Source organism: Larkinella soli (genome assembly GCF_003703975.1).
Taxonomy (GTDB): Bacteria; Bacteroidota; Bacteroidia; order Cytophagales; family Spirosomataceae; genus Larkinella; species Larkinella soli.
Genome location: NZ_QTJY01000019.1, coordinates 57,672 through 114,310, shown reverse-complemented (window position 1 = coordinate 114,310; position 56,639 = coordinate 57,672). Strand labels below are relative to the sequence as shown.

Annotated in this window: 52 protein-coding genes (1 of these 52 only partly in view); 28 read left to right on the top strand and 24 right to left on the bottom strand. The window is 59.0% G+C overall.

Features of this window, described 5'->3' with window-relative positions; translation table 11 throughout:
• A protein-coding gene (locus tag DX909_RS25420; protein ID WP_128548054.1) for a DUF2442 domain-containing protein crosses the window boundary here: on the top strand, positions 1-157 show its 3' portion. It extends 143 nt beyond the left edge of the window; 157 of the gene's 300 nt are visible here — the last part of the coding sequence; its start codon lies off the left edge, out of view; the stop codon is at positions 155-157.
• Between the two features lie 10 nt (positions 158-167).
• Here DX909_RS25420 and DX909_RS25415 read toward each other — a convergent pair whose 3' ends face one another.
• The 4 genes from DX909_RS25415 to DX909_RS25400 form a co-directional block, all read right to left on the bottom strand.
• A complete protein-coding gene (locus DX909_RS25415; protein WP_128548053.1) occupies positions 168-899 on the bottom strand; it encodes a DUF72 domain-containing protein in 732 nt (243 codons plus the stop codon).
• A 68-nt stretch (positions 900-967) separates the two neighbouring features.
• On the bottom strand, positions 968-1,762 hold the full coding sequence (locus tag DX909_RS25410) for a glycoside hydrolase family 16 protein (RefSeq protein ID WP_229311188.1): 795 nt from the start codon (positions 1,760-1,762) through the stop codon (positions 968-970).
• A 95-nt stretch (positions 1,763-1,857) separates the two neighbouring features.
• Complete coding sequence (locus tag DX909_RS25405; RefSeq protein WP_128548051.1) at positions 1,858-2,619, bottom strand: response regulator; 762 nt, start codon at positions 2,617-2,619, stop codon at positions 1,858-1,860.
• A gap of 11 nt (positions 2,620-2,630) precedes the next feature.
• Entirely contained in the window at positions 2,631-4,373 is a 1,743-nt protein-coding gene (locus tag DX909_RS25400; RefSeq protein WP_128548050.1) for a sensor histidine kinase, read from the bottom strand.
• Positions 4,374-4,864: 491 nt separating this feature from the next.
• Here DX909_RS25400 and ggt point away from each other — a divergent pair, with 491 nt between their 5' ends.
• From ggt to DX909_RS25385, 3 genes are all read left to right on the top strand, one after another.
• Positions 4,865-6,574, top strand: coding sequence for a gamma-glutamyltransferase (gene ggt, locus DX909_RS25395; protein WP_128548049.1), 1,710 nt, complete (start codon positions 4,865-4,867; stop codon positions 6,572-6,574).
• Between the two features lie 62 nt (positions 6,575-6,636).
• Positions 6,637-8,955: a S8 family serine peptidase gene (locus tag DX909_RS25390; RefSeq protein ID WP_128548048.1), complete on the top strand. Its 2,319-nt coding sequence runs from the start codon at positions 6,637-6,639 to the stop codon at positions 8,953-8,955.
• A 493-nt stretch (positions 8,956-9,448) separates the two neighbouring features.
• Positions 9,449-9,637 carry a hypothetical protein gene (locus DX909_RS25385; protein ID WP_128548047.1) on the top strand — a complete coding sequence of 63 codons (189 nt, stop codon included), beginning with the start codon at positions 9,449-9,451 and terminating at the stop codon, positions 9,635-9,637.
• A 21-nt stretch (positions 9,638-9,658) separates the two neighbouring features.
• On the opposite strand, the gene DX909_RS25380 is transcribed toward DX909_RS25385, so the two are convergent.
• Entirely contained in the window at positions 9,659-9,904 is a 246-nt protein-coding gene (locus tag DX909_RS25380; protein WP_128548046.1) for a hypothetical protein, read from the bottom strand.
• A gap of 100 nt (positions 9,905-10,004) precedes the next feature.
• Between DX909_RS25380 and DX909_RS25375 the strand changes: the two genes are divergently transcribed.
• The 4 genes from DX909_RS25375 to DX909_RS25360 all read left to right on the top strand — a co-directional run bounded on the left by DX909_RS25375 (position 10,005) and on the right by DX909_RS25360 (position 14,156).
• On the top strand, positions 10,005-12,134 hold the full coding sequence (locus tag DX909_RS25375) for an FUSC family protein (RefSeq protein ID WP_128548045.1): 2,130 nt from the start codon (positions 10,005-10,007) through the stop codon (positions 12,132-12,134).
• A 21-nt stretch (positions 12,135-12,155) separates the two neighbouring features.
• Positions 12,156-13,253: an alpha/beta fold hydrolase gene (locus DX909_RS25370; RefSeq protein ID WP_128548044.1), complete on the top strand. Its 1,098-nt coding sequence runs from the start codon at positions 12,156-12,158 to the stop codon at positions 13,251-13,253.
• Between the two features lie 33 nt (positions 13,254-13,286).
• Complete coding sequence (locus DX909_RS25365) at positions 13,287-13,781, top strand: hypothetical protein (RefSeq protein WP_128548043.1); 495 nt, start codon at positions 13,287-13,289, stop codon at positions 13,779-13,781.
• Between the two features lie 117 nt (positions 13,782-13,898).
• The gene (locus DX909_RS25360; RefSeq protein ID WP_229311185.1) at positions 13,899-14,156 is read left to right on the top strand and encodes a PspC domain-containing protein; all 258 of its coding nucleotides are present in this window, start codon (positions 13,899-13,901) and stop codon (positions 14,154-14,156) included.
• A 73-nt stretch (positions 14,157-14,229) separates the two neighbouring features.
• Here DX909_RS25360 and DX909_RS25355 read toward each other — a convergent pair whose 3' ends face one another.
• Both DX909_RS25355 and DX909_RS25350 read right to left on the bottom strand, forming a co-directional pair.
• Positions 14,230-14,808 (bottom strand): hypothetical protein, encoded by a 579-nt coding sequence (locus tag DX909_RS25355; RefSeq protein WP_229311184.1) that lies wholly within the window; start codon positions 14,806-14,808, stop codon positions 14,230-14,232.
• On the bottom strand, positions 14,808-15,806 hold the full coding sequence (locus DX909_RS25350) for an ankyrin repeat domain-containing protein (protein WP_128548042.1): 999 nt from the start codon (positions 15,804-15,806) through the stop codon (positions 14,808-14,810). The genes DX909_RS25355 and DX909_RS25350 overlap by 1 nt, the downstream gene beginning before the upstream one ends.
• A gap of 161 nt (positions 15,807-15,967) precedes the next feature.
• On the opposite strand from DX909_RS25350, the gene DX909_RS25345 reads away from it, so the two are divergent.
• Positions 15,968-16,399, top strand: a complete 432-nt coding sequence (locus tag DX909_RS25345; RefSeq protein ID WP_128548041.1) for a YybH family protein — start codon at positions 15,968-15,970, stop codon at positions 16,397-16,399.
• A 150-nt stretch (positions 16,400-16,549) separates the two neighbouring features.
• Positions 16,550-17,806 (top strand): asparagine synthetase B, encoded by a 1,257-nt coding sequence (locus DX909_RS25340; protein WP_128548040.1) that lies wholly within the window; start codon positions 16,550-16,552, stop codon positions 17,804-17,806.
• A 36-nt stretch (positions 17,807-17,842) separates the two neighbouring features.
• Here DX909_RS25340 and DX909_RS25335 read toward each other — a convergent pair whose 3' ends face one another.
• From DX909_RS25335 to DX909_RS29645, 6 genes are all read right to left on the bottom strand, one after another.
• A complete protein-coding gene (locus DX909_RS25335) occupies positions 17,843-18,607 on the bottom strand; it encodes an SDR family NAD(P)-dependent oxidoreductase (protein WP_128548039.1) in 765 nt (254 codons plus the stop codon).
• Between the two features lie 72 nt (positions 18,608-18,679).
• Positions 18,680-19,102, bottom strand: a complete 423-nt coding sequence (locus DX909_RS25330) for a helix-turn-helix domain-containing protein (RefSeq protein WP_128548038.1) — start codon at positions 19,100-19,102, stop codon at positions 18,680-18,682.
• A 35-nt stretch (positions 19,103-19,137) separates the two neighbouring features.
• Positions 19,138-20,130 carry a glycoside hydrolase family 43 protein gene (locus DX909_RS25325; RefSeq protein WP_374755878.1) on the bottom strand — a complete coding sequence of 331 codons (993 nt, stop codon included), beginning with the start codon at positions 20,128-20,130 and terminating at the stop codon, positions 19,138-19,140.
• A 17-nt stretch (positions 20,131-20,147) separates the two neighbouring features.
• Positions 20,148-20,612 (bottom strand): PIN domain-containing protein, encoded by a 465-nt coding sequence (locus DX909_RS25320; RefSeq protein WP_128548037.1) that lies wholly within the window; start codon positions 20,610-20,612, stop codon positions 20,148-20,150.
• Entirely contained in the window at positions 20,576-20,782 is a 207-nt protein-coding gene (locus DX909_RS25315) for a hypothetical protein (RefSeq protein WP_128548036.1), read from the bottom strand. Before DX909_RS25315 ends, DX909_RS25320 begins: the two co-directional genes overlap by 37 nt.
• Before the next feature lie 66 nt (positions 20,783-20,848).
• On the bottom strand, positions 20,849-20,992 hold the full coding sequence (locus DX909_RS29645; RefSeq protein ID WP_164851403.1) for a hypothetical protein: 144 nt from the start codon (positions 20,990-20,992) through the stop codon (positions 20,849-20,851).
• A 39-nt stretch (positions 20,993-21,031) separates the two neighbouring features.
• On the opposite strand from DX909_RS29645, the gene DX909_RS25310 reads away from it, so the two are divergent.
• On the top strand, positions 21,032-21,250 hold the full coding sequence (locus DX909_RS25310) for a helix-turn-helix transcriptional regulator (RefSeq protein ID WP_128548035.1): 219 nt from the start codon (positions 21,032-21,034) through the stop codon (positions 21,248-21,250).
• Positions 21,251-21,271: 21 nt separating this feature from the next.
• On the opposite strand, the gene DX909_RS25305 is transcribed toward DX909_RS25310, so the two are convergent.
• On the bottom strand, positions 21,272-22,096 hold the full coding sequence (locus DX909_RS25305) for an arylamine N-acetyltransferase family protein (RefSeq protein ID WP_128548034.1): 825 nt from the start codon (positions 22,094-22,096) through the stop codon (positions 21,272-21,274).
• Positions 22,097-22,246: 150 nt separating this feature from the next.
• Between DX909_RS25305 and DX909_RS25300 the strand changes: the two genes are divergently transcribed.
• From DX909_RS25300 to DX909_RS25260, 9 genes are all read left to right on the top strand, one after another.
• Entirely contained in the window at positions 22,247-22,777 is a 531-nt protein-coding gene (locus DX909_RS25300) for a DinB family protein (RefSeq protein ID WP_128548033.1), read from the top strand.
• 32 nt (positions 22,778-22,809) lie between these two features.
• Positions 22,810-23,904, top strand: a complete 1,095-nt coding sequence (locus DX909_RS25295; protein ID WP_128548032.1) for a winged helix DNA-binding domain-containing protein — start codon at positions 22,810-22,812, stop codon at positions 23,902-23,904.
• Between the two features lie 117 nt (positions 23,905-24,021).
• A complete protein-coding gene (locus tag DX909_RS25290) occupies positions 24,022-25,722 on the top strand; it encodes an ArnT family glycosyltransferase (protein ID WP_128548031.1) in 1,701 nt (566 codons plus the stop codon).
• 96 nt (positions 25,723-25,818) lie between these two features.
• A complete protein-coding gene (locus DX909_RS25285) occupies positions 25,819-27,342 on the top strand; it encodes a T9SS type B sorting domain-containing protein (protein WP_128548030.1) in 1,524 nt (507 codons plus the stop codon).
• A gap of 77 nt (positions 27,343-27,419) precedes the next feature.
• Positions 27,420-27,611 carry a cold-shock protein gene (locus DX909_RS25280; protein ID WP_128548029.1) on the top strand — a complete coding sequence of 64 codons (192 nt, stop codon included), beginning with the start codon at positions 27,420-27,422 and terminating at the stop codon, positions 27,609-27,611.
• Between the two features lie 285 nt (positions 27,612-27,896).
• Positions 27,897-30,944: a SusC/RagA family TonB-linked outer membrane protein gene (locus DX909_RS25275; protein WP_128548028.1), complete on the top strand. Its 3,048-nt coding sequence runs from the start codon at positions 27,897-27,899 to the stop codon at positions 30,942-30,944.
• 13 nt (positions 30,945-30,957) lie between these two features.
• Positions 30,958-32,514 (top strand): SusD/RagB family nutrient-binding outer membrane lipoprotein, encoded by a 1,557-nt coding sequence (locus DX909_RS25270; RefSeq protein WP_128548027.1) that lies wholly within the window; start codon positions 30,958-30,960, stop codon positions 32,512-32,514.
• Positions 32,499-33,182 (top strand): N-acetylmuramoyl-L-alanine amidase, encoded by a 684-nt coding sequence (locus DX909_RS25265; protein WP_229311183.1) that lies wholly within the window; start codon positions 32,499-32,501, stop codon positions 33,180-33,182. Before DX909_RS25270 ends, DX909_RS25265 begins: the two co-directional genes overlap by 16 nt.
• Positions 33,183-33,249: 67 nt before the next feature.
• Positions 33,250-35,193, top strand: a complete 1,944-nt coding sequence (locus tag DX909_RS25260) for a histidinol-phosphatase (RefSeq protein WP_128548026.1) — start codon at positions 33,250-33,252, stop codon at positions 35,191-35,193.
• Positions 35,194-35,243: 50 nt separating this feature from the next.
• Here the strand turns inward: DX909_RS25260 and DX909_RS25255 are convergent, their stop codons facing one another.
• Positions 35,244-36,269: a sugar phosphate isomerase/epimerase family protein gene (locus DX909_RS25255; RefSeq protein ID WP_128548025.1), complete on the bottom strand. Its 1,026-nt coding sequence runs from the start codon at positions 36,267-36,269 to the stop codon at positions 35,244-35,246.
• A gap of 104 nt (positions 36,270-36,373) precedes the next feature.
• On the opposite strand from DX909_RS25255, the gene DX909_RS25250 reads away from it, so the two are divergent.
• Positions 36,374-37,135: an NUDIX hydrolase gene (locus DX909_RS25250; RefSeq protein WP_128548024.1), complete on the top strand. Its 762-nt coding sequence runs from the start codon at positions 36,374-36,376 to the stop codon at positions 37,133-37,135.
• Between the two features lie 10 nt (positions 37,136-37,145).
• On the opposite strand, the gene DX909_RS25245 is transcribed toward DX909_RS25250, so the two are convergent.
• Positions 37,146-38,921: an ABC transporter ATP-binding protein gene (locus DX909_RS25245; RefSeq protein WP_128548023.1), complete on the bottom strand. Its 1,776-nt coding sequence runs from the start codon at positions 38,919-38,921 to the stop codon at positions 37,146-37,148.
• Between the two features lie 121 nt (positions 38,922-39,042).
• Here DX909_RS25245 and DX909_RS25240 point away from each other — a divergent pair, with 121 nt between their 5' ends.
• Both DX909_RS25240 and DX909_RS25235 read left to right on the top strand, forming a co-directional pair.
• Entirely contained in the window at positions 39,043-39,357 is a 315-nt protein-coding gene (locus tag DX909_RS25240) for a nucleotidyltransferase family protein (RefSeq protein WP_128548022.1), read from the top strand.
• Entirely contained in the window at positions 39,347-39,694 is a 348-nt protein-coding gene (locus DX909_RS25235; protein ID WP_128548021.1) for a HepT-like ribonuclease domain-containing protein, read from the top strand. Before DX909_RS25240 ends, DX909_RS25235 begins: the two co-directional genes overlap by 11 nt.
• Here the strand turns inward: DX909_RS25235 and DX909_RS25230 are convergent.
• Entirely contained in the window at positions 39,691-40,548 is an 858-nt protein-coding gene (locus DX909_RS25230; protein WP_128548020.1) for an AraC family transcriptional regulator, read from the bottom strand. The two genes, DX909_RS25235 and DX909_RS25230, sit on opposite strands and share 4 nt — an antisense overlap.
• Before the next feature lie 164 nt (positions 40,549-40,712).
• Between DX909_RS25230 and DX909_RS25225 the strand changes: the two genes are divergently transcribed.
• Both DX909_RS25225 and DX909_RS25220 read left to right on the top strand, forming a co-directional pair.
• Positions 40,713-41,690: a phytanoyl-CoA dioxygenase family protein gene (locus tag DX909_RS25225; protein WP_128548019.1), complete on the top strand. Its 978-nt coding sequence runs from the start codon at positions 40,713-40,715 to the stop codon at positions 41,688-41,690.
• Positions 41,691-41,832: 142 nt separating this feature from the next.
• A complete protein-coding gene (locus DX909_RS25220) occupies positions 41,833-43,266 on the top strand; it encodes a glycoside hydrolase family 125 protein (protein ID WP_128548018.1) in 1,434 nt (477 codons plus the stop codon).
• 3 nt (positions 43,267-43,269) lie between these two features.
• Here DX909_RS25220 and DX909_RS25215 read toward each other — a convergent pair whose 3' ends face one another.
• The 5 genes from DX909_RS25215 to DX909_RS25195 form a co-directional block, all read right to left on the bottom strand.
• Positions 43,270-45,696 (bottom strand): TonB-dependent receptor, encoded by a 2,427-nt coding sequence (locus DX909_RS25215; RefSeq protein WP_128548017.1) that lies wholly within the window; start codon positions 45,694-45,696, stop codon positions 43,270-43,272.
• Positions 45,677-47,026: an HTTM domain-containing protein gene (locus DX909_RS25210; RefSeq protein WP_128548016.1), complete on the bottom strand. Its 1,350-nt coding sequence runs from the start codon at positions 47,024-47,026 to the stop codon at positions 45,677-45,679. Before DX909_RS25210 ends, DX909_RS25215 begins: the two co-directional genes overlap by 20 nt.
• A gap of 3 nt (positions 47,027-47,029) precedes the next feature.
• Positions 47,030-48,181 carry an imelysin family protein gene (locus tag DX909_RS25205; RefSeq protein ID WP_128548015.1) on the bottom strand — a complete coding sequence of 384 codons (1,152 nt, stop codon included), beginning with the start codon at positions 48,179-48,181 and terminating at the stop codon, positions 47,030-47,032.
• Between the two features lie 97 nt (positions 48,182-48,278).
• A complete protein-coding gene (locus tag DX909_RS25200; RefSeq protein WP_128548014.1) occupies positions 48,279-49,439 on the bottom strand; it encodes a DUF4856 domain-containing protein in 1,161 nt (386 codons plus the stop codon).
• A gap of 419 nt (positions 49,440-49,858) precedes the next feature.
• Positions 49,859-50,524: a hypothetical protein gene (locus DX909_RS25195; RefSeq protein ID WP_128548013.1), complete on the bottom strand. Its 666-nt coding sequence runs from the start codon at positions 50,522-50,524 to the stop codon at positions 49,859-49,861.
• Positions 50,525-50,695: 171 nt separating this feature from the next.
• Here DX909_RS25195 and DX909_RS25190 point away from each other — a divergent pair, with 171 nt between their 5' ends.
• Positions 50,696-51,832 (top strand): redoxin family protein, encoded by a 1,137-nt coding sequence (locus tag DX909_RS25190; RefSeq protein WP_128548012.1) that lies wholly within the window; start codon positions 50,696-50,698, stop codon positions 51,830-51,832.
• 1 nt (position 51,833) lies between these two features.
• Here DX909_RS25190 and DX909_RS25185 read toward each other — a convergent pair whose 3' ends face one another.
• A complete protein-coding gene (locus tag DX909_RS25185) occupies positions 51,834-52,886 on the bottom strand; it encodes a methyltransferase (protein ID WP_128548011.1) in 1,053 nt (350 codons plus the stop codon).
• Between the two features lie 89 nt (positions 52,887-52,975).
• A complete protein-coding gene (locus DX909_RS25180) occupies positions 52,976-53,512 on the bottom strand; it encodes a DUF4833 domain-containing protein (RefSeq protein ID WP_164851402.1) in 537 nt (178 codons plus the stop codon).
• 178 nt (positions 53,513-53,690) lie between these two features.
• Here DX909_RS25180 and gldG point away from each other — a divergent pair, with 178 nt between their 5' ends.
• Both gldG and dnaN read left to right on the top strand, forming a co-directional pair.
• Positions 53,691-55,352 carry a gliding motility-associated ABC transporter substrate-binding protein GldG gene (gene gldG / locus DX909_RS25175; RefSeq protein WP_128548009.1) on the top strand — a complete coding sequence of 554 codons (1,662 nt, stop codon included), beginning with the start codon at positions 53,691-53,693 and terminating at the stop codon, positions 55,350-55,352.
• 87 nt (positions 55,353-55,439) lie between these two features.
• On the top strand, positions 55,440-56,576 hold the full coding sequence (dnaN, locus tag DX909_RS25170) for a DNA polymerase III subunit beta (protein WP_128548008.1): 1,137 nt from the start codon (positions 55,440-55,442) through the stop codon (positions 56,574-56,576).
• Positions 56,577-56,639 lie beyond the last annotated feature (63 nt).

Below are 56,639 nucleotides of genomic sequence, written 5' to 3'. Positions count from 1 at the left end.
TGCTGCGGTTTTTAATCAGGTGAAAACCGACGGAAGGACCCTTTACTGGGATGACCTTCTGGTGATGATCGATTATGACGGCAGCCGTCGGCCGGCCCCTCTTGATCTGGACCCGGATGTCCTGTATCAGCAAAGTCGGCTGGTGGGCCGGGCTTGAGAGCAGCATTTCAGCCCACACCGAGCAGGGCTCTCAGCGTCAGGGCGTTCCGGACGGCGTTGCCTCCGCCGTCGTTGTTGAAGTAGACGTAGACCTCGCGGCCGGATGCCTGCCATTCCCGGATGCGGTCGGCCCACCAGCGCAGGTCCTCGTCGGAATAGGAGCCGCCGTAGAGGTGCTGCGTGTCGGGTCCGTGCATCCGGACGTATACAAACGGGGCCGTAGCCCGCAGAATGCAGGGCAGGTTGGCACCGCTCATGATGCAGTAGGCCGCCCCGTAGCGTTCGAGCAGGGAGAAAATGGCTTCGGTATGCCAGGTCGGATGCCGGAATTCGACGGTTACCTGCATCCAGGGCGGCACCTGACTGAGAAAATACTCCAGCCGGCCGTAGTCACAGGCCAGGTGGGGCGTCAGCTGCACCAGCAGGATGGCCCGTTTTTCGCCCAGCGTATGCCAGCACGTTTTGATGCGTTCCAGCCATTGTTCAGGCGCATACAGCTTTTTGGCATGGGTCAGACCGCGGGGCGCCTTGACGGTGAGCCGGAATTCTTCCGGCAGCCGCTCCCGCCAGCCCGCAAACGTCGACTCCTTCGGCCAGCGGTAGAAACTGCTGTTCAGTTCGACGGTCCGGAACTGCTGAATATAATACCCCAGCCGCTTCGAAACCGGGGTGGGAAATGGATACAAAACGCCCTGCCAGTGGTCGTAACTCCAGCCCGACGTACCGATGTGGATGCTCATAACGATGCGCCTGATCGCTTCAGACGTATACTCAACCCGCCATTTCCCGCTTTGTTTGCGCCGGTAAGCTACTGCTGATACACCCGGACGTAATCCACTTCGAATCGGGCCGGGAAGGCCGTGGCCGACGGATCACCGCCGTTCTGCCCGCCGACGGCCAGATTCAGCAGAAGGTAGTGGGGCTGACGAAACGGGTTTTTGCCGGAGCCGTCGGCGTTGACGGTCTTGCTCAGGTCGACCGTGTTCAGCAGCCGGTCGTCGACATACAGCCGGATGAAATCCTTATCCCAGTCCATGCGCCAGACGTGGAATTTCTCCGACCATTCCGCATCGTTGAAGGAGGAGAGGGGTGTTTTGGTGGTACTCCAGGCCGCCGTCCATTTTTTCTCCGTCCCCCAGGCCGCATTGGCGAGCAACATGCCCCGGTAATACTCCATGATGTCGATTTCACCGTTCGAGGGCCACTCGCCTTCGACGCCCAGCGTCCAGAAGGCGGGCCAAATTCCGGCCCGGGTGTCGATTCGCCCGCGCATCTCGAAGCGACCGTACTGCCACTGGTGCAGATCCCGCGTCAGCAGGCTGGCGGCCGTGTAGTCGATGAACTCCCGGCTGGTTTTCCAGTGGGTGCTGTTCGGCTGGTAGTCGGGGTTGGGCCGGCGTTCCCGGCGGCTTTCGATAATGAGCAGGCCGCCGGCGCAGCGGGCATTGTCGGGCTGGTACCACTGCAATTCCTCATTCCGGACAAAACCCCTTTCAAACCGCCAGTTCTTCGGGTCGGGCGGACCGTCGGTGTCGAACTCATCGGCCCAGACGAGTTTCCAGTCGGCGGCCGGCCGCACGGCCCTCGGGATTCCGACGGCCATCGTCCAGCAGATCAGCGAAAAAAGAAAGGGCATGGCAGGAAGGGGGATCGTTCTGCCGCGAAGGTACGGATTTAACCGCAGCGCCCGCCATCCCGTCAGCGGGTTTTGATCACGTTCAGCCGGTCGAGCAGGGCCTTGCGGCTTCCGGTCGGAATGGGGATTTTGTGATGTTTCAGGATAATCTCCTCCGAATCGATCCGGTCGATAAAGTCCAGGTTGATCACCAGCGAGCGGGAAAGTCGGTAAAAGTTGTCCGGAAGGTGGCGGGCGAGATACCCCAGATTCATGGTCAGGCTCGTCAGCTTCTGGTCGGCCTTCATCTTGGGATAAATTCGGGAAAGGCCTTCCTGGGTCAGGTACAACCGGGAATAATTGCGTTCCGCTTCGATGAAAATGATATCCGACTTCGACAGCCGGACGTAGGTTTTGCCGAGCAGCAGGAAGAGGTGGTCGGGCTGCCTGACTTTGGCCGGCAGGTTTCCCGTATAGAAGTTGTGAATGGCCAGGTCGATCTGGAGCGGCAGTTCCGACAGGCGGAACGGCTTGACGAGATAGGCGGCCGGGTTGGTTTCCTTGGCCCGGTTAAAGGTATCCGGTTCCGAGTGGGCCGTTAGGTAGATGATCGGTATCCATTTGTGTCTGAGTAGGTTGCGGGCGGTGGCAATGCCGTCCACGGGGCCGTCCAGCGTAATGTCGATCAGGGCCAGATCCGGTGATTCGCGCTTCATGAGCTCCACGGCTTCGTCGTGGTTTCTGGCAATTCCGCCGACGACATAGCCGGCATCCAGCAGACTTTCTTCAATGTCAATGGCCGTAATCATTTCATCTTCCACGATCAGGATACGGAGGGGGTCCATCGGAGGTCGGGTTATGGTTTGAATAAAAGGGTGAAAGCCGTTCCGTTCCTGTTGCTGAAGGCATAGGTTCCGTTAAGCTGGCGGACCTGAATGTCGATCAGCCGCATCCCGAACGTATCTGCGCGGCTCCGCGGAGAAAGGCCGGGGCCGTTGTCGGAAAGGCCGATCCGGATGCGGTCGCCCGAAGTCTCACCCACCAGCGCGAGGGCAGGCGAGGGGTGATCGGCGAAGGCGTATTTACAGGCGTTGGTAACCAGTTCGTTGACGATCAGCCCCAGCGGCAGGGCCTTGTCGGCGTGCAGCCAGAGCGGCTCCAGATGATAGGTAGGCCGGAGGTCGTTGAGACCGTATGCTTCCAGGACCCCTTCGACGAGCTGGGGCAGAAAGGTCGTCAGATCGGTCTCGACCAGCCGTTCTCCGTCATACAGCCGCTGGTGCAGCAGGGCCATGGCCTGCACGCGCAGCCGGCTTTCCCCGACGGCCCGTTTCGCCACTTCGTCGGACAGGCGGTTCGATTGCAGACTCAGCAGCCCCGAAACCACCTGGAGGTTATTCTTGACCCGGTGATTCTGCTCCTGGACGAGTTCGGCATTCCTCCGGCTGATCCGGCGGTTTCGGCGGTTCAGCCGGAAGAAGACCAGACTCATGCCGGCCGTGATCGCGAACAGGGCCGACACTGCGACCGTCAGCCGGCGCTGGGTGCGCAGGGTTTCAGCGTGCAGGTTCAGTTCGCGTTGCTGGGTCCTGAGCCGGGCTTCCTTCTTCTCGTTTTCGTACTCCATGCTCAGCCGGGCAATGGCCCCTTCCCGGTCGGCCCGGGCGGTCTGATACTCCAGCCCCTGGGCCTTTTCGAGGTGATTCAGCGCCCGGCGCCAGTCGCCGGTCTGTTTGTAACTCTCTGCATAAAGCCGTTCGATCTCCCGAAGCTGGATCAGGTCGCCCACCTGGTGGCGTTCGTTCACTTCCCGCGCCTTTTTCAGCGACCGGAGGGCCTGGCCGGGCTGGTGGAGCGTCTGATACACCCCGGCGATCTGGCGGTGGACTTCGATCATCCCGTAGGCATCCTTTTCCCGGGTAAAAAGTTGCAGCGCCCGGTTCAGGTAGTCAAGGGCCCGCCGGTTGTCGCTCATCCGGTACGCATCGCTGATGCAGTTGTAAATCAGAGCGATGTCGCGGGGCTGGTGGAGCGTCAGCGCCATCGTCTCGGCCTTGTGGAAATAATACAGGGCACTGTCCGGCGACACCCCGGCCCGCGGCCGACCGTTCCGGAAAAGGAGCATATGAATCCCCCCAAGAAGGTTATAGGACGACATCAGGCCGTGGGCGGATTGGACGTGGCGGTGATTCTCCAGTGCCCGCCGGACATACACCAGGGCGTCCTGAGCGTGTCCGAGCCGAACCTGATCTTCCGCGAGCCGGAGGTAGGTCTTCCCGATCCCTTCCGAAAAGCCGAGCGGCTCCCGGATGCGCAGCGACCGAAAATACCAGCGCTGGGCGGTGAGAACATCCCTGAGCGCACTGTACCGTTTCCCCAGGAGGTAACAGGCTTCCGCTACCCGGAGCGAATCCCCGCTCCGGAGGGCATCCCGGTATTCGGCCCGGGTTTTTTCGAGCTTCAGATAAAGCTTTGCGGTCAGGGGGGCGGCAGAGCGGGCCGGCGGAGGCTCCTGCGCCCGGGCCTCACCCCCCGACAGCCGGCAGCCCAGAAGCAAAACGGGCCAGAAGTTGACGAAGCGGGGAAAGGCCGGGAACATAGGGTTTGGTGGGCAGAGGGTTACCGGTAAAAATAACAAAAAGGAAGTTGAGTATCCGGTTCACCCGATCAGGGAAACATCAGGTTTGTGAAGAAAAAACCGGGCTTGGTGGAGGCAGAGGCAGAAGGCCTGGACGGAACACCGATATTTGAAAGTTAGCTCCGACTATTTCCACCTCTTCTTATACTTTCCTTTCTCCCTGCGATTTTACCACCCCCCATCCCCCCTCCTTACCAAGGAGGGGGAGTGCTCTTCCAGTTTTACAACCCTGCGAAGCCGCCCCCTCCTTACCAAGGAGGGGGATGGGGGTGGTTTTCCTGGGCCGGGGGTGAATCACCATCGGCCCGCACGCGATCCGGTGATTTCGGCCGAAGAAGCATTCCTTTTCCCTAAGATAAATAAGGAGTAACATCTTAAGTCTGAATTCTTTACTTTTATCAGACCTGAACGCTTCGGCAACGCTTTCCCACCCGAAACCCTCACCCGACTCCATGAAAAACGTCTGCGCTTTGTTTTTCCTGCAGGGTTGCCTGGCCCTTTCCGGTACGGCGACCGGCCAGGACCGGCTCTACGGCAAATCCTTCGCGACCCGCTCCGTCGTCATGGCGCAGAACGGGATGGCCTGCACGTCTCACCCGCTTTCGACCCAGACGGCCATCGAGGTGCTGCGGGCGGGCGGCAATGCCATCGATGCCGCCATTGCCGCCAATGCGATGGAGGGGGTGGTGGAGCCGCACGTCAACGGCATCGGTGGCGACCTGTTCGCCATTGTCTGGGAGGCCAAAACGAAGAAGCTGTACGGCCTCAACGGCTCCGGACGCTCACCGTATAGCCTGACCCTGGCCGAGTTCCAGAAACGGGGCCTGAAACACATTCCTTCCTATGGCCCGCTGCCGGTTTCGGTACCGGGCTGTGTGGACGCCTGGTTCGAACTGCACAAACGGTTCGGCAAGCTGTCGATGACCCGGATTCTGTCCGGCGCCGTCCGTTACGCCCGCGACGGCTACCCGGTCCACGACGAAGCGGCCCGGTCGTGGGAGGGGATGGTAAGCCGGTTTTCGGAGTATCCGAATGTAAAAGCCGTCTATGCCCCCAACGGGCAGGCGCCGAAACGGGGTGAGGTGTTCCGCAATCCGGCGTTGGCCAGCACCCTGGAGCGAATCGCCCGGGAGGGCCGCGACGTCTTTTATAAAGGCGACATGGCCCGCACCATCGACGCCTTCATGAAAAAAGCGGGCGGTTACCTCACCTACCGGGACCTGGCCGAACATACCTCCGAATGGGTGGAACCGGTTTCCACGCGCTACCGGGGCTACGACGTCTGGGAGCTGCCGCCCAACGGCCAGGGCCTTTCGGTGCTTCAGATGCTGAACCTCCTCGAAGGCTATGATTTCTCAAAAATCGCCTGGGGCAGTCCCGAACACATTCATCTGTTCGTGGAAGCCAAAAAACTGGCGTACGAAGACCGGGCCCGGTATTATGCCGACCCGGCTTTCGTCAAAATTCCTCTGAAGGAACTGGTTTCCAAGAGCTACGCCGACGAACGGCGCAAGCTCATCGACCCGAACCGGGCCGCCGTCAAAGTCGATGCCGGGGCGTTCAACGTGGCCCTCAAGGACGGCGACACCATCTACCTGACCGTGGCCGACAGCGAGGGCAACATGGTTTCGCTGATCCAGAGCAATTTCCGCGGCTTCGGGTCGGGCATGGTGCCCGACGGGCTGGGCTTCATGTTTCAGGACCGGGGCGAACTCTTCAGCCTGACCGAAGGCCAGAACAATACCTACGCACCCCACAAACGGCCGTTCCATACCATCATCCCGGCCTTCGTCACGAAAGACGGACAACCCTTTATGAGCTTCGGCGTCATGGGCGGCAGTTTTCAGCCCCTCGGGCACGTCCAGATCATCATGAACGTGGTCGATTTCGGTATGAACCCGCAGGAAGCCGGCGACGCGCCCCGCATCGACCACCTCGGTTCCTCCGAGCCGACCGGGGAGCGGATGGAAGGCCCGGGCGAGATCACGCTGGAATCGGGCTATTCCTATGAAACCATCCGCGCACTGATGGGCAAAGGTCATAAGATCGGCTACGGTCTGGGCAGTTACGGCGGCTATCAGTGCATTCTGTACGATGCCGCGAACCGCGTCTATCACGGTGCCAGCGAATCCCGGAAGGACGGGCAGGCCGCCGGCTATTAGCGAGTACACAAGCCCGATGAGGCAGATTCAATTCAGGTCCCACGCTTTAAACCCATCATTCCATGAGCAGGATCTTTAAAATTTTCGCAACCGGAAGTGAGCAGGAGGAAGTCGCGAGAAGATACCGCGTGATCGAGCGGTACGAAGGCTTCGTTCTGACGGAAGTGCCTGACGAAACCGCCCGGGAAGTCCCGGAACGGTACCTTGCCGAAGACCTGACGGATCAGTATACCATCCGGGCCGGCCGCCGGACCATCGACACGGACATTCCCCGGCTGGACCTGAACGGCATCGCGCGGGCTCATCCGGCCTACGAGGGCCGCGACGACCGGCCGCTGCCGAAGGGCGACCACCACTTTCTGGTCCAGTTCATCGGCCCCGTCAAGAAGGAATGGCTGACGGCCGTCCGGAAGAAAGGGGCCGAACCGCGCGAGCCGTACGGCGACTTCACGTATGTGGTCCGGACGGCGGAAGAAAATCTGGCGGAACTGGCCGCATTGCCCTTCGTCCGCTGGACCGGCCACCTGCCGTATGAAGCCCGGCTGGATGATTCCGTTTTCCGGGGCCTCGACCGCCCGGCCGGCGACGTCTCCTCCGTTCTGCCCCGCACCCGGATCATGCCGGGGGTGTATACCGTTGAGTTTTTCGGACCGGACGACGTCAGGAATGCCGTACCGGCCATCAAGAAGCTGGGACTGAACGTCCTGGTCGAAGAGCCGGAGGGGAAACTGCTGGTCGTGCAGGCCCGGAAAGGGCAGGCGATTAGTTCCGAACAGATCGACCGCCTTTCCGAAATTCACGGCGTCCGGAAAATTCGCGAGCGGGCCATCAACCGCCCCAGCAACGACGTCGCGGCCGGTTTCATGGGAACGGCCCAGGCCCTGAGTGCCACCGCTCTGAACCTGAGCGGGGCGGGGGAGATCATCGGCATCTGTGATACCGGCCTGGATACCGGCGACCGGAACCGCATCAACCGTGACTTCGCGCAGCGCGTAAAAACCATAAAAAGTTACCCCATCACCTCCGAGTTCGACCCATACATCACCAATCCGAACGGCGACGACGGAGGGGCCGATTTCGACAGCGGCCACGGCACCCATGTGGCCGGTTCGGTGCTGGGCGACGGCACCAATTCCGTCGGGCTGGCCGGTCTGGCGGGGTCGGTTCGTGGGCTTGCCTACAAGGCGAGGCTGGTTTTTCAGGCGGTGGAGCAGGAGTTGAAGTGGAAGAATCCCGCTTTTGCCCAGCAATACGGCCGGTATCTGCTGGCCGGTATTCCGGCGGATCTGAAAGGGTTGTTCCGGTTTGCCTACCAGCAGGGCGCCCGCATCCACTCCAATTCGTGGGGCGGGGGCAACCCCGGCGAGTACGATGAGCAGTGCCGGCAGCTGGACGAGTTTGCCTGGGAGAAAAAAGACTTCTGCGTGCTGGTGGCCGCCGGCAACGACGGCACCGACAACGACGGCGACGGGAAGATCAACCCCATGAGCGTCACCTCGCCCGCGACGGCCAAAAACTGCATCACGGTGGGCGCCTGCGAAAACCGGCGGCCCAATTTCAACGCCAGCCACTACGGCGACTGGTGGCCGCAGGATTATCCCGTGCCGCCCATCAGCAACGACCCCATGGCCGACAACCCCGAACAGGTGGTGGCCTTCAGCAGTCGCGGACCGACGCAGGACAACCGGATTAAACCGGAGGTGGTGGCGCCGGGCACCTTCATTCTGTCGACGCGCTCGTCGATGATTGCCATCAACAATACCGCCTGGGCGGCTTTTCCGCCGAGCCGTCAGTATTTTTTTATGGGCGGCACCAGCATGGCAACCCCGCTGGCGGCCGGGGCGGTGGCCCTGATCCGGGAGTTTCTGCGGAAGAAGAGGGCAATAACCCGCCCGACGGCGGCCCTGCTGAAAGCCGCCCTGATTACCGGCGCCACCCGGCTCCCCGACATCGAGCCGGACGCGGTGGCCGATAACCACCAGGGTTACGGCCGGGTGAACCTCGATGCCGTTCTGTCTCCGCCCTTTCCGGCGGTGGCCCGGTTTCGGGAGGTGAAACGGGGACTCACTACCGGGCGGCTCTATACGGAAACCGTCGACGTCAAATCCGATACCGTGCCGCTACGGGTGGTGCTGGCCTATACCGACTACCCGGGTACGGCCCTAATCAATAATCTGAACCTGATTCTGACGGCTCCGGACGGACGCAAGTGGGTCGGCAACCAGAAAGTGAACGGGCCGCTCACCTTCGATTCGACCAATAATGTGGAGGTGGTTCAGGTGCTGGTGCCGGTTTCGGGCAGCTGGAAGATCGAGGTGATCGGCTCCAACATCCCGCAGGGGCCCCAGCCGTTCGCCCTGGTGTCCGTCGGCCATTTCTGATCGCCCGTCCGATCTGATTAAAAAGGAGCAAAAAGCCGCCCCTGACTTCCAGGGGCGGCTTATTAACGTATTTCGTCTGGCAAATCAAAGAAAACAATTGAAGTTTTCCGCTTCAATTTGCAGGATGGCGGTTTGCGGTTTCTTCCAATAGTTCTAAAAAAGAGGGCTATTAAAAGGCAGATGGCAGTGATAGTACAATTTTTTTCAAAAAAAAAGTAGATTTCCTCAATTATGAAGTTTGTCTTTATCTAAGAATATCCTAATTTTGTATCCGGGTTGAGCGAATCGCTTAAACGCAATTCTTCCCTTCAACTCTTTCCCCGTTCTTCCGGGTCATTCATCTCGCCGTAACGCCATAAAGGTCGAATTTTAACCGGTTTGACCACTTTTTCAGACGACTGATTTTAAAATCCGTTTATCGCTCATTTTATCATTCTGTTGTTCAGTATCCGTGCGTATGTTGTTTATGTCAGCCCAGTTTCCTACTAATCCCTTGGATTTACTTAAGAGTTTTCCTCAGTTCGATGACATTTCGGATGCCCTTTATCGCCGGGAGTCCATCGACAAACGGACCGGAGAGCGTTACAGCATTCTTCGTCTGGAAAAGAAACGGTATTGCGTATTGCCCTCCGATGCGGCCCGTTCGCTCGAAGGAGAGGGTTTCTACATCGCGGTTCGGTAAAGAGCGGGAGCGTTCTCCGGATTATTTTCTCAGCAGATTGTATTCTTCCAGAAATTCGCCGAAGACGCCGGCCGGGACTTCCGGTTCGGCGGCCAGCCGGAACCGGGCCTGATCGATGGCCTGAAGCCGCAGCTGGTAATGGTAGAGCGCTTCCGTATCGGCCTGCGGATATTCACCCATGACGATCATGGAAGCGGTATAATGGCGCGCCAACTGCGCTAAAATTTCCTGTATACTGCTCTGGGGAGCTTGTTCATGAAGGTTCATACTCAAGGACATAAAGAGATTATGAATCTATAACCCCAAAAGCCGGGCAAAAAGTTTTCTTTGGTTTGGGTTAGAGTCCCCAACGTCTTACCTTGCCGGAATGAAGAAGCAAATCCGGGAAATCCGGTATTTTCTATTCGGTCAGCATTTTTCGGATGGATTACGGATTACTCTCGCCATCCTGATTCCCTCCGTTGTTTTGGCCCGCTTCGGGCAGTTTGAAACCGGGCTTTCCATCTCGCTCGGTGCCCTCTGGGTGAGCATTACCGACGCGCCGGGCCCACTGGTTCATAAGCGGAACGGAATGCTCTACGGCAATCTCATCATCACACTCGTGGTCCTGACAACCGGTTTTGCCCGGCTGAACGGCTGGGTGCTGGGGGCCGAAATTCTGCTTTTCAGCTTCTTCTTTTCCATGTTCGGCGTCTACGGGAACCGCGCTACGGCGGTCGGGACGGCGGCCCTGCTGGCGATGATCCTGATGATGGACCGTCCGCTCGAACCGGCCGGGGTGGGGCGGTTTGCCGGGGCGGTAGCCTTCGGCGGTCTCTGGTATACGGCCATCAGCCTGACCTTTTTCCGGATTCGTCCGTACCGGGCCGCCCAGCAGGCGCTGGGGGAGTGCGTCCACGCCATCGCCCAGTTTCTTCTCATCAAGGCTGAATTTTACAGTACGCGAACCGATCTGGAGGAAGACTACCGCAAGCTGGTCGCCCAGCAGGTGATCGTGAACGAGAAGCAGGACGCCGTGCGCGAAACCCTGTTCAAAAGCCGTCAGGTGGTAAAGGAGACGACCCAGACCGGCCGCCTGCTCGTGCTGACGTTTGTCGACATCGTCGATCTCTACGAGCAGATCGTTTCGATGTATTACGACTACGCCGAAATCCGCCGGCGCTTCGGGGCCACCGGGATTCTCGACGAGGTCTCCCGGCTGGTCCGGCGGCTCGCCGTGGAAATGGATTATCTGGGCCTGGCGATCCATTCGAACCGGCCCTATCGTCGTCACGACGACCTCGGTGAATCGCTGGAACAGCTGAAAATGAACATCGATCGCATCGACCGCAATTTCGTGCTGAAGAAAATCCTGATCAGCCTCCGGAATCTGAACCAGCGCCTGAACGACATCCGGACCTATTCCTCCACCAGCCTGGCCAAACGGCACGGCCGCTTCGAGGATCTGGAAATTTCGCGGTTTGTTTCCCATCAGGAGATCGACCCGAAACTTCTTTTGAACAGCCTGACGCTCAGTTCTTCCATTTTCAGGCACTCGCTCCGTGTCACCATCGCCTGTCTGGTCGGTTATGTGGTGACCCAGCTGACGCCCTACCTGCATCATAGTTACTGGATCATTCTGACGGTGACGGTCATCCTGAAACCGGGGTATAGCCTGACCAAGGAACGCAACTACGGCCGGATCGTGGGGACGGTGGCGGGCGGTCTGATCGGGGTCGGCCTGCTGGCGCTGATTCCCAGCCAGAACGTGCTGTTCGGCATCATGGTGGTTTTCATGGTCGGGGCCTACAGCTTCCAGCGGACCAACTACATCGTCATGGTGGTTCTGATGACGCCCTTCATTCTCATTCTGTTCAACTTTCTCGGCCTCGGGGGCTTCAGCGTGGCCGAGGAGCGCATTCTCGACACCCTGATCGGTTCGGTGATCGCCTTTGCGGCCAGCAACCTGTTTCCCAGCTGGGAGTCGCAGCAGGTGCAGGGTTTCATCAGCGCCCTCCTGGCGGCCAACGAAAACTACCTCCGGAAACTGACCGACAGCCTGAGCGGAAAGCCGGTTTCCCTGACCGACTATAAACTGGCCCGCAAGGAGGTGTACGTCAGTTCGGCGAACCTGTCGGCGGCTTTTCAGCGGATGACCTCCGAACCGCAGAGCAAACAGAAGCACCGCAACGAAATCAACCAGTTTCTGGTACTGAACCACATTCTGTCTTCCAACATCGCCACCATCGCTTCGGAGCGGATCAAGGCCGACCACCCGCCCGCCTATCCGCCCGAGATGCTCAAGCCCCTTCGGCGATCGCTGGCCGTATTGACCGAAAGCTTGAAAAAGGCCGATCCGGCGGCCCTGAAACCGGTTCCGGAAGTTGTATCCGCAGAACCGGCCGTGGCCGACCGGCTGGAATCGACACCGGAAGACCGGCTGCTGAAAGGCCAGTTGGACTTTATTCAGAAAATCAGTCAGGACATCCGGAAGCTGGCGGACGTGATCATGTCCTGAAACCAATCGGGAGTAACTTCCATGAGAAGGGTAAAAAAGATAGCAGGCCGGCTGCTGCTGGCGGTTCTGGGCATCGTTGCGGTGTTCGTTGCGTACATCGGGCTGTACAGCCCCGGAACCACCGCCCCCATCGAAGACGAAAGGGGCCGTCCGCTGCCCCGGAGCATCGCCCGCCTGCAGCCGGTTTCGATCAACGGTACCGAACAGTGGCTGCTGATGCGCGGGCAGGACAGCACCAGACCGGTATTGCTTTTTCTGCACGGCGGCCCGGGTCTGCCCGAGCTGTCGCTGCTGGTCGGGCATGAACTGGAGAAACGCTTCGTCGTGGTGAACTGGGAGCAGCGGGGCGCCGGCAAGTCGTACGACCGCGCCGTGTTCGGACCATCGTTTCGGGTGGAAACCTTCGTGGAGGATGCCGTGCAGGTGAGCCGCTGGCTGAGCCGGCATTTCCGGCAGCCGAAGATCTACCTCATGGCCCATTCCTGGGGAACGTTTCTCGGAGTGCTGACTGTGCAGAAGCGTCCGGAACTGTTTCGGGCCTATTTCAGCATCAGCCAGATTGCCCGGCAGCTCGAAGCCGAACAGATTTCCTACGACTGGGTGCTGGCCCAGGCCCGCCTTCACGAAGACGCCGGGCAGGTCCGCAAGCTGCTGACGCAGGGCCGCCCGCCCTACCCGCCCGACGCCTGGCTCGACTACCTGATGTGGCAGCGGGAGCTGGTGGCCGACTACCACGGCGGTATGTATCGGGGGGATTTTTATCCGCTTTTCATCCGGAGCCTGCTGCTTTGCCGCGAATATACCCTGCGGGACAAGGTCTGCTACGGTTTCGGGGCGATGGAAACCGTCCGGCGTTTATGGCCTGCCGTGGTCGATATCGATCTCTTTCGAACCGCCCCGGCGCTGCAGGTTCCTTATTACCTGTTTCAGGGCGTTCACGACTACCAGACGCCGTATCCTATTGCCCGGGCCTACTACTATCACCTGAAAGCACCGAAGAAAGAACTGATTACGTTTCAGAACTCCGCCCACAGCCCCATTTTCGAAGAACCGGAGCGATTCATGCAGGCCATCGATCGGATTCTGGCGGCCGACTCAACAAAAGCCTCTCGAAATTAGTACTATTAGGAGTTTTATTTATCCTAATCGACTATGGCTGACTCCGTTTCTCTGGCCGGCCCGACCAACCGCCGGCATCCGGTCGGGATGCTCGTCGGGGCCGGGCTGCTGGCGGGCGTGCTGGATGCACTGGCCGCTGTGGTTTTCGTTGTGCTTTCGGGCCGCTCCAATCCGGTTCGACTGTTTCAGTTCATCGCCAGTGGCGTCTTCGGTCCGGCGGCTTTCGAGGGCGGGGGGCTGATGGTTTTCTGCGGGCTGGTGTTTCACTTTCTGATCGCCTTCGCCTGGACGTTGTTCTTCTATTTTCTGTATCCCCGCGTCCGGTTCATCTCCCGGAATATCGCTTTGACGATTGTTCTGTACGGTCTGTTTATCTGGGTCATCATGAACCGGGTAGTGCTGCCTCTCTCCAATACGCCGGAGGTCCCCTTCCGGATTCTTCAGGCCGGAATCGGCATGCTGATTCTTATTTTCTTCGTCAGTCTCCCCATCGTATTCCTGGTCCATCGGTATTACGACAAGCGCTGATCCACCGGCGTGGGCCGTCCCTCTTTTTCACCTTTCAAGGAGTCCCGAATCCATTCATACGAAGCTCGTTTGACTACTTGGTATAGCATAGTACCTTTGAATCAACAACAACGACCAATGAACAAAGAAACTAACAATAAAGCCATGACAACGAAACAATTGCACCGCATTCCTTCCGAATCCGTCTTAGGTGGCGTAGCCGCCGGTCTGGCCGATTACTTCGGCATCGACAAGGTGCTGGTTCGGGTGATTTTCATCCTGCTCGTTTTCGCACCGATCCCCTTCCCTGTGGTGCTGGTGTACTTCATCCTGTGGATCGTGATGCCGAAAGGGGAGCGTTTTCTGCCGGCCCAACCCACGAAACAGCAGGTATAAACGATTGATTATTTGATGAAACTGGTTTTTTTAAAAGGCGGACCGCTCGGTCCGCTTTTTTTGTGTCCGCAGACTATTCCGCACTCAGGTTCAGGATTTCGTTGATGAGCCAGCGATTGTTCCGGCGGACCAGCCGGAATTCATAATTCTCCAGCAGGGTACACTGCACCGTCGCCCGGTCGGCCCGAACGGTCACCTTGTCGATCCGTAAACGATTCAGGTTCTTCATCTGGACGTCCGCATTCTGGCTCAGCAGCACCAGATCATATTCAAACCCGGTGGGCGGGCCTTCTTTCTGCGGATTCAGCTCGAAGCCCTTCTGGCGATCCCGGAAATACGTGCGCCATTCGTTCAGGTAGGCGTCGGTGAGGTGGCCGCTGTTTTTGAGCAGGGCGAGATATTTTTCACCGTTCCGGAAATTCACCGAATAGTTCTTTCCGGCCGGCTGATCGACCAGGATAATCCGGCCGGCCGAATCGAGGTGGCTGCTGTACCACTGCAGAAACCGGACAACGGTCCGGCCGGCCGCCTGACGGTCCGGGGTGCCGGCCCGGGTCGGGGCCGGCTTCGGTGACGTCATGCTTGTTGCGGCCGGAAAGCCGAAGCCGGCCGTCGACAGGCTGATCAACAGCCCATAGAGAAAACTTTTCATTATTTTTTTGCCGGCAGAGCTTCGAGTTTGTTTCGGAAGGCGGTGAACTCGACCGGGGTTTCCCCGGATTCCGCGTATAACTCGGCATGTCTTTTCAGGGTGGCCTCCAGTTCCCGGCCTTTTGAAACGTCCCGGGCCGGATCGGCGCCGTGTTCCAGCAGGAGTAGTCCCAGGGCCCACAGCTGTTCGTGGGCGGCATACAACAGGGGGGTATAATTTGCCTTCCAGTTGTGTCCGTAATTCGGCACCCGGGCGTTCGGGTCCGCTCCGTGTTCCAGCAGCAGCTTCACCTTTTCCAGCCGGTCGACGTCGTACTCCATCACTTTAAAAAGGATGGGTTCCGACTCGTAGGGAGTCGTGTTGGCGTCGGCGCCATGATCCAGAAACCACTTCAGGAGCGTGACCGATCCGGTCGAACAGATCTGATGGTGCGTGGGCGTATGGACGCTGTCCGGCCCCTGGAGGGTGGCTCCCTTTTTCATCAGCAGCTCCATGCATTGCAGGATTTGCGGAGAGTCGGCCTTTTCCATGGCGGCAAAGGCGGCAAAATCAAGGAGCGTGGTGCCCTGGTTCCCGCATTCATTGAGCTGCGGAACCGGCTGATTGAGAAGGGTCTGAAGCCGTTCCGTATCTCCGGCCGCGACGGCGGCCGCGATTTCCCGGCGCTGCGGGTCTTCGAAGAAGAACGACCCGTTCGACCGGGCGACGGCGTCCTGCTGCTGGCCGCTCAGCACAAAATAATGCTGCATCCGGCCCGCCACCATGCCCAGGGCCGGAAGTGCCAGAATGACCAGTGCCGTTATGCGCGTACCCCGATAAGGAAGGAAGTTCAGGACAATCAATACAGCGAGAACAATCGCTCCGAGAAACACAAATCCGGATTCCATGCCCCGGCCGGCCGCATCATTGCCCGGACGGCCGATGCCGGTGAAGGAAAAAAGCAGGAAAAGACCGTATAGCCCGATGAGTACCCAGTTGGTAACGAAGACGATTTTCATGCCACAAAGGTGACTCCGGGCCGGAAAAGACGCCAGATGGAGTTAACAACCGGCGGGTTCGGGTAAATAAGTAACGTTTCCAATAGGTTGGTTACTTATAAGTGGAAATTGATAGCCGGATTTGCTATCTTGACTTGACTTCCAATCCCTTACCTGAAGATATGAATCGATTTATTCCGTTCGCAGCCTTTTTGCTTTTGGCAATTACCGGTTGGAGCGCTCCTGTGCCCCGCTCGGCCGAAGCGCAGATCCGGGCGACCCTGGATTCCACCTCGGTCGGCTGGAACAAAGGCAACCTGCCGCAATACCTGAGCGCCTATATTCCGGAAGCTACCGAAATGGGGCCGAACGGGCCGCGGGGCGGGGTCGAGGTGATCGAAAATACCATGCGGAACGGCTTCTGGAAAACCGGCCGGCCGCTCCAGACCCTCCGCTACGACCACGTCGCCGTGCGGATGCTGGGGAAGAAAGCCGCTCTCGTGACGGGGCAGTTCGTGCTGACCGGCGGAGGCAAACCCGACCGGACCGGCTGGTTCACCACCGTCTGGACCCGCACCCGGAAAGGCTGGCGGATGATCCATGACCATTCATAGGGCAGGCCGGAGGATCGCCCGTTTCCGAACCGTTGAAACCTCCGAAAACAAAGCTACAGAAAGCCGGTTGTAATCAGTATTTCCCTAAACCGTTGGCAAACCGCACCTTATAGCCAAAAAGCAGTCGAGTTCTCTAACCCTGATTACGTTATGAAGCATTTTTTCACTCTCCTGCTGGCGGTATGTGCCGTTGCCGGCCGCGCCAACTCCATCCTGATCCCGATGGACGACAAACAGGTCAATCACCTGAAGGCTTACGGGATCGCCTACCACATTCTGAAGCAGGACCAGGAAGTCGAGTGGCTGCTGAATTACCGCGGGGGCAGTTTCATGATTAAGGAAACGTCGGCGGCCGCCACCGAATGCCGGGTTCGCGGGGTTTCCTTCGAGGTCATATCCGACGCGTCGGCGGCCTCCATCCGCAAGGAAATCTCCAATCCCGACCTCAACATGGACGTCGTGAAACTGGTGACGGCGGCTAAAATCGTGGTGTACTCCCCGATCAAGGTCAGCCCGTCCGAGTTTGAAAATACCGACGCGGTGCTGCTGGTGCTGAATTATGCCGAAATACCGTATGAAGTCGTGTATGACGCCGAAATCCTGAAGGGCGATCTGGTCAAATACGACTGGCTCCACCTGCACCACGAGGATTTTACCGGCCAGTATGGACGCAACACGCGCCGGATGTCGCCCGAAGACGTGAAGGCCCAGGAAGATATTGCCCGAAAATTCGGCTATCCGAAAGTGTCGAACATGAAGCTGGCCGTCGCCAAAAAGATCCGGGATTTCTGCGCCGGGGGCGGCTACCTGTTCGCCATGTGTTCGGGGGCCGAAACCTTCGACATCGCGCTGGCGGCCGAGGGCGTCGACATCGTAGGCGGCACCTACGACGGCGACGGCATCGACCCGAACGCCCAGTCGAAGCTGGATTTCGGCAAAACCGTTGCCTTTCAGAACTTTACGCTCGAACTCGACAACGGCTACGGCGGTATGTCGTTCTCCGACATCAACAGCTCGGCAGGTCGGTTCGGCGGCTGGGACCAGCCGACCGGCTATTTCAGCCTGTTCAACTTTTCGGCCAAGTGGGATGTGATTCCGGCCATGCTCGTGCAGAACCACGAGTCGATCATCAAGGAGTTTCACGGCCAGACGACGGCTTTCCGGAAAAGCACCGTTAAACCGAACGTGCTCGTGATGGGTACCAGCCAGTCGTCCGACCGCTACATCTACGGCGAACTGGCCAATGGGCAGTGGACGTTCTACGGCGGCCACGACCCCGAGAGCGTCCGGGGTGGGGGCTGGAAGATGGCCACCGACCTGAACCTGCACCCCAATTCGCCGGGGTATCGCCTGATTCTCAACAATGTGCTGTTCCCGTCGGCCAAAAAGAAGAAACGGAAGACCTGATCGAAGAAAGCCCCGGCAAAACCGGGGCTTTCTGTTTTACAGAAACATCCCGCCGGACGCTTCAATCCGCTGCGCGTTGACCCAGCGGGCTTCTTCCGAACACAGGAAGGCCACCACCCCGCCGATGTCGCCGGCCACGCCGATGCGGCCCAGGGCGATGTTGGAGGCAATGTGTTCCCTGACGCCGGGGTGGGACTCCAGCGCCGATTTCGTGAAGTCCGTTTCGATGATGCCGGGGGCCACGGTGTTGACCGTGATGCCGCGCGGGCCGAGTTCCTTCGCCAGATACCGGGTCAGCACTTCGACGGCGCCTTTCATGGCCGCATAGGCCGCGTAGCCTGGTGTCGTAAACCGGGTCAGGCCGGTCGAGAGGTTGATGATCCGACCGCCGTCGGCCAGCAGCGGAAGGGCTTTCTGCGTCAGGAAATAAACGCCCTTGAAGTGAATGTTAAACAGGCGGTCGACGTCGGCTTCGGTGGTTTCCGGGAACATCGAGCGGGCGTCGATGCCGGCATTATTGATCAGAAAATCGAAGGTGTTCCGGTTCCAGACTGTCTGAAGCCGTTCAGCCACTTGAGCGAAAAAACCGTCGAATTGGCTCATTTCGGCCGTATCGAGCGGCAGGGCCACCGCCTTGCGGCCGGTTTGTTCAATTTCAGCCACCACGGCCTCGGCTTCTTCCTTTTTGGTGCGGTAGGTCAGGATGACGTCTACTCCTTTGGCGGCCAGCTGCAGGGCCATGTTCTTTCCGAGTCCACGACTTCCGCCGGTGATCAGGGCAATTTTGTTTGCTGATTCCATCGTTACTTCATTCAAAAGTGATGGTGCAAAATTGCCACGGGTCGCCGTTCCGTTTCTGGTGACAGTTTCAGATTAAATGGTGACAGTTTCAGTTTTTTCGGGCGCCAGCCAGGCCAGGAGGTAGTTCTCCCGGTATTGCTTCGGGGTGGTGCCCTCGAACCGCTTGAAGAATTTAGTAAAGTTGGAAGGATCGAAGGTGAGCCGGGCGGCTATTTCGGCCACCGGCACTGTGCTTTCGCGCAGCAGACCCCGGGCGATATCCATGATCTTTTCCTCGAAAAAAGAGCAGGGAGACTGGCCGGTGGTGAGCCGGATGGTATTGCTGAGGTGGGTCGGGTGAATGTGCATCACCTCCGCAAAATCCCGGATTTCGAACATCTCGGTGACCCGCCCCGCCATGATGTCGTCGAGGTGCCGGTCCAGTTCCTTCAGAAAGTCGGCGGTGATTTCATACTGCCGGGCCAGAATTTTCTTCGGTACTTTCGGAGTTGCCATCGTTCAGGGTTCGTGTTTTCCTGAAAACCGCCCGCTCAGCGCAAAGGTTCTCGCTTCACGCCCTCGAAGGTGATCTTAACGGGTTTGATGAGGCCCTTTTCATCGAATTCCATCACATCGATGCAGGTTTCGCGGTGGTTGCCGTCGGTTTCGGTGAGCGGACGGCGGTGGTAGACAATATACCAGCGGTCTTTGCCCGGCACCTGGATGACCGAGTGGTGGCCGGCGCCGGTCGCTACTTTAGGGTCCTGCTGCAGGATTTTATCCACCCGCTCGAACGGACCGAAGGGTGAGTCGGCCACGGCATAGGCCACCGAATAATTCGGCCCGGTCCAGCCGCCTTCCGACCACATGAAGTAATACTTGCCGTTCCGCATGAACATGAACGGCCCTTCCACGTAGCCTTTCGGCGTAATTTCCTTAAATACCGTGCCGTCGGGGAAGGGGACGAAGCCGGTGAAGTCGTCTTTCAGCTTCGCGATGTTACAGTGCCGCCAGCCGCCGTAGATCATGTAATATTGCCCGTCTTTGTCCTTGAAAACGAACTGGTCGATGGGCTGAGCCCCGTTGTGAAACCGGTCGATGAGTGGTTTGCCGAGGTAATCGCGGAACGGGCCTTCCGGCCGGTCGGCCACGGCCACCCCGATGCCGCCTTTCTGCTGGTCGTTCTGGATGTCGTTGGCCCCGAAAAAGAGGAAGTATTTACCACCCTTCTCCACCACCGCCGGGGCCCACATGGCCCGTTTGGCCCATTTGACGGCCGTCGTATCGACGATGCGGCTGTGCTTCGTCCAGTTGACGAGGTCGGGCGAGGAGAAGGCGTCCATGAACACCTGCTGGTTGTAGGGCGCGGAGTAGGTGGGGTAGATCCAGTATTCCTTCCCGAAGATGATGCCTTCCGGGTCGGCATACCAGCCGGGGAAAACCGGGTTGCCGGCCGTCTCCTTTTTCACGGGTGCGGACGATTGGGAGAAAACCGGGAAGGAGAGGGTAGTCAGGAAGAGAATGAGGGCTTTTTGAATCATCATTGTGGAAGATGTAATTTTTAGTCAGCCATTAGTTGGCTGGTAGAAACACATTTGTCGAAACCCCGGGATAGTAAACCAGCAGTCAATTTGCGATCACCTGTCCAAAGGGGGGCATTTAGATGGAGGGCTAGAGCCATGTAGGGGATGTCCTTCACATCAATTTCTTTAAGTAGTTGGTTGGCTTGGTCCCAGCAGTCAAAAGGAATATAGGCTTCGTTGATGAATTCAATATGACTAAGAAGTTCATAAAGAAGTTCAATAAGAGAGTCTTCATCTAAGCCGCTTAACTGCTGAATCTTCGACTTGTGTTTGAATAATTCAATTTGAAGAAAATGGCAGCTTACAAAACGCGTTTGCGCAGGTGGCTGTAAGAGAAGGTCGGCCGCTTTACTTCCGGCTGTAATCATTGCGCTGATTACAATGTTTGCATCAACGACAAAAGTCTTCACTTTAAAAAGCGGTGCTGGTTTTCTTGCCACCATTCGCTATTGATTTCATTAGCGAGTTGAATGGCCTGATCTTCATTGCCCTGCCGTTTAGATAATAATTCCTGCAGGCGAATCTGGCGCAGTAACTTTTCTAACGTCGTAGCGTCCACCGATTTCATCGGAATCTTGATGATATATTGGTCGTCCTCCTGAAGTATTTCCATAAGATCTTTCGACAAGCCCCCTAAAAGTACGAAAACAGGCTGGAATCTCAAACGGACCGGCCGGGATCAGTCATCCCCGTCCGCATCCCCGTCGCCGTCGGAATCGTCGCTCAGGTAATCCGATTCCTGGCCGAACAGCCGTTTGATTTTAATGTAGGTGAGGACGATCCCGCCCAGGAAAAAGAGAACGATGAAATCGGTGGTCGACATGAAGCGGTGTGGTTTTATATTTATGTAAATAGTATCGCAATGGACAAAAAGTCGTTTCTGGAGAGCCTGGGGCAAACGATTATCCGTCTTCGGACGGCGAAAGGCTGGAGCCAGTCCGATCTGGCCCGCGCCTGCCTCAAAGACCGCCAGAGTATCGAAAGACTGGAGAACGGGAAGGTCAATCCCTCCGCTTTTTACCTGAAAGAGGTGGCCGATGCCCTCGAACAGCCCGTTAGCCGCCTGTTCCAGGTCGAATAATTACCTACACTTTAAGCTACATCACGGCGTCACCTCCGTTTTTTCCGTCAGTCGCTCCAGCACTTCGTCGAGGTGCGGGACCTCGGGCAGCCGGATCAGGAATAGGGTTTCGAGCGCGGCCCGCATGTCGGCGGCACGGGTCAGGAGCCGGCGTTCGGGTTCGGCGTCGCGGTGGTAGATCGTCAGCGTATTGTTGCGCAGGGCATACCGGCCGTCGGGCGTGGCGCGGGCGGCCGGGAGGTTATGGAGAAAATAGGAATCCGGGTGAGTGCAGAGATACCAGCTGAATACCTCGTAGTCCGGCCGCAGCATCTCGTTCAGCGTGAAGCGGTAGAGGGCTTTCCACTCCGCCTGAATTTCCGCCTGAAGAATGTATTCCTCCCCCGTCCGGATCAGCCGGAACGGCTCGTGGGGTGTTTTCTGAACGGTATCGGGCTCCAGCCGGATGGGGCTGGTCAGCGTCAGACCGCCGAATCCGACGTCGGCGAGATACACCCCCTCCGGCAGATCGATCCGCAGCAGCAGGTGCGTGAGGGGCCTTTCGACGCCCTCCGGTATGTTCCACATCACCCGGGCCGCCAGCCCCTTGACCGAAAAGCCGAGCGTTTGCAGCACCTCCATCAGCAGAAGATTCTGTTCGAAGCAGTAGCCGCCCCGTCCGCCCCGAATGAGTTTTTCCTGGAGCGATTCGCTGTCGAGCCGGACCGGAATCCGGAGCAGCGGGTTCAGACCTTCAAACGGAATGGCCTGAGGGTGAAGCAACTGGATCGCCCGGAGGGTGTCGAGCGTCGGGGTGCGGGGGCCGGTATAGCCGATGCGGTGGAAATAAGCGTCGAGGTCGATCATCGATGGGTTGCGGTTGGAGTGGAATGCGGGTCCAAAGTTGAAAAATATCCCCCGAAAAATTTCCAACAAACTGTAAAAGCGGTCGAGGCTGCTGACATAGGGCTGTCACTACCGGGCTGTTTCTTTGTACTACTAAAACAAACCAATCCCATGGCAAACGCAACCGCAGAAATGACCGAACTGACGCTGACGACCTTCCTCGCCGATCTGGCCGACTACAACCGCTGGGCCAATCAGACGCTGGTCGAATGGCTGAAAGCCAAACCCGTCGAACTGCTGGATCAGGAAGTCCCGTCGAGCTTTCCGAGCCTTCAGAAGACCCTGGTCCACATCTGGGACACCCAGCGGTTCTGGCTGGCCGTTCTGAAGCAGGAGACGCCCCCGACCTCGTTTCGGCTGAACGGTTTTCACGGAACGCTGAATGAAGTCTTTTTCGGAATCGTGGAGCAATCCGGCGAACTGGCCGACTATCTCCGGTCGCTGACCGAAGCCGAACTGAAGGAAGAGGTCAGTTTTGTCACCCCCTGGGTGGCCGGCACCCGCTCCCGGCTGGAATTTACGCAGCACTGCCTGAACCACAGCACCTACCACCGGGGGCAGGTGGTGACCATCGGCCGGAACCTCGGGCTGACGGACGCGCCGATGACCGACTACAGTTTTTATTTTCTGGTGGTAAAATAATCGCCCGCCTGCCTTTTTGAAGAAAACTGGGCATGACCGTTTCAGACCTACTTGCTTTCCGACTCCACAGCCAGCACCTCGCCCGACCCCGTTTCCGGACGCCGGGCGAGGTGGTTTCCTGGTTCGGCGCCATGCAGGCGCAGGATTACCTCGGAGCGCTCTGGGCCGTGGGCCACCGCATTCCGGGAATGACCGAAGCGGCCGTCGAGCAGGCCCTGGCCGACCGGACCGTCGTACGTACCTGGCCCATGCGCGGGACGCTGCATTTTCTGGCCCCGCAGGACCTTCGCTGGATGCTCGATCTGCTGGCGACGCGGGTGGTGCTGAAGAACAGGAATCTGTACCGGAAGGCCGGTCTGGAGGAGGCCGCCCTGAATAAAAGCCGGGAGGTCCTCATTTCCGCTCTGGAAGGTGGCCGGCAGTGTACGCGACCCGAGCTGTACGACCTGCTGCATCGGGCCGGTATTCCGACGGACGGCAATCAGGGGCTGCACATCCTCGGCATTCTGGCCCAGCAGGGGCTGATCTGTTTCGGGCCGCGCCGGGGAAAGCAGCCGACCTTCGTACTGCTGGAGGAGTGGGTGCCGCCGGCCCGCCCGCTCGACCGCGACGAAGCCGTCGCTGAACTGACCCGCCGGTATTTCACCAGCCACGGCCCGGCCTCCGTCCACGATTTCGCCTGGTGGTCGGGACTGACGCAGGCCGAGATCAAAACCGGCCTGGAACTGAACACCGGCGGGCTGGAGCGGGTGGTGGTGGAGGGGGTGACGTACTGGATGCCGAAAGACCGGCCGGACCCTGATCTCCAAACCGGCGAGGTCTGCCTGCTGCCGAGCTTCGACGAATATCTGGTGGCCTACAAGGACCGCATTGCCCCGCTCGGAACCGTCGACCAGAAGCGGATCGTGGCGAGTGCCAACGGCATCTTCAGCCCCGTCATCGTGGTGGAAGGCCGGGTGGCCGGTCTCTGGAGAAGAACAATCCGGAAAAACGACGTATGCCTTGAACCGTCTCTATTCCGCGCACTGGACGACGCTGAGCGCCGGGGCTTGGCCGGAGCCGTCCGCCGGTATCAGGAATTTGTCGGCCTTCCGGTGGTGGTAACAACCGGTGAAGAGGCTGGATAAAGGCCGGATTAGGAACGGGATGATAATTATTTTTAACTTTTCGGGCTAAGTAAATTAACTTATGGGCCTGAAACCTGCCGCGCAATCCGCCGTTGCGTATGATCAAGCCCCGTAAGTATGAGTTGTCTGTACGTAACGATTCACTTTCAACCGCCCTATGTCGATTACCCCGGCTCCGTACATACCTATCTCATCGACTGGATCACTTCGGTCCGGTATAGCCAGCGCATTTACTTCGCTCTCGAACTGCTGTTGATCGGAAGCCTGCTGGGCGTTATTCTGGTAAAGAAACTCCCGTTCCGGCGGCAATCGGCCTTTTTGATTCTGTCCGCCCTCACGGTGCTTCTGCTTCGCATCCCGAACACCCTGCTTCCCGAACAGAATCTCGACGAAAGCGTGATCATCGCCGGTTCCGGCATGATGATTCAGGAGCCGAAGATCTGGGGTTCATTCGACGGAACGACGGTCGGACCGATTCATTATTACCTTCTGACGCTGTCCTACTGGCTGCTCGGCGCCGTCAATTACACCTCGATCCGGCTCATCGGCCTGATCTTCTGCATCATTCCGGGTATTGTGTTCGTTTATCACGCCATCCGGCAGCTATATGGCAACCAGACGGCCTACGCCGTCGCCTTCGGTTACACGCTGTGCATGGCCACGATCTCCTCCTTCGAGTTCATCGCCTATAGCTCGGAAGTCGTTCCGAACCTGCTGCTTGCCGTCGAGGTCTTCTGCCTGTCGGCCGTCATGGCCGGAAAGGGCTTCCGGTATGCGGGGCTTTTGTGCTTCGTGGCGGGGCTGATGCCGTATACCAAACTTCAGGGCGTTCCGCTCGCCGGAACGCTGGTCATTTACCTGTTCATCGAGCTATACCGGCAACTGACTTTCCGGAAAACCGTCGTTCTGCTGTTGCTGGGGCTTGCCCCGACGTTCCTGGTCGGCCTGTACCTCCTGACGAACGACCTGTTTTTCGATTTTTATCACTCCTACATCCTGTTCAATCTCGAATATGCCGGCTCGGGATTAAGATGGGGGCTGGTGCCGGAGATGCTGTTCGGAAGCGCCGAGACGCCGGGCGGAACCCCCGACATTCTGCCGTATGTTCTGTTCACTTTTGCGGTCATTTCGCTTCAGGGCCTCCGGCTGTTCTATTCCGGCACCCACGTTCGGAAAATACGGATCATTTTCGTGCTGTATCTGCTGGCGGTCGTCTGGTTTTCGGTGATCAAGTCGGGGCAGTCTTTTCGGCATTACCTGAATCTGTTCTTCGTACCCCTGTTCTGGGGGCTGGGCGTCGTCTGGGGCGAAAGCCGCCGGATGCTGGGGCCGGATACGCTGCTCTACCGGCTCGGCCTGTATATTCCTTTTCTGGCTATTTTTCTGGTGAAGGCGCCGGCCCGCAACCAGGGCATCGAATATGCCTATCGGCAACAGAAACCGCCGGAACCGCTCGTAGCCGCCATCCGCGCCCTGGCCAAACCCACCGACCGGCTCGGCATCTGGGGGCACGGCAATCTGGCCCATCTCTACTGCCATACGTGCCTGCTGCCGGGCACCCGCGATGCGTTTGCCTCCCGCCAGATCGATCCTTCCTCCCTCCAGACCTACTTTCTCCGGCGCTATGTCGGGGATCTGCACCGCAACCGCCCCCGGTTTATCGTGGAAGACGGGCGGTATCAGTATTACCAGACCCGCCTGACCACCATCGACCCGGAATACTTTCGGGGCTACACCATTCAGGCCGTCCATGACAGTGTCCGGTTATATGTCCGGAAAGATCAACCGACGGCTGAGCGGGTCATTGCCGAAAAGTAGGCATGATGCTTTTTTTTCTAAAAATCAGTACTTTGGAAGTCCTCCGGCGCTTCAGATGCCGGAGGGTACCTAAACCCGAACGTTCTAAACGAGGTCATGCCGAGAATCGCCGTCCGCATCGTCTGCTGGCTGGTTTTAGCCCTGCCCGGAATCGCTGCGGGTCAGAATCTCGTTCCGAACGGAAGTTTCGAGTCGTACCGGACCTGCCCCCGGCTGGATAACCTGCTGGAGGAAGCCGTGCCCTGGTTCAATCCCAACGGCGCCACGCCCGATTTTTACCACCAGTGTTTCCCGACCGCCCAGATCGAACTGCCCCCCCGGACCGGCCAGGGCCTCGCCCGGCTGTTCATGGACCTCAACTGGGCCGAATACCTCGCCGTGCCGCTCACCCGACCGCTGGATGCCAACGAGTGCTACTTCTTTGAAATGTATGTGGCCACGCCCAGCCCCGGCCGGTATCTGACTCAAAACCTGGGTGCCTTCTTCTCGGACCAGCCCCTGTCCGCCACCGATAAAGGCCTTTTCACCGTCGATCCGCAGGTGATCGACAACCTGCTGGGGCCGGGCATGCCTCGGTTGCAGTGGGAAAAAGTGTCAGGCTACGTCAAGCCCAAAGGGGGCGAACGCTACCTGACCATCGGTAGTTATAAAAAGCTCCCGGTGCTGCTGGGTTTCTTCTATATTTTCATCGATGACGTGTCGGTCCTGCCGATCAAAGTCGATCTGGGAAAGGACACGACGCTCTGCGGACGCCGTAGCACCCTGCTGCTCAACGCCACGACCCCCGGCGCCACCGATTACCGCTGGCAGGACGGCAGCACTTCGCCCCAGTTCCGCGTCACGCGGCCCGGTACCTACTCGGTCGTGGTGACGACGCCCTGCAAGGTGCTGCGCGATACCATCCGGGTCAGCTATGCGCTGGATTTCGACCTCGGGCCGGACACCACGCTCTGCGAAGGGCAGACCCTCGCGCTGGCCGCTCCGGCCGATGCGCCCGACCGCCGGTGGCAGGACGGCTCCACGCAGCCTTCCTATGTGGTTCGGCAGGCGGGTCTGTACAGTTTGCGCGTCAATCAGGGCGGCTGCATCGCCGGCGATTCCGTCCGCGTCCGCTATGTATTGCCGCCCCGGCTCAGCCTGGGACCCGACCAGGACCTCTGCGGGGCCGAAACCGTCACTATTAAACCCACTTTTGCGGAAGGCCGTTTTACCTGGCGGGACCAGTTTCAGGAAGTGCAGCGGACGGTAGGAAATTCGGGTGTGTTCAGGGCGTCGGTCAGCAACGACTGCGCCACGGTCGAGGACTCGGTGGCCGTCCGCTACGGCGAGTGCGGCTGCGTTCTCTACGAACCGGACGTTTTCACCCCCAACGACGACGGAGAGAACGACGCCTTTCAGCCGGTGGGTTGCGGAGACATCACGATCACCTCGCTGTCGGTGTTCAACCGGTGGGGTGAGCTGGTCTATTTTACCGACCGGCCGCCTTTCCGGTGGGAGGGAGGGTATCAGGGAAAAGGCGCTCCGGCAGGCGTATATGCCTGGACCGTGAGTTTTCAGCTCAGACAGGGGGGCGAAGCGGTCAGCAAGCAGAAAAAAGGGGCATTGACTCTGGTCCGATGAGACGCCGGAGAATAAATCGGCTGCCGGTTAGTGATTGTTCGGATAAATACCTACCTTTGGTAAAATCAATACAAATAATGCAAACAGGAACAGTTAAGTTTTTCAATGAGCTCAAAGGATTTGGGTTCATTACCCCCTCGGATTCGGACAAAGACGTTTTTGTACACGTTACCGGCCTGATCGACGAAATTCGTGAGAACGACAAAGTTCAGTTCGAAGTAGAACAGGGTAAAAAAGGTCCGAATGCCGTAAACGTTGAAGTTATTTAATCGAAAGATATAATAGTTGAAACGCCTTCGAAGACATGCCTCCCGGCATGTCTTTTTTGTTTTTATCCCCGTTCCAACACCCCTCCGGCAGCCTCTCAAGCCGGTGTTCCATTGAAATTATCAAAGATTGTATTGCTACTTTTGGTTACAGCACTCAGGCAAATAGCTGATTCCTAAGCTACTGTTGAAAAAGGCTGCCGGACGGACGTTTGAAATTCCCTCCCTTTCTCACTTATATTTATAGTTGTCTTTTAGTAGATAGAGTAAATTAAAAGCCATCCTTTTATGAACCAAAAACTACTGTTTCTGCTTCTGACGGGCCTGACGCTGATGGTCGGGCCGGGATGGGCGCAGACCAACTCCGTGTCGGGCCGGGTCACTTCAGCATCCGACAACAACCCCCTTCCGGGGGTGAGTGTAGCCGTCAAGGGAACCACCATCGGTACCTCGACGAACGCGGACGGGCGGTACACGCTTCAGGCAGCCCCCGGAAAAACGCTCGTATTCAGCTATATCGGATACACCACGCAGGAACTGACGGTCGGCAACTCCGCCACCGTCGACGTGGTTCTGCAGGAAGATACCCGCAACCTGAGCGAAGTGGTCGTGACGGCCTTCGGTGTCAAACAGGAGACGCGGGGGCTGGGCTATGCCGTCCAGAACGTAAAATCGAAAGACATCGTCGAATCCCAGCAGCCCAACATCGTCAATGCCCTTCAGGGCAAGGTGGCCGGCGTTCAGATTACCAACTCGGGTGGGGCGCCGGGAGCCTCGGCGATCATGCTCATCCGCGGAGGAACCTCGCTGAGCGGAAACAACCAGCCGCTCTACGTCGTGGACGGGATTCCGGTCGACAATACGACGCCGGTCGGGCAGGGCAACCTCACGGCCGACGCGGCCCCGGCCTCCAACCGGGCCATCGACCTGAACCCCGAAGACATCGAAAACGTGACGGTGCTGAAAGGACCGGCGGCTGCGGCCCTCTACGGCCTGCGGGCAGCCTCCGGCGTGGTGGTCATCACGACCCGGAAAGGGGCTGCGGGCCGGGCGAAGATCAATTATTCCAACAGCTTCTCCTTCGACGTGGTCAATCGTATGCCGAAACTCCAGTCGGTTTACAAACAGGGCGAGCAGGGCGTCTTCAACCCGGCCTCGGTCGGATCGTGGGGGCCGAAATTCGAGCCGAACGAGCCGATTTACGACAACCTCGGCAGTATGTTCCGGACCGGGTTTACGCAGAAACACGACCTGTCCGTCAGCGGAGGGAACGACCGTGCGACCTTCTATGCCTCGGCTTCCCGCTTCGACCAGCAGGGCATCGTAAAGAATACCGACTTCGAGCGAACCTCCTTCCGGCTGTCGGCCGATACGAAAGTGGGTGACAAACTGACCGTGGGCGGGAGCGCCAGCTACATCAAAACCAGCCGGCTGTATGTGTCGCAGGGGAGCGCCAACGGGGTCATGGGGGCCGTCTACTGGCCCCGGAACGACGATGTGACGGTGTATCTGAAACCCGACGGCAGTCAGCGCACCATTGCCGCCAACGACAACCCGCAGTGGACGATCCGGAAGAAACCCATCACCAGCGACGTCGACCGCATCATCGCCATCGGGAACGTCTCCTACGATCCGTTCTCCTTTCTGAACATCACCTACCGGCTCGGAACGGACTATTACACCGACAATTTCAAGAGCATCCGCTCGGCGGGCTCGATGGTGGTCGGCGACGAGAAGGGCGCCCTATCGCAGGCCAGCACCAACAACCAGATTACAACCTCCACGCTGCTCGTTACCGCGAAAAAGACCGTCGCCGAGAACTTTAACCTCAGCCTGACGGTGGGGCATAACCTCGAAGACGCCCGGCGGCAGACGGTGACCTGGTTCGGCCGGAACTTCATCGACCCGAACTTTCCGAGCATCAACAACGTGGTGGAAGCCAACCGGACGGTATCGCAGAACACCACCCGCCGGCGGATCGTCGGGGTGTTCGGTGACCTGAATATCGACTGGAAAGGCATCGCCTTCCTGAATTTCCGGGGCCGCAACGACTGGTCGTCGACCCTGCCCGTCAACGCCCGTTCGTTCTTCTACCCGGCCGTGAGCGGTTCGGTGGTGCTGACCGATCTGCTGAAGGAGTTCGGGGCCATGTCGGAAAACAATACCGTCTCGTTTGCCAAGGTCCGGGCCTCGGTGGCCCGCGTCGGGAAAGACGCCCCGGCACACGTGCTGACCTCCACGCTCGCCACGGTGACCAACGACTTCACGATTGCCCCCCGCGGTTTTATCTCGAACGTCAACACCTACTTCGGCAACCCGACGCTGAAGCCCGAGTTTACGAACTCCTTCGAAATCGGGGCCGACCTGCGGTTTTTCCGGAACCGCCTGGGGCTGGATGTGGCCTACTATAAAACCAGCACCGACAACCAGATTCTGGGCACGCGCACCCCGCCCTCGTCGAGTACCTTCCTGGCCTATCTGAACGGGGGCCAGATCGACAATGAAGGCGTCGAACTGATGCTGAACGTCCAGCCCGTCCGGAGCAAGGCCCTGACCTGGTCGATGGACCTGAACCTCGCCCGGAACCGGGCGACGGTGAAAGCCCTGCCGGGCACGCTCGATCGCGTCGAACTGTCGGATGCCTGGGTGGCGGGTTCGGTAGCGCAGGGGGCGGCTTTCCTCAACGGCTCGCTGTTCGGCATCAACGGCAACGTCTGGAAGCGCAACGACAAGGGCCAGCTGCTGCTCGACAACAACGGCTATCCGCAGGTGAAGTCGACGCTCGAATCCATCGGCGACCGCAATCCCGACTGGACCGGCGGCATCACCAACTCCTTTACGCATAAGTCGCTGTCGCTCTCCTTCATGTGGGACATCCGCATCGGGGGCGACGTCTTCAACGCCACCGAAAACACCCTCGTCAGTTCCGGCCTGAGCATGAAAACCCTCGACCGGGGCCAGAGGAAAGTGTTCGAGGGCGTTATCGAATCGACCGGCGAGCCCAATACCAAAGCCGTTCTGCTGGACCAGAACTTCTACCAGACGCTCTACAACAAACAGGGCTTCGACTTTGTGGAGGACGGAAGCTGGTACCGGCTGCGGTATGTGACGCTCAACTACGCCCTGCCGCGCCGGCTTCTGGGCAAAACGCCGATCAGTGCCCTGCAGGTATTTGCCACGGGCCGTAACCTGGTGCTGTTCACGAAGTATTCGGGCGTCGACCCGGAGGTGTCGGGCAGCGGGGCCGGGGTGGGCGGTTCCGGCTCGTTCGGGTTCGACAACCTCGGAATCCCGGCCACCCGCGGGTTTGATTTCGGTTTGAAGTTGACGCTTTAATGAAGTTGCCATCATGAAAAATATACGTTATACTATACGGCTTTCTCTCCTGGCGACGGTCCTGTTCGCAACTTCCTGTCAGGAATATCTGGACGTCAACAAAGACCCGAACAATCCGACGCAGGTGCCGGCCGCCAGCCGGCTGGTCGGAGCCATCACGACCACCAACGGGGCGGCCATGTGGCGGGGTGCCCGCGAAATTGCCGGGGTCACGCAGTACGGCGTCACCAAACTGACCACCGGAACGAACCGAAACGCCGAAACCTGGCGTTTTACGGCCTCCTACTTTCTCTGGCAGAACGCCTACACCTGGGCCCTGCCCAACTGCGTGGACCTGGCCCTGCTGGGCGAGAAGGAAGGCTCCCCGCATCTGGCGGGCGCGGGTAAGGTGCTGCAGGCCATCAACTTCGGGATGCTCACCGACCAGTACGGCGCCATCGTGATGTCGGAAGCCTACGACGGGGTTTCGCAGGTGAAGCTCACGCCCAAAATGGACCCTCAGCAAACCGTCTACCAGGGCATCGACCGGCTGCTCGACGAAGCCGTGGCGCTGTTCAACAATCCGACCAATACCACCGGGCTGAATGCGGCCGGCGGGGACATCATGTATCAGGGCGACGTCGACAAGTGGCGCCGGCTGGCATGGTCGCTGAAGGCGCGGTATCTGAATCACCTGGCGAAAAAGCAGGGTCTCTACGATCCGAAAAAGGTCATCGAAGCCTGCACGAACGGATTCAACAAGGACGGGATGGACGCCGAATTTCCGTATATCGCCAACGCCCAGCAGACTGACCAGAACCCCTGGTTCAGCTGGGGCGGCTTCACCAGCGCCACCGACCCGCGGTATTTCACCTACTCGCAGTTTTTCGTGGATATGCTCACCAAACTTCCGGTGACGGAAACCGAATACCAGGATCCGCGCATCAGCCGCATCATGATGCCGGCCGCTTCCGACGGCAAATACCGGGGCCTGAAACCGGGTGCCGGACTGGCCGGCGGGCAGGGCGGCACCGGCAGGTTCACCAGTGAGAACGACTACGGCCGGTTCAGCAACAGCGGTTTCTACACCAGGGCCAACTCGCCGTTCCCGTTCATCACCTACTCGGAAGTGAAGCTGATCGAGGCCGAAGCCCGGCTGCGGTCAGGCGATGCGGCCGGGGCGCTGGTCGCTTATGAGGAGGGCGTAAAGGCCAATATGCGCAAGCTGGGCGTATCGGCCGCCGAAATCAACGCCTACTGGGCCGCCCAGGTGGCCGACGGGCTGGCCGCCCACTTCCAGACCCTGACGAGGGGCCTGAGCCACATCATGCGGCAGAAATACATCACCCAGTGCCTGAACCCCGAAACTTGGGTGGACATGCGCCGGATGGATTACAGCAACGAAATCTACGGCCCGAGCCTGCAACGGCCCGCCAACCTCAATACGGTGATTTTCGACGCAACCAATCCGAAAGACTGGATTCAGGCGATGGTGTACGAAACCAACGAACAGAACCGCAACCCGGCGAACGTCGGGGACAACACCGAGAAAACGCGCCTGAAAACGCCCCTTTGGTGGAACGTACCCTGAGCCCGGTGATGAAGTATTTTCCGAATCTGCTGATCGGCCTGTCCGTGGTGCTGGGGTCCTGTGCGGCCCCGGCGCTGCGGATGGTCGACCGGCCCATCGTTTTCGACGAGGAACGCAGACGGCTCTCGCTGGACTACATGGCCCAGCGGCACAACATTCAGCAGTCCGAACCTTTCATCCGGCCCCGGATGATCGTACTGCACTGGACCGCCATTCCGACCCTGGAGGGTTCTTTCAGGGCTTTTGAGCGGCCGACACTCGCCGGAGCCCGGCCCGACCTGATGACCGCCGGCCCGCTGAACGTCTCGGTGCCGTTTCTGGTGGACCGCGACGGCACGGTTTACCGACTGATGCCCGACACGCTCTTTGCCCGGCACTGCATCGGGCTGAACCATTGCGCCATCGGGGTGGAGAACGTCGGCAGCGGCCGGATGACCCGCGCCCAGGTCCGGGCCAACGCGCAGCTGGTTCGTCTGCTGAAGGAACGCTATGCCATCGACTACCTGATCGGGCATTACGAATACAGGGATTTTATCGGCCATCCGCTCTGGAAGGAAACCGATCCGAACTACCTGACGGTCAAAACCGACCCCGGCCGGCCGTTCATGCGGAAGGTGCGCAAACGGGTGAAGGATCTCGGCCTGAAGGGGAGTCCGAAAGACGAATGAAAATCGGGCGGGAGGTAACAGTATGATCCGGGGCTTTGGGGCTTATCGGTATTGAAACCGTACGGCCATGAAACCCGCCTTCCTTACCCTCCTTTGCCTTGTTTTCCTGACGCAGACCGCTCCCGCCCAGCACTGGTACAAGGGCAATCTGCACACCCACTCGCTCTGGAGCGACGGCGACGACTACCCCGAAATGATCATGGACTGGTACAAGGCCAACGGCTACCATTTCGTCGGCCTATCGGACCACAACACCCTGCAGGAAGGCGACCGCTGGATCAGGGTGCCCCGGGCGCCGGAGCGGAGACGGACCTTCGAGCGGTATCTGCGGACGTTCGGGCCCGACTGGGTCAGGTACCAGACCGGCCCGAACGATTCGCTCAGAGTGAGGCTGAAGCCGCTGGACGAATACCGATCTTATTTCGAGGAACCCGGGAAGTTTCTGATCCTGAAAAGCGAAGAGGTTTCCACCGGCTTTCAGGGCAAACCCATCCACATGAACGTGACCAACGTCAAAAACCTGATCCGGCCCCTGCCGGGCAACAGCGTCGCGGAGGTCATGCAGAACAACATCGACGCCGTGGTGGCCCAGCGCCGGCAGACCGGCCAGCCGATGTTTCCGCACATCAACCACCCCAATTTTTACTGGTCCATCACCGCCGATGACCTCATGCAGCTCCGGTACGAGCGGTTTTTCGAAGTTTTCAACGGGCATCCGCTGGTGAACAACTACGGCGACAGCACCCGGGAGGGTACGGAGGCCATGTGGGACAAAATCAACCTGCGGTTTTTGCAGCAGGGGCGGCCGCTAATGTACGGGCTGGGCACCGACGACAGCCATCATTATTACTTCTTCGGGCCGGAATTCAGTAACTCCGGGCGGGCCTGGGTGATGGTCGACGCGCCGGAACTGACCCCCCGCGCCCTGATCGAAGCGATGGAAGCCGGGCGGTTTTACTCGACCTCCGGCGTCACGCTCGAAAGCCTGACCCGGACCGCCGACCGCATCGCCCTGCGCGTTAAGGCCATACCGGACGTCCGCTACCGGATTCAGTTCATCGGCATCCGGAAGGGCCGGGAGAAAGCCGAAATCCTGCGGGAAGTGAACGGCACCGAAGCCGAGTACACGATGGCCGACACGGACCTGCTGGTGCGGGCCAAAATCATTTCCTCCAAACCGAAATACAACCCGTTCCAGGCCGGAGACGTCGAAACCGCCTGGTCGCAGCCCATCGCCCGGATGCAGGTGCCGGAGCCCCTCGCCGGGGTGGTTCCGCTGCCGAACGCCCACGCCCACAACGATTATGAGCAGTCGCGCCCGCTCTGGGATGCCCTGGACCACGGCTTTACGAGCATCGAGGCCGACGTCTTTCAGATGGGAGATACGCTCTACGTGGCCCATAACCGCCCGACCTTCCGCAACCCGGCCCACACCCTGGAGGAACTGTATCTGAAGCCGCTGGCCGGGCGCATCCGCCGGAACGGTAACCAAAGGGTCTATAAAGACTACGAAAAGCCGATTTACCTGATGATCGACTTCAAAACCGGCGCCGACAGCACCTACCGCGTTCTCGCCAAAGTCCTCGAACGGTATCGTTCGCTGCTGACCACCTGCCGGGGCGACCGCTGTCGGCCGGGGGCCGTAACGGTCTTTATCTCCGGAAACCGCCCAATGGAGGCTTTAAAGAAGTCGAAAGAGCGGCTGGCGGGGCTGGACGGCCGCCCGTCCGATCTGGGCAGGGGTTACAGCTCGGAATGGATGCCGGTAGTCAGCGACGCCTACGGCAACCAGCTGAGTTGGCGGGGCCAGGGGCCGATGCCGGAGGAACAGTTCCGGAAGCTGAGCGATCTGGTCCGGCGGGTCCATGCGGAGGGCAAAAAACTGCGGCTCTGGGCCTGTCCGGAAGATCCGGTGGTCTGGGCGAAACTCCGCGAAGCCGGCGCCGATTTTCTGAGCACCGACCAGCTGGAGCTGGTCCGGGATTTTCTGCTGGGCAAGGGGCCGAAATAGAGCGCAGGCAGCGGTTACGGGAAGTCGGAGCGCCGGGCGGACCATTCACTTCAGACCAGTTCGGCCCGCACTCGCTCCAGCAGCGTTTTGGTGGCGCGGACGCCCTCATCGCTGGGCAGGTAGCCGGCTTCCTTGTTGTACATATTCATAAAACCGCCTTCGTACTCGATGCCGACGTAGCCGTTGAAACCGGCCTCTTTGATGATTTTGAACATCCGCCGGAAATCCGTTTCCACCTCGTTGCCGGCCGCGTCGAAGCGGTGGGTTTTGGCGCTGATGCCTTTGGCGTAGGGCATCATCTTCCGGACGCCCTCGTAGCGGTCGTACTCCTGCAGGCATTTCGTACTCAGCAGGGCCTTGATGTCACTGCCTTCGGGTTTGGAACGACGCGCGCAGAAGTTACCGAAATCGGGCAGCAGGCCCGCATTGGGCATATCGACCTGTTTCATGATGCCCACCAGCCAGTCGGGATTGGTCGAGTTGCCGAAGTGGTTCTCGACGATCACGTTCAGGTTCGATTTGGCCGCGTATTCGAGCAGTTTGCGGTAGCCGTCCGCGGCTGTTTTGGCGGCTTCTTCGGCCGGATCGTCGGGGGTGCCGGACAGGGCTTTCATGGTGTCGCCGAGGTTGACGCGGATGGCGCTGCATCCCAGGAATTTAGCGGCATCCACCCAGGCGTGATGGGCTTCGACGGCCTTCTGCCGTTTGGCGGCATCCGTGTCGGCGATGTTGGCCCCGTCGACCATGATAAGGTGGTTTTTCAGGCCCAGGTCGTCACAGCGCTGTTTCAGTTCTTTCAGGTAAGCCGCATCGGTATGCTTCTCCTGGAAAAAGCCCGACACGTATTCCAGGACGCCCAGACCAAATTCCTTTTTGGCACGGGCCGGAAATTCCATATTTTTCATCTTTCCCGACATCAGCTCGGGCGCGAACGAAAACTCGGCCAGCGAGATCTCGAAGCCGAATTTTTTGGCGGGAGAAGCCGCCCGGGCCGATGCGGGCAGAACGGCGGCCAGGCTCAGTCCGGCGGCCGTCAGCCCCAGCTGGCTTAGAAATTGTCGACGGGATGGGTTCATGCGTCAGTTTGATTAAGGATCAGCGCCTTGCCGGCTGAACAATGGTACAAAATTTTTCTTAATGTGTATTCATTACACAATAGGAATTTCATTATTATTTCCGGATGGAATACAAAAACGAACTCAGACGCTTCATTCAGGAAGAACTGCACCAGTACCTGTCTCACGTATCGGTGGACCTGACGATCTTCGGGTTTCACGACGGGCAGCTGAAGGTGCTGCTGCTCCGCTGGAAAGGTTCGGACGACTGGTCGCTGCCCGGCGGGCGGATTCACCGCGACGAAAATCTGGATGCGGCCGCCTACCGGAGCCTGCAGGAGCGGACCGGCCTGCGGGAAATTTACCTTCAGCAGTTTCATACGTTCGGGGAGGTAGAACGGTATAAGAATTTCAGCCGGCAGGAAACCGCCGTCCGGCTGGGCATCCCGGCCGACCTGCACGGCGAACTGTTCCGCCGGGACGTGTCGGTAGGTTATTTCGCCCTGGTCGAGTTCGCGGAGGTGACGCCGACGCCCGACCGGTTTACCGACGAATGCCGCTGGTGGGAAGTGGCCGGGGTGCCGCCCCTGCTGTTCGATCATAACGACATGATCCGCCTGGCCCTGAAAACCCTGCGGCAGCAGCTCAGCTACCAGCCCGTCGGCTATAACCTTCTGCCTGAAAAGTTTACGATGCCGGAACTGCAGCGGTTGTATGAAACCATCCTCGGAAAGCCGCTCGACCGGCGGAATTTTCAGAAGCAGATGCTGGCCTACGGTCTGCTGGAACGCCTGGAAGAACGGAAAACGGGCGGGGCGCATAAAGCTCCGTTCCTGTACCGCTTCGACAGGGAGAAATACGGGAAGGCGCTGGAGGAGGGCATCTGATCCCGGACTTTTACCGTTGAACTGTCGGCACCCCGTCCGGCTCCTCCCGGCGTTCGCCGATCTGCTGTCTCCACATGGCGTAGTAGAGCCCTTTCTGCTCCAGCAGTTCGTCGTGGGTACCGGTTTCGGCGATTTTTCCTTTTTCCAGCACGATAATCGTATCGGCGTGCATGATCGTCGACAGCCGGTGGGCGATCAGGATGGTAATCTGCTCCCGACGGGAGGAGATGCTGCGGACGGTGTCGGAAATGACTTCTTCGGTCAGGGAGTCGAGGGCGGAGGTGGCCTCGTCGAAGATCAGCAGCCGGGGGTGACGCACGAGCGCCCGGGCGATGGAAATGCGCTGTTTCTCCCCGCCCGACAGTTTCATGCCGCCCTCGCCCAGGACCGTGTCGATGCCTTTTTCCGAGCGGGCGATCAGGGCGTCGCAGGAGGCTTTGTGGAGGGCCTCGTAGAGTTCGGCTTCGGTGGCATCGGGCTTGACGAAGAGCAGATTGTCGCGGATGGTGCCCGCAAACAACTGCGTATCCTGCGTGACGAAACCGATCTGCCGGCGCATCGGGTTATACCGGATGCGGCTGGCCGGTACGTCGTTGAAATAAATCTCCCCCGATACCGGTTTATACAGTCCGAGCAGCAGCTTGACCAGCGTGGACTTGCCCGAACCCGACGGCCCGACGAAGGCGACGGTTTCGCCCATCCGGACCTCGAACGAAATACCGTCGATGGCGTTCTGCCGGGCGGTCTGGTGCCGGAACACCACCCGGTCGAAGCGCAGGTAGTCGAGAACCCCGAAGTCGACGGCGTCGTCCGGACGGCGTTCGACGGGTTTCTGCATCAAGTTGTCGAACAGCCGGAGCGAGGATTCGGCCTCACGGTAGGAGAGGATGATGGTGCCGAGGTCCTGGAGCGGCCCGAAAATGGCGGTGGTGATGAACTGCATCGAGATGAGTTCGCCGGTGGTCAGCACATCCCGGAAAATAAGCCACAGCAGCGCGAACAGGATGGACTGGCGGAGCAGGTTCAGGGTCGTTCCCTGCGCGAACGAGAGCGTCCGGACCTGTTTGGTTTTCTCCATTTCCAGGTCGTAGATGCGCTGGGTGTATTGTTTCAGCCGCCGGATTTCCGGGAACGTCAGGCCCAGGCTTTTGACCAGTTCGATGTTGCGCAGTGATTCGGTAATGGCTCCCGAAAGCCGCACGGTTTCGCGGTTGACTGCCCGCTGTACGGTTTTGATCTTCTTGCTCAGGAGGCCCGTCAGACCGCCCAGCAGCAGGATGCCGATGAAGAAGACCGGTACCAGGGCCCAGTGGGTGGTGATGGCGTACCAGACCAGAAAACCCATCCCGACCAGCGACGAGAACAGGACGTTGATGAAAGCGTTGATGAACTTTTCGGTATCTGTCCGGACTTTCTGAAGCAGGGCGACGGTTTCTCCGCTGCGCTGTTCCTCGAACTCCTGGAACGAAAGCCGGAGCGTCTGTTTGAGCCCTTCGTCGAACACCTGCGTCCCGAACCGCTGTACGACCTGCCGCATGACGTATTCCTGAAGCGATTTGGCGGCCCGGGCGGCCGTGGCTATCGCAGCCGCCACACCCAGCCAGAACAGCACGCCCTGTACCAGTTCGCGTTCGGTCCGGTTGCCGGGGGTAGTGGCATAGTCGTCGATGATCTTCCCGAAGATGACCGGGTCGATCATGGTCAGCACCTGGCTGAGGCCGGCCAGCCCCAGCGCGAGGGCCACCTTGCCGCCGTGCGGTTTGAGATACGTCCACAGAATATGCATACGAAAGCGATCAGGCTTTCTAATAGGACATTCTGAGCAGGTATTTTGTTGGAGGCCGTATGGTTGGCTAGCACTTTTTGTCTCTATTTGATTAATTTAAAAGCGACATTCGATCCATTAAATGCCCATTCCCTCCATTTTAGCAGGAAAGCTTTCAGAAATTAGCTGCATCCTGAAAGAAAACAAGGTGAAACGCGCCTATGCGTTTGGGTCGGTTTGCACGGACCATTTCACCGACCAAAGTGATATTGATCTGCTGATCGCCTTCGATGAAGGGTTGGATCCGGTTACCTACGGGCAAAACTACTTCACCGTTTTGTATGCCATGGAATCGCTTTTTGAACGACCGGTTGATCTTGTAACGGAGCGTTCCCTGAAAAATCCCTATTTCATCAAGGTGATGAACCAAACGAAGATTCCAATCTATGAAGGATGAAGTCAGTAAGTTTTTATTGGATATTCTTCAAGCTATTCAACATATAGATGTGCACCTGGGAGGGAAGTATAATTTCTACCACTTCTCAGAAAACATCACCATTCGACGGGCCAAAGAAAGGGAATTTGAAATAATCGGTGAGGCAACCAATCGTATCCTGAAGTTAGATGACTCTATCCTGATCTCCAATGCGAGGCAGATCGTCGATTTGCGAAATCGGGTAATCCATGCTTATGATTCAGTAGATGAAGCGGTTGTATGGAGTATTATCTGTAACCGCCTTCCCGTATTAAAGAGCGAAGTTGAGGCTCTTTTAAATCAATCCGAAACTAATTAGCTCATCTCCTTCCCGCTCAGTTGCTTTTTGAACTGCATCGGGTTCTGGCCGGTCACTTTTTTGAAGATGCGGTTGAAGTAGGAGAGGCTCTCGAAGCCGCAGTCGAAGCAGACTTCCGTGACGGTGCGGTCGGCCAGAAGCTGCCGCTTGGCTTCCCGGACCCGGTATTGGTTGACAAACTCGGTGAAGGTCATCCGGGTCATTTTCCGGAAATACCGGCAGAAGGCGGCCACGCTCAGGCTGGTCAGGTCGGCGGGTTCGGCCAGATCGATTCTGCGCCGGTAGTTTTCGTCGATGAACTGATAGACGCGCTGGAGCCGCTGCTGCTCCTTGCGGCTGTAGGGCAGGCCGACGGGCCGGTCGTTCAGGAGTTCGTAGTCGTCCGAAATGGCCATGAGCTGGAAGATTTCCAGCAGTTCGATCAGCTGGCGGAAGTGGTCGTGCTCATGCAGGGCCGCCATCCGCTTTCCCACCACCCGCTTCGTTTCTCCGTAAAAAGCGATGCCCCGCTGCGACCGCTCGAAAAGGCCCGCGATGGCCGCCAGTTCCGGCATCCGGCGGAAATTCTCGCTGAAAAAGTCCTCCCGCATCTGAACGACTACTTTCCGGTAATCGGTCCGGACGCCGTAATCGAAGTTCAGGTGCGGAATGTAGGAGCCGATAAACACCAGGTCGCTGCCCTCATAGCGCGAGAGGTGGTCGCCCACGTGGCGCGGGCCGTCGGCGTTTTCGATGTAGACCAGCTCGTATTCCGGATGGAAATGCCACATGAAAAAATCGTTCAGGTGGGGCGTCAGCAGCAGCCGGAACGAGCTGTCGGTGTCCGGATGAATGTCTTCCCGATAAGCCTTCATCTTCAGCAGGTTTAAAAAGCGGGTTGAACAAAATTATAAAACCCGGAAGATAACAGGGGGTTAAAAGGTCAATATTGTTCAAAAATTGGCTATGATCGTTGTAACATCCGCCGGGAGGTTAGCTTTACCTTTGTCCTATTCAATCTTAACAGGATTCAAAACCGATGGAAACAATGACGCCGACCATGGCCCCGGCCCAGATTCCCGACAACGCCCACAAGGAGATTCCGGGCAACCCTTCGACCGCCACCAGCAGCCACCTGAAGCTCAACGACCGCTCGAACGGCCAACCCCTGCGGGTGCTGTCGGAAGAGGAGTGGCAGTTCTGGATTCACAACGGCTACATCGTCATCAAGAACGCCGTCCCGCGTGAACAGGCCGAGCGCCTGGCCCGGTTTCTCTGGGAATTTGAAGAGAAAGATCCCAACGACCCCGAAACCTGGTATGCACCCCCGCGGGCGGAGATGAAGATGAAGGAACTGACCAACAGCGGCATGGTGGAGGTCTACAATCACCAGTACCTCTGGGACAACCGGCAGTATCCGCGCATCTACGACGCCTTCGTCGACATCTGGGGCACGGAAAAGCTGTGGGTCACCATCGACCGTGCCAACCTGAACCTGCCCGTGCGGCCCGGTTTCGAGTTCAAGGGCTTCATTCACTGGGACTATGATCCCGAAACGCGGCCCCAGAACGTGCAGGGCGTACTGGCCCTGGCTGACCAGACCGACGAGAACATGGGCGGTTTCCAGTGCATCCCGGAACTATACCGGACCTACGACACCTGGAAGCTGACCCAGCCCGCCGACCGCGATCACTTTAAACCCGATACCACCGGCTTCGAGCTGGTGAAGGTGAAGATGGAAGCCGGCGACCTGCTGATCTTCAACAGCACGCAGCCCCACGGCATCCGGCCCAACCGCTCGAAAGACAAGGTCCGGCTGGCGCAGTATATCTCGATGATGCCGGCGCAGGAAGACAACGAAGCCCTGCGGGAGTGGCGCATCACCTCCTGGCGCGAACGCAAGGCTCCCGACGGCTACGCCTTCCCCGGCGACCCGCGCGGCTGGGAGCAGACCAAATACCCGACCGCCGAACTGACCGACCTCGGTAAAAAACTGCTCGGGCTGGAACGCTGGTAATGCTCAGGGTATTTCCTATAAAAAGCCCCCGGATCAGACCGGGGGCTTTTCGTTTTTTCAGGCGGGTCAACGGGTTAATTGTGTACTTTTGGGATCGGCCGGCGGGCGCACGCTGCCCGCCGGTTTTCATTTCTTTTTCCTTATGAACCGTCGTCATTTTATTCAACAGTCGGCCGAAGCCGGTATCGGGCTGGCGCTTTCGGGTGTTTCACTGGCCTGCAAAGCCGCCGACCCGGCTTTCCCGACCGTCCGGACCGCCCCGGGTAAGCGGAACTTCACGAGTGCGGCCGTCGAGCAGACCATCGAGCGGATGAAAAAGACCATCCGTGACCCGGAACTGGCCTGGCTGTTTGAAAACTGCTTCCCGAATACGCTCGACACGACGGTTCAGTTTGCGCAGAACGGCGGGCAGCCCGACACGTTCGTCATTACCGGCGACATCGACGCCATGTGGCTGCGCGACAGCACCGCCCAGGTCTGGCCGTATCTGCCCCTGATTAAACAGGACGAACCCCTGAAGCAGCTTGTGGCCGGCGTCATCCGACGGCAGACCCGCTGCATCCGGCTCGATCCGTACGCCAACGCCTTTTATGCCGACGCAGGCAAGGTGGGCGAATGGAAGAAGGACATCACGGACATGAAACCGGGGCTGCACGAGCGCAAGTGGGAGCTGGACTCGCTTTGCTACCCCATCCGGCTGGCCTACCACTACTGGCAGCTTACCGGCGACACGACCCCCTTTGACGCCGACTGGGCCGAGGCCATGCGCCTAGCCGTCAGAACCTGCCGCGAGCAGCAGCGCAAAACCGGCCGGGGGCCGTATCGCTTCGGGCGCGAAACCGCCTGGTCGACGGACACGGTGCCGGGCAACGGCTACGGCAACCCGACGCGGCCGGTAGGACTGATTCACAGCATCTTCCGCCCTTCCGACGATGCGACGGTGTTTCCATTCTACGTGCCGTCCAACTGGTTTGCGGTGGTGTCGCTCCGGCAGCTGGCAACCCTGACCGACAAGGTCCGGCCCGATGCGGCTTTCGCCAGAGAATGCCGGGCGCTGGCCGACGAGGTCGAAACCGCCCTGAAGCAGTATGCGGTCTATAACCACCCGAAGTACGGAAAAATGTGGGCCATGGAAGTCGACGGCTTCGGAAATTACCTGTTGCAGGACGACGCCAACGTGCCGAACCTGCTGGCCCTGCCGTATCTGGGCGCCTGCTCGCCCACCGACCCGGTTTACCGCAACACCCGGCGGTTTGTGCTAAGTGCCGACAACCCGTATTTCTTCAGGGGAAAAGCCGCCGAAGGCATCGGCAGCCCGCACACCCTGGTCGACAGCATCTGGCCGATGAGCCTCACCATGCGGGCGCTCACCTCGACCGACGGGCAGGAAATCCTGAACCATCTGCGGCAACTGAAGAAGACCCATGCCGGAACCGGCTTCATGCACGAATCCTTCCACAAGGACGATCCGGCCCAATTTACCCGCAAATGGTTCGCCTGGGCCAACACCCTGTTCGGCGAACTGGTCCTGAAAGTAGCCGCCGAACGGCCCCAGCTCCTGAGCCGGGTTTTGTAAAACTCACCACTTCACCCCGACGGTCAGGAAGAAGCTGCGGCCGTCGGAGGGGAGGATGCCGGGGCCGGGGTAGCCGGTGGCCCGGCGGGTAAAATAATAGGCGTTGGTCAGGTTGTTGACGCTGCCTTCGATCTTCAGCCACTTGTGCTGCCAGGACACCGACGCATCCATGATGTGGTAGGCCGGGATGCGCCCGACCACCGCCGAGAAACCACCGTCAACGGCGTTCGTGGCGTCCGAATACTGGTCCGACAGGTAGGTGAACTGGAAGGAAGCCTTGAAATTGCGGTAGCCCCCGCGCATCCCGGTTTTCAGGTTCACCGCCGGGACGAACTCCACCTGGTTGCCCTTCACGCCCGGAATCTGACTTTTGACGTAGTCGGAACGGATCAAAGCCACGTTGCCGAATACCGACCACCCCCAGTCGCCGGGGGTCGGCTGCAACAGCCGCAGCAGTTCCACCTCGCCGTATGACTCCACCCCCATGATGAGCGCCTGACCGATGTTGCCGCGTTTGCGCAGCACCCGGTCGCTTTCGTCGTAGAACTGCACCTCGCCGATCCGGTTGTTGTAGTTCAGCAGAAACAGGCTCAGGTCGTAGTTCAGCACGCCGTTCTTCTCACCCCGGATGCCGGCGTCGGCCGAAAAACCGCGTTCGTCCTTCATGTTGGGATCGATGACCGCCGAGGGGTTGGAAATCCGCATGTCGTTGAACGTGATCGAACGGTAGTTCTGCGAAATGTTGGCGTAGGCTTCCAGCTGGGCCGACGGTTTGTAACTCAGCCCGATACCGGCGATCAGGAAACCGCGCGGGCTGGTCCGGACCTCCTTCGTGCGGGAAACGGTGATGATGTTGCCCGCCAGGTCGCGGACGATGTTGCCGTAAAAACCGTCGGCCGTGGTCCGGATGTATTCGTAGCGGACGCCGGGCGTCACCGACACCTTGTCGCTCAGAAAAAGCACGTTTTCGGCAAACAGCGACACGTTCCGGTTCGGGAAGCGGTAATCGTAGGTGATGAGCTGGTCGGGTTCGACGAAAGTGAAATCCGCGCCCTTGCCGCGCGGGCCTTCGCCCTGGCGGCTGTGGTTGAAACCGTGGTAATACCGGGTTCCCACCAGAAAGACGCCGTCCTTACGGCCGAGTTTATAGCGGTTCAGAAACCGCGCTTCGAGGCCCCAGTTCCGGAAATCGCCGACAATCAGGTCACGTTCGATGTTTTCGTTATCCACTGTGGCGACCCGGTTGGGCCGGAAGCCGAGCGAACTCCGTGACGCCAGCAGCCCGAAGGCGCTCACGTTCACCTCCGACCGGCGGTTCAGCTTCCAGTCGTAATGCAGGTTGAACAGGTTCCAGTCGACCTTGAACCAGTTCCGCTCCCGGTTCGACTGGCGCGGGTTTTCGCGGAACATGACGTCGGACAGACCGCCCGGCTGCCGGGCCAGGTAGTCCATGTGCGTCACTTCCAGCCCGATCAGCGCCTTGTCGGTCAGCTGGTAATGAATGTCGCCGTAAATCGTCTTGTTGTCGAAGTGGGAGTTGGGCCGCCAGCCGTCTCCGCGCTTGTACTGGAAAAAAGCGTAATAACTCAGTTTTTTAGCCGTTCCGCTGACGCTGTTGAACGAGTTGAAAAAGCCGAACGAGCCGACCGTCTGCCGCGAAACCACCTCCAGCGTGCGGTCGGTGACGGGCTGCCGCATCTCGAAATTGAGCAGACCGCCGAACTGAGTGCCGTATTGCAGCGAGGCCGCCCCCCGCACGATCTTGATTCGCTTCAGGGCTTCGACCGGCGGAGTATAATAGCTTTCGGGATAACCCAGAGCGTCGGCGCTGATGTCATAGCCGTTCTGGCGGACGTTGAAGTTGGAGGTTCGGTTGGGGTCGAGGCCGCGGCCGCCGATGCTCAGTTGCAGCCCCCCGCCGTCGTTTTCCCAGATGTTCAGGCCGGCCACGCGGGCGTATACCTGCCGGGCGTTATTGGTGGCGAGGTTGGCGACCAGATTTTCGGGCAGGATCACTTCGGACTTCTTGGCGGCAAAAATGGCCGTTCCCTCCACTTCGCGCAGGCGCGTCATGCCGAAGCTGCCCTGCTGGGCCGTCACCACCACCTCGTTCAGCGTCTTGTCGGTACTTTCCAGCAGAAATTCCGTCACCGGCGTTTCCGGTCCGACCGTCACCTCGGTTCTGAGCGGGCGGTGGTTCAGCAGAAACAACTGAAGCTGGTAGGTGCCGGGTTTGAGATTCGGGATGGCAAAGTGACCGGTGCTGTCGGTAAAATAGATATTCCGTGAACCCTTCAGGTAAATGCTGCAACCGTCAACCGGCCGCTGATCGGTTTTTTCCAGCACCCGGCCGCGCAGCGTGTGCTGGGCCAGGCCGATGCCGGTAATGAACAGAGACAGAAAAAGAAAACTATAGACCTTTAATTTCATCTTCAAACGGTAATATCCACTTTTTGGGCGCAAACGAGTCGGTTTCCTGCGCAAGGTTGACCGCCGGGTCGAGGTAGGTCCGGCCGAGCCGCCCGTTCAGGCTGACGTAGGTTTCGGCGTAGACTTTCGGGTTCCGGAAACCCCGGCGGGCATAAAAATCCCGAAGATAATGCGCAAACTGGAGAATCATGTCCGGCTGGGTCGACATCATCTTCTCCTGAAGCACCGTCAGGTGGTCGGTATTGTTGACCGTCTGCCGCCGGCCGGTGTCGTCGACGACCCGGAACTGCACGTACCCCATCTTCTCCATCAGCATGACCCGCCACGAAAACCGGTAGCCTTCTTCACTCCAGAATAGCTCGTTGGGATACAGCAGGTAACGGAACGGTATCAGCGACTGAATCAGAAAGAAAACCGCCAGCCCGGACAGCAGCAGCCGCCGGACCAGCGGGGTATAAACCCGTTTTCCGGCCCGCCCGAAGACCTCCGACGGCAGCCGCAGCAGGTGGCCCAGTCGATTCAGCAGATTTTTGTGAAAAGCCGGCGGAAAAAAGATCAGGGCCGCCACGATCATGATGTACGGAAACATCCCGATCGGGAACAGAATGGCCGTCAGCACATGAAATACCACGACGGCCGCATAGGCAAAGGGTCGCGTCAGCCGGTTCAGCAGCAGAAATGGGATCGTCAGGTCGTAAAGGGCGCCAAACCAGCTGAAGACCAGGGCAGTTTCCGGGTAATTGAACAGCGGCCCGATCACCGGCATATCGTTTCTGGCGGGCAGCCAGATGCGCAGCGGCATGCCTTCCAGCAGCCAGTCGGTGTTCAGTTTGGCAAGTCCGGCGTAGACGTAGACGATGCCCATCAGCAGCCGCAGGCTGTCGACCGTCCAGCGCGGCACCTCCCGAAAGGACCTTTGCGGGTTTCGCCGGGCATCCACCGAGAAAAAGCCGTCGGCGGGCAGGAAGATCAGCAGAAACGTAACGAGGCTGACGAAGTAATAATGGTTCAGATACGTGCTCTTGTCCATCAGCTCGATGTAGGTGAAGCTGAGGAACAGGAGCACGGCGGCCGCCCGATACAGCCATCCCAGCGCCAGCAGCAGGGCGCTCAGCCCGCACACGGCGAACAGCAGGTAGGTGTAGTTTCCGAGCGGCCGGACGGCTTCGAAACCGTAATAGGGGAAGAAAAATGTAGGGCGGATGTACAGTTCTTCGATCCAGCCTTTCGACCAGAACCGGACGATGCTCGCCAGCAGCATCAGGCCGAAGGCTATCCGGAATACGGCCAACGGAGCCGCCGACGTGTATGTCCGAAAATAGCCCCGCATCGGTTAGTCACCATCGTTGTCGGTGTAGGTAATCGTGATACCCATGGCCGAAGTCATGTCCACCTTCAGCATCCGGACCAGCTTCTGCATTTCGTCGTAAACCTTCACCACGGCCGGCGTATTGGTTTTAACCTCATCGTACAGGTTCGGTTTCAGGTCCGCCAGCTGTTTGTTGGCTACGTCGAACTGGGCGTTGACGATGTCGACGAGGGAGGTGTTGGTGCGGCTGTCTTTAGCGCCGAGGGCGTTGAGGTACGTCTTGAAACCCGGTCCTTCCTTCCCGTCTTTCGCCGATTTGCCGTTGAAGAAGTCGATGGCGGCCTGATGGGCGGTTTTCGCCAGCGTCAGGCTCAGGTCTTTTTTGTACAGGGATTCCACTTTTTCGGGAGCCGCCGTGCCGCCGGCCATCGCCCCGGCCGGAATGCCGATCTTACCCGAGCGGATATAACGCTCATAATGAAGCACGTAGCCGTTGACCAGCTTGGAAAGCGAGCTGCCCGCGTCGGTGCCGGTGGCGTTCACGAAGGTGTCGCGGTAGCCGCCGGTCCATTCGCCGTAGACTTTCGAGAAGACCGAGCCCATCTGGCCGGTGATCTTTTTCAGGTAGGCGATGCGTTTGGCCGCATCGGGGGCCGTGGTGTATTTGGAAAGGATCGCGTCGTCGGTATCACCGAGTCCGTTGATGAGGTAATCGAGCGCCGGAAAGCCCTGTTTCGGGTAGGAAGCCGGAACGTCGAGGTTAACCGTGCCGATCTGGACGGCTTCCTCGATGCCGGCGGTATTGGCCGGGTAGATGTTGAAGAAGAACCGCAGCGTATGACCCTCGGCCGGCCCCACGTCGAACAGCTCCACTTTCTGCCATTCGGTATAGGCGTCGGCCCAGGCCTGCCGAAAATCGGTCAGGGTGGCTTTATCGGGTTTGGCGGCAAAGGCGTCGGACTTCGCCGTCATGGCGTCGAACTTCGTTTTGAAATTGGCGTAAGCCGGCAGAATGATATTGTCGGCGATGTGGGTCAGCATCACCTTCCGGTCGTTGGCGGCCGGGTTGGTCGGCGAAGGGCCGTCGCCGGGGTCGTTGTCATTGCCGGAGCAGGCCAGCAGAAGTCCGACCAGGGCAGTCATCAGTACGGGGGCTTTCCAGCGGAAAAGTCTCATAATGGAAAAAGTGTCCGGACGAGCAGGGAAGCGTCGTCCGGAACACCTTGAGTTAGAGTTTATGTCGTACAGAACCCCGGAAAGCGGGGCGGTCCGGTTAATTGGCAATGTTAAATTTCGAGCGGATGGCCGTGGAGGCCGCGTCGATTTTGGCGTTGGTCAGACCCCAGAAACCGTTCGGGGCGCTGTAGATCAGGGCGTTCAGAATACCGTCCGAGAAGGCGGCATCGGCGCCGGCCACTTTGGCAAACCGCAGCGAGTAGATGAATCCGAGACCTTCTCCGATGGCGTGGGCGCGGGCTGCATCGTTCGTACCGTTGGTTTTCCACTTGCCGAGGTAGCCGAGGGCAGCGCCGGCCAGGGCTTTTTCCATGGCCGGGCGGAGAATGGCCGCCTGGGCCTTGAGCGTCGTCATGTCGTTGTTCACGATGGCCGCGCGGCCTTTCAGCAGGGCCGGATGAATCTTCGGAAAATCTTCCTTATTGTATTCCCAGATGTACGATCCGATGAAGCTTTCGCCCGACGAAGTGGCCGTGGCCTTGCCGCCGTACACGGGGTTGGCCGTCAGCAGGCCGAAGATTTCGTCCCAATTGTGTTCGAGGGCGGTGTAGTTTTTGCCCGAAACGAGCGTCGTGTTGTCCAGGGCCAGATTCTTGTCGCTCAGGAGCGTATTGCTGATGTAGTCGACCTGTAGCCCGCCGATCATGGATTTCTGGATCACCTGTGCCCACTCGATGCCTTTTTCATCGACGAGGTAGGTACCCAGCTTGCCGGCTTTGCCTTCAGAGGCCGTGGCGGTAACGGATTTGCTGGCGGCCGCCATCGCGTCGAAGCCGGCTTCCATCGTTTTACGCTCCTTCTCCGGGTCCGCGGCCGAGAGGGCGTAGACCGAACGGAGCTGAACCCCGGAGGTGTTCAGGGCCGCGTCCGTAAACGGGCTGCCGGTGTTGGCGAACATATTCTTCAGAACGGCCGCATCCACCGGCGTTCCCCCGCTGACCGAGGAGGAATTGTAGGTGTTCATGGCGCGGAACATCAGCAGCCGGGTGCTACCCGGAGCCAGATCAACGGTTTTGACGCCCTTGTCGTCCAGGAAGAAGTTGGCGTAGGAAGAAGTATCTTTCAGTGTGGCATAGTCGATCGATTTCCGGAGCTGGGGAGCGGCAGGGGCCGGATCATCGTCGTCCTTACAGGCAGTCAGACCGGCGGTGAGCAAAACGACTGCAAGCAGACGGGAAGGTAGAAAAACGTTAGACATCGTGGAGTACGAATATAGAGATTAAATGACGGCTGCAAATCTAAGCACTATTTAGACTAATTATAATAATGTAATTGAGAATATTTTTAAATAAGGTCTTAAGTGTTTGATAATTAAAATAATAGTGAAGATGAAAGGGCCAGTCCTGCCGGCTCTTTTACCGCTTAAACTTTCTAATAGGTTGTTTGGGGAAGCGTTTTTGCCTTTCAGATCGGCTTCTCTTGCCGAGGTACAAGCGTCGCCCGACCACCCCCCGGCCCCCTCCTTGCTAAGGAGGGGGAGTGCTCCGCCAGTTTCCAATGCTTGCGAAGCCACCCCCTCCTTAGCAAGGAGGGGGATGGGGGGTGGTCAATGGGATGACAAACCGGGCGGAAGAGCCGAAACCGCTCTTCAAACAACCTTCTCAGAAGCTAACAGGGTCAGTTTATTTCTCCGCCGACCACGCACAGCTGGTTATACTGTTCGACCAGGTCGCCGAAACGGTTCCAGTCGCGCCGGGTGGCGGCCGGAAACTGCTGAACGAACTTCGGGCAGTCGCCGAAGAGGGCTTCGTGTTCCTCGTCGAAGGTGCCTTTTTTCACGATGCGGGCGTCGGTGCCGTTTTTAACGACCACAAAACTCAGGTCTTTCGGGTTGGTGCCGATGGTAAGGTTGCCGAAGGTAAACTCCGAATTCTTTTTCCATCCGCCGGCGTCGAAATACAGGACGATCTTGCCGGGGTGGCTCAGGCGTTCGAGCAGGGCGGTTTTGCCGTCCCGGCGCGGATTCGGCACCCGCTCGAACACGATCATCTCGCGCTCGCGGGGGATCGAGCCGGTCGCATAGGCAAACTTCGGAATCTGCTGGGCGATCAGGCGGAGGTTCTCGCCTTTCAGGTTGATCTTTTTATCGTCGGCCGTGCGGACCACCACACTCGCCGGAGCGTCGTTGACCATGGAACCCACCCGGACCTTGCCACGGATGGTGTCGTTCTGGGCGGTGACCACGTACCCGTCGGTCCAGGAAGTGATCGCACCCAGGGGAAGATACTGAGCGAAGCCTACGGTGGTGCTGCCCAGAAAAGCAATCAGAAACTTGATTTTCATGTTTGTATTTGTTGTCGGTTTAACGGCCGCAAAAATAAGGCTAAACGGCCGCCGACCAGGAAATTTCTTCGTAAACGGTCAGTCGGCCGGCTTCCGCACCTACCGGCCTGATTACCATTTTCGCGTTCAATTCTTTACTTTCAGGGTATCTACCTCTTAACCGGTAAAGCTATGATTCCCAAACGCCTGACCCGTCTTCTCCTTCCCGTCGTCTGCCTGGTGTTCCTGACCGTCGGCGGAGGCTTCCTGCTCGAGGCCGACCCGAAAACGCTGGAGATCGGGGCTACTGCCCCGGATTTCTCCCTGCCCGGTATCGACGGCAAAACCTACAGCCTGAAAAGCTTCGCCGACAAGCCGGTGCTGGCCGTCATTTTCAGCTGCAACCACTGCCCGACCGCCCAGGCCTACGAAGACCGCATCATTCAGCTCGTGAAAGACTATGGCCCGAAGAAGGTAGGTTTCGTGGTCATCTCGCCCAACAGCTCGAAATCCCTCAGCCTGGCCGAACTGGGCTACACCGACCTGGGCGACAGCTTCGACGACATGAAAATCCGGGCCAAAGCGAAAGGCTATAATTTCCCGTACCTCTACGACGGCGACGATCAGGCGGTTTCGCTCAAATACGGCCCCGTGGCCACCCCGCACGCGTTTATTTTCGACAAGGACCGCAAATTGCAGTACGCCGGACGGCTCGACGCGAAGGAGAAACCGGGTGCGGCCAACGCCGAGGACGTCCGGGCCGCGCTGGATGCCTTGCTGGCCGGACGGAAGGTGGCCGTTTCGACTACCAAAACCTTCGGCTGCTCGGTCAAATGGGCCTGGAAGGACGAATACAAGAAGAAACAGCTGGCCGAATGGGCGCAGCGGCCCGTCACCATCGAGGACATCGACGTAGCCGGACTCAGGAAGCTGATCAAAAACGACTCCGACAAGCTCCGGCTCATCAACGTCTGGGCCACCTGGTGCGGTCCCTGCGTGCAGGAGTTTCCGGAGTTCATCACCATCGACCGGATGTACCGCGACCGGGATTTCGAACTGATCACCGTCTCGGCCGACAAGCCGGACAAAAAAGCTAAAGCCCTCGAATTCCTGAAAAAGAAAGAGGCTTCCAACAAAAATTACCTGTTCAGTTCCGAAGACAAATACGCCCTTATCGAAGCCGTCGACCCCAACTGGCCCGGCGCCCTGCCCTACACGATTCTGGTCGAGCCGGGCGGAAAGATCGTCTACAGCAAACAGGGCACCATCGACGTGCTGGAAATGAAGCGCCGGATCGTCGAAAACCGCCTGATCGGACGATATTACTGAGTTACGGTTTCAACGCCCGGATCAGGCCGTAATCCATCTGCGTCGGCCAGGCTTCGTCGGTAGGCTCCAGCCCGGCCTGCCGCAGCCAGCCCCGGTATTCCCGTCGGCTGTAGGCCCGGCCTTTGGTATTCCAGAACAGCTGGGCCGAATAGTCGGTGACGGCCAGCGGGCCACTCAGGTCGTCGTTCAGGAAGGCGTCGTGGACCCAGAGTTCACCGCCCGGCCGAACGGCTTCGGCAAACCGGCGGGCCAGCTCTTCGCAGGTTTCGGTAGGCCAGTCGTGAAACAGGCTCGCGGCCAGCAGTAGGTCGGTCTCAGGCAGCGCGTCGGTGAGCATATCGCCCGGCTGGAACGTAACGCGGTTTTTCACCCCGGCGGCTCCGGGGCGGCCGCCGGCGGCAAACTCGTCGAGCAGTTCGGCCGCCACCGCCAGCACGGCCGGCCGGTCGAACACGGTGGCCGTGGCGTTCGGGTTGCGCAGCAGCCACTCGTAGGTGAAAAAGCCGGTGCCTCCGGCCACGTCCAGCAGGTGACCATCGCGCTGCGTCATGCGTTCGGCCACGAGGGGCGACAGGGTGCGGGCGCGGCCGGCCAGCCCGAGCGTCAGGAGCCGGGCGGTGGCAGGGTCGTCCATCGGCGAGGGGCCTTCGCCCTCCTTCACGAAGGAAATACCTTCAGAGACGTCGAGCGGGCCGTCGTTGCGGAGCCGGTCGGCCATTTCCAGCACGCCGGGATCGTTCTTTTCCAGCCCGACGTAGCCGGTCAGGTTGGGCGTCTGCGCCCGGGTGACATACCGCCCCAGTTCCGTCAGCCGAAGGCGGCCGCCGGCATTGGTTTCGAGCAGTTCCATGGCGCAGAGGGCCGGGAACAGCACCATCGCCGGGCGTTCTTTCAGGCCCAGCCGGCGGGCGGCTTCGTCGAGGGGCAGCGGTTCTTCGCTCAGCAGTTCGAATACGTTCAGGTGGTGAACGGCGGCAATGAACAGCCGGGAGCCGAACATGGCCCGCAGGTGCCGGGTGATCGGGGCCAGGTCGGGGTGAAAGGGGGACTGCATCCGGGATATGAGTTTTTGAAAAGTCCCAAAGATAGCCGTCCGGCCCGCAATCGCCCGGTCGGGGCGAAGAATTTGAGCGGAAAACCGAGTTAAATGTTGATGCGCTCGTAGACGGGTTTCCCTTCCTCGGCGTCGGTGCCGAACAGTTCCAGATACAGCACTTTAGGAAGCAGGCCGGAATTGGGGTCCACTTTCACGAACACCCGCTGGAGGCAGGCCGTGCGGCCGCCGATGGAAGTAAGAGCCACGGGTTTCCCCTGACGGACCGCCACCCGGATCGCCTGTTTTTTAAAGGCGTTCAGCCGGATGTCCAGCTCGTCGGCGGCTTTGCCTTGGCGCTGGTGCCGGTAGCCGTAGGCCAGCTTCCACTGCATCATGGAAAGCGGCTCCCGCTGGCTGCGTTCGGCATAACGTATCCAATAGACGTTGAGGGGTTCCTCCGGGTTCAGCTGCCGGTTGCCCTGCAGGTTGGCCTCGTAAATCACCGTGTTGGCGTTGTTGCTGCGCTGGATGTAAAAAAGGCGGTTGGCCGAAGGCGCCGGGGTGGGAAACGGGTCTTCGGCCAGCACCGTGGACAAGGGGGCCAGCAGGCCGATCAGAAGCAGGAGAGCAGGGATGCATTTCATGGCAAAAAATTCATTAGTTGTTGGTTTACGCATCTGAGACAGGCGAAATGCGGTCTACCCCTATCGACCTTCATAAAATGTGCCGACCATCGCACCGGCGGCGACAATTTTTCCTCTACTTTCGCACAACTTGTCCGGCTCCGGCGTTTTACGAAGGATAGAAAACCATATTATTCGATTGAAGTCAACGTTCATCCGCTTCGGAATTATTCTGGCCGTTCTGGTCGTCGTCAATCTGCTCTCGTCGTTTCTGTTCTTCCGGGTCGACCTGACGGAAGAAAAGCGGTATACGCTTTCGGACGCCACCGCGAACCTGTTGTCGAACCTCGACGACGACGTCCACGTGAACGTTTATCTGTCGGGCGATCTGCCGCCGGCCTTCAAGCGGCTGGAAATCAGCATCCGCGAGACGCTCGACGAGTTCCAGGACCAGGCCGCCAACGACTTCACCTACCGCTTCATCGACCCCACAGGAAATCCGAACGAGAAGGAACGGGCCGCCCTTCAGACGAAACTGCTCGACCAGGGGCTGACCCCGACCAACCTGAATTATTCCGGCGAGGGCGGGGGCCGCACCGAGAAACTGATCTTTCCGTGGGCGGTGCTTTCCTACAAAGGCCGGGATCTGCCGGTATTGCTCCTGAAAGGCAACCGCTCGGCCTCCCGCGAAGAGCAACTGAATCAATCGATCGAAAACGTCGAATTCGAGCTGGCGTCGGCCATCCGGCGGCTGACGGTTCAGAAGAAAAAGGTGCTGGGCGTTACCGTGACGTACACCCAGGTGCAGCCGATCCGCCTGTCAGACCTGCTGGCAACCTTACAGCAATACTATGACATCAAGCTGATCGACCTCCCGGCGTCGCGGGACCTCGTCGGCCTGGACGGCCTGCTGGTGGCGAAGCCCGACCGCCCCTTTTCGGAGGATGACAAATACAAGATCGACCAGTTTGTGGTCAACGGCGGTAAGGCGCTGTTTTTCGTCGATGGACTGAAGATCGACAGCGTGGGGCAGGAGGGGACCTACGCCCAGCCGCTCGACCTGAATCTGGCCGACCTGTTTTTCCGCTGGGGCGTCCGGCTGAACGAAAACATCGTCAAGGACCTGAGTTCGGCCTTCATTCCGCTGAACGTCGGCAATCTGGGCGACAAGCCCAACATCCAGCTGATGCCGTGGCGGTTTTTCCCGCTCATCAACAACTTCGGCCGCAACCCCATCGTCCGGAATCTGGATGCGGTCTACACCCGCTTCACCAGCACCCTCGACACCGTGCAGGCCCCCGGTATCGTGAAGACCCCGCTGCTGATGACTTCCCAGTATACCAAACTACTCAAAGCCCCGGCGCTGGTCACCTACAACGAAGCCCGGCAGCAACCCGACCCCCGCACCTACGACGGCGGGGTGCAGCTGGTGGCCTGCCTGCTGGAAGGCCGGTTCCAGTCGCTGTATACGAACCGCATCCTCCCCGGCGACCCGCGGGCGGCCGGGTTCAAGACACAGAACCTGCCCGGCCGGGTGGTGATCTGCTCCGACGGCGACGTGCTGGTCAACGATGTCAATTACCGCACTAATACGCCCTATCCGCTCGGCTACGACCGGTTTTCCCGGACGACCTTCGGCAACCGGGATTTCGTAGTCAATGCGGTAGATGATCTCCTGGACGACAACGGGATCATCTCCGCCCGTGCCCGTCAGGTGACGCTTCGGCCGCTCGATAAAATCCGGATGAAGGAGGAGCGGACCCGGTGGCAGCTGCTGAACCTGCTCGGCCCCCTCGCCCTGGTCGCCGTGGTCGGAATCGTGTGGCAGATCATGCGCAGAAGACGCTTCGCAAGTCGCTAAAAAAGGGGCCGTTGCCGGTTGCCGACTATCGACAATTTTTCCTACTTTTGTTTTTATTGGACATTACGGCCCCAAATCAAATTGCATATGAAATTCATCGTTTCCTCCTCCGTACTACTCAAGCAACTTTCGGCCATCAACGGTGTGGTGGCAACGAATCCGATCGTGCCGATTCTGGAGAATTTTCTCTTCAAAGTCGACAGCGACCGCGAGGGCGGTCCCATCCTGACGGCCACGGCTTCGGACCTGCAGACGACCATGATCACCAACATCGCCGTGGAGTCGTCGGAGAGCGGATCGATTGCAATACCGGCCAGACTGCTGCTGGACACGCTGCGCGGTTTGCCCGAACAACCCATTACGTTCCATGTCGACACGGAAACCTTCGGAACCCAGATCCTGACCGACAACGGACGCTATAAACTTTCCGGCGAAAACCCGATCGACTTCCCGAAAATCCCGTCGGTCAACCGCAGCCTGGCCGTCGAGCTGTCGTCGGACTCCCTGCTGAGCGCCATCAACAACACGGTGTTCGCCACCAGCACGGATGACCTGCGCCCGGCCATGACGGGGGTGTATCTGCAACTGACCTCCGCCAATGCCACGTTCGTCGCCACGGACGGCCACCGGCTGATCCGCTACCGCCGGCTGGACATCAACTCGCCGAGCGATTCGACGATGATCGTCCCGCGCAAGGCCCTGACGCTGCTGAAGGCGTCGCTGCCCGAAGGCGTTCCGGTGAAAGCCGAGTTCAGCCAGTCCAATGCCTCCTTCACGTTCGGCAACACCCAGATGATCTGCCGCTTGATCGACGAGCGTTTCCCGGATTACGAGAACGCCATCCCGGTCAACAACCCCAACGTGATGACCATCGGCCGGACGGACATCCTGAATTCGCTGAAGCGGATTATGATCTACGCCAACCGCACGACGCACCAGATCCGGCTGTCGCTCGAATCCAACTCGCTGACCATCTCGGCCGAAGACCTGGACTACAGCAACGAAGCCAAGGAAAAGCTGCTCTGCGACTACGACGGCGACAACATGGAGATCGGTTTCAACGCCAAGTTCCTGACCGAAATGCTCGGCAACCTGAGCTGCAAAATGCTCTCCTTCGAGCTGTCGGCTCCGAACCGCGCCGGCCTGATCATCCCCGCCGACAAGGAAGAAAATGAAGAGATTTTGATGCTGGTCATGCCGGTTATGCTGAATACCTACGCCTGAATTCCGGGGGTGTTACCCGTTAAATCATTAAAAGCCCGGAAGTCACTTTCGGGCTTGTCTTTT

What these genes read in the sequence shown, in the direction of transcription:
- DX909_RS25415 (WP_128548053.1), bottom strand. Translation starts at nt 899, where the DNA reads ATGAGCATCCACATCGGTACGTCGGGCTGGAGTTACGACCACTGGCAG.
- DX909_RS25410 (WP_229311188.1), bottom strand. Translation starts at nt 1,762, where the DNA reads ATGGCCGTCGGAATCCCGAGGGCCGTGCGGCCGGCCGCCGACTGGAAA.
- DX909_RS25405 (WP_128548051.1), bottom strand. Translation starts at nt 2,619, where the DNA reads ATGGACCCCCTCCGTATCCTGATCGTGGAAGATGAAATGATTACGGCC.
- DX909_RS25400 (WP_128548050.1), bottom strand. Translation starts at nt 4,373, where the DNA reads ATGTTCCCGGCCTTTCCCCGCTTCGTCAACTTCTGGCCCGTTTTGCTT.
- ggt (WP_128548049.1), top strand. Translation starts at nt 4,865, where the DNA reads ATGAAAAACGTCTGCGCTTTGTTTTTCCTGCAGGGTTGCCTGGCCCTT.
- DX909_RS25390 (WP_128548048.1), top strand. Translation starts at nt 6,637, where the DNA reads ATGAGCAGGATCTTTAAAATTTTCGCAACCGGAAGTGAGCAGGAGGAA.
- DX909_RS25380 (WP_128548046.1), bottom strand. Translation starts at nt 9,904, where the DNA reads ATGAACCTTCATGAACAAGCTCCCCAGAGCAGTATACAGGAAATTTTA.
- DX909_RS25375 (WP_128548045.1), top strand. Translation starts at nt 10,005, where the DNA reads ATGAAGAAGCAAATCCGGGAAATCCGGTATTTTCTATTCGGTCAGCAT.
- DX909_RS25370 (WP_128548044.1), top strand. Translation starts at nt 12,156, where the DNA reads ATGAGAAGGGTAAAAAAGATAGCAGGCCGGCTGCTGCTGGCGGTTCTG.
- DX909_RS25365 (WP_128548043.1), top strand. Translation starts at nt 13,287, where the DNA reads ATGGCTGACTCCGTTTCTCTGGCCGGCCCGACCAACCGCCGGCATCCG.
- DX909_RS25360 (WP_229311185.1), top strand. Translation starts at nt 13,899, where the DNA reads ATGAACAAAGAAACTAACAATAAAGCCATGACAACGAAACAATTGCAC.
- DX909_RS25355 (WP_229311184.1), bottom strand. Translation starts at nt 14,808, where the DNA reads ATGAAAAGTTTTCTCTATGGGCTGTTGATCAGCCTGTCGACGGCCGGC.
- DX909_RS25350 (WP_128548042.1), bottom strand. Translation starts at nt 15,806, where the DNA reads ATGAAAATCGTCTTCGTTACCAACTGGGTACTCATCGGGCTATACGGT.
- DX909_RS25345 (WP_128548041.1), top strand. Translation starts at nt 15,968, where the DNA reads ATGAATCGATTTATTCCGTTCGCAGCCTTTTTGCTTTTGGCAATTACC.
- DX909_RS25340 (WP_128548040.1), top strand. Translation starts at nt 16,550, where the DNA reads ATGAAGCATTTTTTCACTCTCCTGCTGGCGGTATGTGCCGTTGCCGGC.
- DX909_RS25335 (WP_128548039.1), bottom strand. Translation starts at nt 18,607, where the DNA reads ATGGAATCAGCAAACAAAATTGCCCTGATCACCGGCGGAAGTCGTGGA.
- DX909_RS25330 (WP_128548038.1), bottom strand. Translation starts at nt 19,102, where the DNA reads ATGGCAACTCCGAAAGTACCGAAGAAAATTCTGGCCCGGCAGTATGAA.
- DX909_RS25325 (WP_374755878.1), bottom strand. Translation starts at nt 20,130, where the DNA reads ATGATGATTCAAAAAGCCCTCATTCTCTTCCTGACTACCCTCTCCTTC.
- DX909_RS25320 (WP_128548037.1), bottom strand. Translation starts at nt 20,612, where the DNA reads ATGGTGGCAAGAAAACCAGCACCGCTTTTTAAAGTGAAGACTTTTGTC.
- DX909_RS25315 (WP_128548036.1), bottom strand. Translation starts at nt 20,782, where the DNA reads ATGGAAATACTTCAGGAGGACGACCAATATATCATCAAGATTCCGATG.
- DX909_RS29645 (WP_164851403.1), bottom strand. Translation starts at nt 20,992, where the DNA reads ATGTCGACCACCGATTTCATCGTTCTCTTTTTCCTGGGCGGGATCGTC.
- DX909_RS25310 (WP_128548035.1), top strand. Translation starts at nt 21,032, where the DNA reads ATGGACAAAAAGTCGTTTCTGGAGAGCCTGGGGCAAACGATTATCCGT.
- DX909_RS25305 (WP_128548034.1), bottom strand. Translation starts at nt 22,096, where the DNA reads ATGATCGACCTCGACGCTTATTTCCACCGCATCGGCTATACCGGCCCC.
- DX909_RS25300 (WP_128548033.1), top strand. Translation starts at nt 22,247, where the DNA reads ATGGCAAACGCAACCGCAGAAATGACCGAACTGACGCTGACGACCTTC.
- DX909_RS25295 (WP_128548032.1), top strand. Translation starts at nt 22,810, where the DNA reads ATGACCGTTTCAGACCTACTTGCTTTCCGACTCCACAGCCAGCACCTC.
- DX909_RS25290 (WP_128548031.1), top strand. Translation starts at nt 24,022, where the DNA reads ATGAGTTGTCTGTACGTAACGATTCACTTTCAACCGCCCTATGTCGAT.
- DX909_RS25285 (WP_128548030.1), top strand. Translation starts at nt 25,819, where the DNA reads ATGCCGAGAATCGCCGTCCGCATCGTCTGCTGGCTGGTTTTAGCCCTG.
- DX909_RS25280 (WP_128548029.1), top strand. Translation starts at nt 27,420, where the DNA reads ATGCAAACAGGAACAGTTAAGTTTTTCAATGAGCTCAAAGGATTTGGG.
- DX909_RS25275 (WP_128548028.1), top strand. Translation starts at nt 27,897, where the DNA reads ATGAACCAAAAACTACTGTTTCTGCTTCTGACGGGCCTGACGCTGATG.
- DX909_RS25270 (WP_128548027.1), top strand. Translation starts at nt 30,958, where the DNA reads ATGAAAAATATACGTTATACTATACGGCTTTCTCTCCTGGCGACGGTC.
- DX909_RS25260 (WP_128548026.1), top strand. Translation starts at nt 33,250, where the DNA reads ATGAAACCCGCCTTCCTTACCCTCCTTTGCCTTGTTTTCCTGACGCAG.
- DX909_RS25255 (WP_128548025.1), bottom strand. Translation starts at nt 36,269, where the DNA reads ATGAACCCATCCCGTCGACAATTTCTAAGCCAGCTGGGGCTGACGGCC.
- DX909_RS25250 (WP_128548024.1), top strand. Translation starts at nt 36,374, where the DNA reads ATGGAATACAAAAACGAACTCAGACGCTTCATTCAGGAAGAACTGCAC.
- DX909_RS25245 (WP_128548023.1), bottom strand. Translation starts at nt 38,921, where the DNA reads ATGCATATTCTGTGGACGTATCTCAAACCGCACGGCGGCAAGGTGGCC.
- DX909_RS25240 (WP_128548022.1), top strand. Translation starts at nt 39,043, where the DNA reads ATGCCCATTCCCTCCATTTTAGCAGGAAAGCTTTCAGAAATTAGCTGC.
- DX909_RS25235 (WP_128548021.1), top strand. Translation starts at nt 39,347, where the DNA reads ATGAAGGATGAAGTCAGTAAGTTTTTATTGGATATTCTTCAAGCTATT.
- DX909_RS25230 (WP_128548020.1), bottom strand. Translation starts at nt 40,548, where the DNA reads ATGAAGGCTTATCGGGAAGACATTCATCCGGACACCGACAGCTCGTTC.
- DX909_RS25225 (WP_128548019.1), top strand. Translation starts at nt 40,713, where the DNA reads ATGGAAACAATGACGCCGACCATGGCCCCGGCCCAGATTCCCGACAAC.
- DX909_RS25220 (WP_128548018.1), top strand. Translation starts at nt 41,833, where the DNA reads ATGAACCGTCGTCATTTTATTCAACAGTCGGCCGAAGCCGGTATCGGG.
- DX909_RS25215 (WP_128548017.1), bottom strand. Translation starts at nt 45,696, where the DNA reads ATGAAATTAAAGGTCTATAGTTTTCTTTTTCTGTCTCTGTTCATTACC.
- DX909_RS25210 (WP_128548016.1), bottom strand. Translation starts at nt 47,026, where the DNA reads ATGCGGGGCTATTTTCGGACATACACGTCGGCGGCTCCGTTGGCCGTA.
- DX909_RS25205 (WP_128548015.1), bottom strand. Translation starts at nt 48,181, where the DNA reads ATGAGACTTTTCCGCTGGAAAGCCCCCGTACTGATGACTGCCCTGGTC.
- DX909_RS25200 (WP_128548014.1), bottom strand. Translation starts at nt 49,439, where the DNA reads ATGTCTAACGTTTTTCTACCTTCCCGTCTGCTTGCAGTCGTTTTGCTC.
- DX909_RS25195 (WP_128548013.1), bottom strand. Translation starts at nt 50,524, where the DNA reads ATGAAAATCAAGTTTCTGATTGCTTTTCTGGGCAGCACCACCGTAGGC.
- DX909_RS25190 (WP_128548012.1), top strand. Translation starts at nt 50,696, where the DNA reads ATGATTCCCAAACGCCTGACCCGTCTTCTCCTTCCCGTCGTCTGCCTG.
- DX909_RS25185 (WP_128548011.1), bottom strand. Translation starts at nt 52,886, where the DNA reads ATGCAGTCCCCCTTTCACCCCGACCTGGCCCCGATCACCCGGCACCTG.
- DX909_RS25180 (WP_164851402.1), bottom strand. Translation starts at nt 53,512, where the DNA reads ATGAAATGCATCCCTGCTCTCCTGCTTCTGATCGGCCTGCTGGCCCCC.
- dnaN (WP_128548008.1), top strand. Translation starts at nt 55,440, where the DNA reads ATGAAATTCATCGTTTCCTCCTCCGTACTACTCAAGCAACTTTCGGCC.